This window comes from Pseudomonas halotolerans (assembly GCF_039581215.1).
Taxonomy (GTDB): domain Bacteria; phylum Pseudomonadota; class Gammaproteobacteria; order Pseudomonadales; family Pseudomonadaceae; genus Aquipseudomonas; species Aquipseudomonas tehranensis.
Map to the genome: position 1 here is coordinate 1 of NZ_JBCNTJ010000010.1, position 57,671 is coordinate 57,671.

At 56.7% G+C, this 57,671-nt stretch carries 50 protein-coding genes (1 of these 50 running past the window's edge); 9 read left to right on the forward strand and 41 right to left on the reverse strand.

What is annotated here, in order from left to right:
- Nucleotides 1-152: 152 nt before the first annotated feature.
- Together AAIS01_RS14960 and AAIS01_RS14965 are read right to left on the reverse strand one after the other, a co-directional pair.
- Nucleotides 153-914, reverse strand: a complete 762-nt coding sequence (locus AAIS01_RS14960) for a CHAD domain-containing protein (protein WP_343469596.1) — start codon at nucleotides 912-914, stop codon at nucleotides 153-155.
- A 107-nt stretch (nucleotides 915-1,021) separates the two neighbouring features.
- A complete protein-coding gene (locus AAIS01_RS14965) occupies nucleotides 1,022-1,312 on the reverse strand; it encodes a hypothetical protein (RefSeq protein ID WP_039588883.1) in 291 nt (96 codons plus the stop codon).
- A gap of 208 nt (nucleotides 1,313-1,520) precedes the next feature.
- On the opposite strand from AAIS01_RS14965, the gene AAIS01_RS14970 reads away from it, so the two are divergent.
- Complete coding sequence (locus AAIS01_RS14970) at nucleotides 1,521-2,558, forward strand: patatin-like phospholipase family protein (protein WP_343469597.1); 1,038 nt, start codon at nucleotides 1,521-1,523, stop codon at nucleotides 2,556-2,558.
- Nucleotides 2,559-2,736: 178 nt separating this feature from the next.
- Here AAIS01_RS14970 and AAIS01_RS14975 read toward each other — a convergent pair whose 3' ends face one another.
- The 6 genes from AAIS01_RS14975 to kdpF all read right to left on the reverse strand — a co-directional run bounded on the left by AAIS01_RS14975 (nucleotide 2,737) and on the right by kdpF (nucleotide 10,991).
- Nucleotides 2,737-3,435 (reverse strand): response regulator, encoded by a 699-nt coding sequence (locus AAIS01_RS14975; RefSeq protein WP_076385732.1) that lies wholly within the window; start codon nucleotides 3,433-3,435, stop codon nucleotides 2,737-2,739.
- Between the two features lie 64 nt (nucleotides 3,436-3,499).
- Entirely contained in the window at nucleotides 3,500-6,151 is a 2,652-nt protein-coding gene (locus tag AAIS01_RS14980) for a DUF4118 domain-containing protein (RefSeq protein WP_343469598.1), read from the reverse strand.
- A 279-nt stretch (nucleotides 6,152-6,430) separates the two neighbouring features.
- The gene (kdpC, locus tag AAIS01_RS14985; RefSeq protein ID WP_343469599.1) at nucleotides 6,431-6,976 is read right to left on the reverse strand and encodes a potassium-transporting ATPase subunit KdpC; all 546 of its coding nucleotides are present in this window, start codon (nucleotides 6,974-6,976) and stop codon (nucleotides 6,431-6,433) included.
- A gap of 157 nt (nucleotides 6,977-7,133) precedes the next feature.
- Entirely contained in the window at nucleotides 7,134-9,188 is a 2,055-nt protein-coding gene (kdpB, locus tag AAIS01_RS14990; protein WP_343469600.1) for a potassium-transporting ATPase subunit KdpB, read from the reverse strand.
- Between the two features lie 10 nt (nucleotides 9,189-9,198).
- Nucleotides 9,199-10,893, reverse strand: a complete 1,695-nt coding sequence (gene kdpA, locus AAIS01_RS14995) for a potassium-transporting ATPase subunit KdpA (RefSeq protein WP_343469601.1) — start codon at nucleotides 10,891-10,893, stop codon at nucleotides 9,199-9,201.
- 8 nt (nucleotides 10,894-10,901) lie between these two features.
- Nucleotides 10,902-10,991, reverse strand: coding sequence for a K(+)-transporting ATPase subunit F (gene kdpF / locus AAIS01_RS15000; RefSeq protein WP_343469602.1), 90 nt, complete (start codon nucleotides 10,989-10,991; stop codon nucleotides 10,902-10,904).
- A gap of 419 nt (nucleotides 10,992-11,410) precedes the next feature.
- On the opposite strand from kdpF, the gene eat reads away from it, so the two are divergent.
- Both eat and AAIS01_RS15010 read left to right on the forward strand, forming a co-directional pair.
- Complete coding sequence (gene eat / locus AAIS01_RS15005) at nucleotides 11,411-12,775, forward strand: ethanolamine permease (protein WP_186654238.1); 1,365 nt, start codon at nucleotides 11,411-11,413, stop codon at nucleotides 12,773-12,775.
- A 119-nt stretch (nucleotides 12,776-12,894) separates the two neighbouring features.
- The gene (locus AAIS01_RS15010; protein WP_014337248.1) at nucleotides 12,895-13,062 is read left to right on the forward strand and encodes a DUF2897 family protein; all 168 of its coding nucleotides are present in this window, start codon (nucleotides 12,895-12,897) and stop codon (nucleotides 13,060-13,062) included.
- Nucleotides 13,063-13,254: 192 nt separating this feature from the next.
- Here the strand turns inward: AAIS01_RS15010 and AAIS01_RS15015 are convergent, their stop codons facing one another.
- A complete protein-coding gene (locus AAIS01_RS15015) occupies nucleotides 13,255-14,106 on the reverse strand; it encodes an urea carboxylase-associated family protein (RefSeq protein WP_343469603.1) in 852 nt (283 codons plus the stop codon).
- A 378-nt stretch (nucleotides 14,107-14,484) separates the two neighbouring features.
- On the opposite strand from AAIS01_RS15015, the gene AAIS01_RS15020 reads away from it, so the two are divergent.
- A complete protein-coding gene (locus AAIS01_RS15020) occupies nucleotides 14,485-15,588 on the forward strand; it encodes an acyltransferase family protein (protein WP_343469604.1) in 1,104 nt (367 codons plus the stop codon).
- Between the two features lie 63 nt (nucleotides 15,589-15,651).
- Here AAIS01_RS15020 and AAIS01_RS15025 read toward each other — a convergent pair whose 3' ends face one another.
- The 30 genes from AAIS01_RS15025 to mtnA all read right to left on the reverse strand — a co-directional run bounded on the left by AAIS01_RS15025 (nucleotide 15,652) and on the right by mtnA (nucleotide 50,975).
- Nucleotides 15,652-15,987: a ComEA family DNA-binding protein gene (locus tag AAIS01_RS15025; protein ID WP_343469605.1), complete on the reverse strand. Its 336-nt coding sequence runs from the start codon at nucleotides 15,985-15,987 to the stop codon at nucleotides 15,652-15,654.
- A gap of 114 nt (nucleotides 15,988-16,101) precedes the next feature.
- Complete coding sequence (locus AAIS01_RS15030; RefSeq protein ID WP_343469701.1) at nucleotides 16,102-18,096, reverse strand: polysaccharide biosynthesis protein; 1,995 nt, start codon at nucleotides 18,094-18,096, stop codon at nucleotides 16,102-16,104.
- Between the two features lie 114 nt (nucleotides 18,097-18,210).
- Nucleotides 18,211-19,224 (reverse strand): MraY family glycosyltransferase, encoded by a 1,014-nt coding sequence (locus AAIS01_RS15035; RefSeq protein WP_343469606.1) that lies wholly within the window; start codon nucleotides 19,222-19,224, stop codon nucleotides 18,211-18,213.
- On the reverse strand, nucleotides 19,224-20,180 hold the full coding sequence (locus AAIS01_RS15040; protein WP_343469607.1) for a UDP-glucose 4-epimerase family protein: 957 nt from the start codon (nucleotides 20,178-20,180) through the stop codon (nucleotides 19,224-19,226). Before AAIS01_RS15040 ends, AAIS01_RS15035 begins: the two co-directional genes overlap by 1 nt.
- Nucleotides 20,177-20,947 (reverse strand): glycosyltransferase family 2 protein, encoded by a 771-nt coding sequence (locus AAIS01_RS15045; protein WP_343469608.1) that lies wholly within the window; start codon nucleotides 20,945-20,947, stop codon nucleotides 20,177-20,179. Before AAIS01_RS15045 ends, AAIS01_RS15040 begins: the two co-directional genes overlap by 4 nt.
- Nucleotides 20,948-20,951: 4 nt before the next feature.
- Entirely contained in the window at nucleotides 20,952-22,367 is a 1,416-nt protein-coding gene (locus tag AAIS01_RS15050; RefSeq protein ID WP_343469609.1) for a mannose-1-phosphate guanylyltransferase/mannose-6-phosphate isomerase, read from the reverse strand.
- 97 nt (nucleotides 22,368-22,464) lie between these two features.
- Nucleotides 22,465-23,439: a GDP-L-fucose synthase gene (fcl, locus tag AAIS01_RS15055; RefSeq protein WP_343469610.1), complete on the reverse strand. Its 975-nt coding sequence runs from the start codon at nucleotides 23,437-23,439 to the stop codon at nucleotides 22,465-22,467.
- Nucleotides 23,440-23,441: 2 nt separating this feature from the next.
- The gene (gene gmd / locus AAIS01_RS15060; RefSeq protein WP_343469611.1) at nucleotides 23,442-24,560 is read right to left on the reverse strand and encodes a GDP-mannose 4,6-dehydratase; all 1,119 of its coding nucleotides are present in this window, start codon (nucleotides 24,558-24,560) and stop codon (nucleotides 23,442-23,444) included.
- A 22-nt stretch (nucleotides 24,561-24,582) separates the two neighbouring features.
- Nucleotides 24,583-25,725, reverse strand: coding sequence for a hypothetical protein (locus AAIS01_RS15065; protein ID WP_343469612.1), 1,143 nt, complete (start codon nucleotides 25,723-25,725; stop codon nucleotides 24,583-24,585).
- A 32-nt stretch (nucleotides 25,726-25,757) separates the two neighbouring features.
- Entirely contained in the window at nucleotides 25,758-26,657 is a 900-nt protein-coding gene (locus tag AAIS01_RS15070; protein ID WP_343469613.1) for a hypothetical protein, read from the reverse strand.
- The gene (gene pseI / locus AAIS01_RS15075) at nucleotides 26,647-27,705 is read right to left on the reverse strand and encodes a pseudaminic acid synthase (RefSeq protein ID WP_343469702.1); all 1,059 of its coding nucleotides are present in this window, start codon (nucleotides 27,703-27,705) and stop codon (nucleotides 26,647-26,649) included. The genes AAIS01_RS15070 and pseI overlap by 11 nt, the downstream gene beginning before the upstream one ends.
- Before the next feature lies 1 nt (nucleotide 27,706).
- Nucleotides 27,707-28,237: a UDP-4-amino-4,6-dideoxy-N-acetyl-beta-L-altrosamine N-acetyltransferase gene (gene pseH / locus AAIS01_RS15080; RefSeq protein ID WP_343469614.1), complete on the reverse strand. Its 531-nt coding sequence runs from the start codon at nucleotides 28,235-28,237 to the stop codon at nucleotides 27,707-27,709.
- Nucleotides 28,230-29,351, reverse strand: a complete 1,122-nt coding sequence (pseG, locus tag AAIS01_RS15085) for a UDP-2,4-diacetamido-2,4,6-trideoxy-beta-L-altropyranose hydrolase (RefSeq protein WP_343469615.1) — start codon at nucleotides 29,349-29,351, stop codon at nucleotides 28,230-28,232. Before pseG ends, pseH begins: the two co-directional genes overlap by 8 nt.
- Nucleotides 29,345-30,145 carry an SDR family NAD(P)-dependent oxidoreductase gene (locus AAIS01_RS15090; protein WP_343469616.1) on the reverse strand — a complete coding sequence of 267 codons (801 nt, stop codon included), beginning with the start codon at nucleotides 30,143-30,145 and terminating at the stop codon, nucleotides 29,345-29,347. Before AAIS01_RS15090 ends, pseG begins: the two co-directional genes overlap by 7 nt.
- A gap of 2 nt (nucleotides 30,146-30,147) precedes the next feature.
- Nucleotides 30,148-31,773 carry an aldo/keto reductase gene (locus AAIS01_RS15095; protein ID WP_343469617.1) on the reverse strand — a complete coding sequence of 542 codons (1,626 nt, stop codon included), beginning with the start codon at nucleotides 31,771-31,773 and terminating at the stop codon, nucleotides 30,148-30,150.
- Nucleotides 31,770-32,927 carry a UDP-4-amino-4,6-dideoxy-N-acetyl-beta-L-altrosamine transaminase gene (pseC, locus tag AAIS01_RS15100; protein WP_343469618.1) on the reverse strand — a complete coding sequence of 386 codons (1,158 nt, stop codon included), beginning with the start codon at nucleotides 32,925-32,927 and terminating at the stop codon, nucleotides 31,770-31,772. The genes AAIS01_RS15095 and pseC overlap by 4 nt, the downstream gene beginning before the upstream one ends.
- A gap of 3 nt (nucleotides 32,928-32,930) precedes the next feature.
- Complete coding sequence (pseB, locus tag AAIS01_RS15105) at nucleotides 32,931-33,929, reverse strand: UDP-N-acetylglucosamine 4,6-dehydratase (inverting) (RefSeq protein WP_092222902.1); 999 nt, start codon at nucleotides 33,927-33,929, stop codon at nucleotides 32,931-32,933.
- Nucleotides 33,930-33,961: 32 nt separating this feature from the next.
- Complete coding sequence (locus AAIS01_RS15110; RefSeq protein WP_343469619.1) at nucleotides 33,962-35,218, reverse strand: lipopolysaccharide biosynthesis protein; 1,257 nt, start codon at nucleotides 35,216-35,218, stop codon at nucleotides 33,962-33,964.
- Between the two features lie 815 nt (nucleotides 35,219-36,033).
- Nucleotides 36,034-37,104 carry an LPS O-antigen chain length determinant protein WzzB gene (locus AAIS01_RS15115; RefSeq protein ID WP_343469620.1) on the reverse strand — a complete coding sequence of 357 codons (1,071 nt, stop codon included), beginning with the start codon at nucleotides 37,102-37,104 and terminating at the stop codon, nucleotides 36,034-36,036.
- A gap of 180 nt (nucleotides 37,105-37,284) precedes the next feature.
- The gene (locus AAIS01_RS15120; protein WP_343469621.1) at nucleotides 37,285-37,509 is read right to left on the reverse strand and encodes a LapA family protein; all 225 of its coding nucleotides are present in this window, start codon (nucleotides 37,507-37,509) and stop codon (nucleotides 37,285-37,287) included.
- A gap of 26 nt (nucleotides 37,510-37,535) precedes the next feature.
- Nucleotides 37,536-37,832, reverse strand: coding sequence for an integration host factor subunit beta (gene ihfB / locus AAIS01_RS15125; RefSeq protein WP_047226313.1), 297 nt, complete (start codon nucleotides 37,830-37,832; stop codon nucleotides 37,536-37,538).
- 146 nt (nucleotides 37,833-37,978) lie between these two features.
- On the reverse strand, nucleotides 37,979-38,257 hold the full coding sequence (locus AAIS01_RS15130) for a hypothetical protein (RefSeq protein ID WP_343469622.1): 279 nt from the start codon (nucleotides 38,255-38,257) through the stop codon (nucleotides 37,979-37,981).
- 259 nt (nucleotides 38,258-38,516) lie between these two features.
- The gene (gene rpsA, locus AAIS01_RS15135; RefSeq protein ID WP_215008676.1) at nucleotides 38,517-40,208 is read right to left on the reverse strand and encodes a 30S ribosomal protein S1; all 1,692 of its coding nucleotides are present in this window, start codon (nucleotides 40,206-40,208) and stop codon (nucleotides 38,517-38,519) included.
- Nucleotides 40,209-40,328: 120 nt separating this feature from the next.
- Nucleotides 40,329-41,018 (reverse strand): (d)CMP kinase, encoded by a 690-nt coding sequence (cmk, locus tag AAIS01_RS15140; RefSeq protein ID WP_047226311.1) that lies wholly within the window; start codon nucleotides 41,016-41,018, stop codon nucleotides 40,329-40,331.
- Nucleotides 41,015-43,222 carry a bifunctional prephenate dehydrogenase/3-phosphoshikimate 1-carboxyvinyltransferase gene (locus AAIS01_RS15145; RefSeq protein ID WP_343469703.1) on the reverse strand — a complete coding sequence of 736 codons (2,208 nt, stop codon included), beginning with the start codon at nucleotides 43,220-43,222 and terminating at the stop codon, nucleotides 41,015-41,017. The genes cmk and AAIS01_RS15145 overlap by 4 nt, the downstream gene beginning before the upstream one ends.
- Before the next feature lie 28 nt (nucleotides 43,223-43,250).
- Nucleotides 43,251-44,363, reverse strand: coding sequence for a histidinol-phosphate transaminase (gene hisC, locus AAIS01_RS15150; protein WP_343469623.1), 1,113 nt, complete (start codon nucleotides 44,361-44,363; stop codon nucleotides 43,251-43,253).
- Between the two features lie 13 nt (nucleotides 44,364-44,376).
- On the reverse strand, nucleotides 44,377-45,471 hold the full coding sequence (pheA, locus tag AAIS01_RS15155) for a prephenate dehydratase (RefSeq protein ID WP_003199233.1): 1,095 nt from the start codon (nucleotides 45,469-45,471) through the stop codon (nucleotides 44,377-44,379).
- Nucleotides 45,471-46,556, reverse strand: a complete 1,086-nt coding sequence (gene serC, locus AAIS01_RS15160; RefSeq protein ID WP_092458486.1) for a 3-phosphoserine/phosphohydroxythreonine transaminase — start codon at nucleotides 46,554-46,556, stop codon at nucleotides 45,471-45,473. Before serC ends, pheA begins: the two co-directional genes overlap by 1 nt.
- Nucleotides 46,557-46,786: 230 nt before the next feature.
- The gene (gyrA, locus tag AAIS01_RS15165) at nucleotides 46,787-49,450 is read right to left on the reverse strand and encodes a DNA gyrase subunit A (protein WP_343469624.1); all 2,664 of its coding nucleotides are present in this window, start codon (nucleotides 49,448-49,450) and stop codon (nucleotides 46,787-46,789) included.
- A 448-nt stretch (nucleotides 49,451-49,898) separates the two neighbouring features.
- A complete protein-coding gene (mtnA, locus tag AAIS01_RS15170; protein ID WP_343469625.1) occupies nucleotides 49,899-50,975 on the reverse strand; it encodes an S-methyl-5-thioribose-1-phosphate isomerase in 1,077 nt (358 codons plus the stop codon).
- Between the two features lie 106 nt (nucleotides 50,976-51,081).
- Between mtnA and AAIS01_RS15175 the strand changes: the two genes are divergently transcribed.
- The 5 genes from AAIS01_RS15175 (at nucleotide 51,082) to AAIS01_RS15195 (ending at nucleotide 56,070) form a co-directional block, all read left to right on the forward strand.
- Nucleotides 51,082-52,413 carry a TRZ/ATZ family hydrolase gene (locus AAIS01_RS15175; protein WP_343469626.1) on the forward strand — a complete coding sequence of 444 codons (1,332 nt, stop codon included), beginning with the start codon at nucleotides 51,082-51,084 and terminating at the stop codon, nucleotides 52,411-52,413.
- A gap of 61 nt (nucleotides 52,414-52,474) precedes the next feature.
- The gene (gene ubiG, locus AAIS01_RS15180; RefSeq protein ID WP_343469627.1) at nucleotides 52,475-53,173 is read left to right on the forward strand and encodes a bifunctional 2-polyprenyl-6-hydroxyphenol methylase/3-demethylubiquinol 3-O-methyltransferase UbiG; all 699 of its coding nucleotides are present in this window, start codon (nucleotides 52,475-52,477) and stop codon (nucleotides 53,171-53,173) included.
- A gap of 4 nt (nucleotides 53,174-53,177) precedes the next feature.
- On the forward strand, nucleotides 53,178-53,849 hold the full coding sequence (gene mupP, locus AAIS01_RS15185; RefSeq protein ID WP_047226303.1) for an N-acetylmuramic acid 6-phosphate phosphatase MupP: 672 nt from the start codon (nucleotides 53,178-53,180) through the stop codon (nucleotides 53,847-53,849).
- Between the two features lie 192 nt (nucleotides 53,850-54,041).
- Nucleotides 54,042-54,782, forward strand: coding sequence for a YciK family oxidoreductase (locus tag AAIS01_RS15190; RefSeq protein WP_092458477.1), 741 nt, complete (start codon nucleotides 54,042-54,044; stop codon nucleotides 54,780-54,782).
- A gap of 361 nt (nucleotides 54,783-55,143) precedes the next feature.
- Entirely contained in the window at nucleotides 55,144-56,070 is a 927-nt protein-coding gene (locus AAIS01_RS15195; RefSeq protein ID WP_343469628.1) for a GGDEF domain-containing protein, read from the forward strand.
- Between the two features lie 279 nt (nucleotides 56,071-56,349).
- Here AAIS01_RS15195 and AAIS01_RS15200 read toward each other — a convergent pair whose 3' ends face one another.
- Together AAIS01_RS15200 and AAIS01_RS15205 are read right to left on the reverse strand one after the other, a co-directional pair.
- Nucleotides 56,350-57,120, reverse strand: a complete 771-nt coding sequence (locus AAIS01_RS15200; RefSeq protein WP_431191924.1) for an iron-containing redox enzyme family protein — start codon at nucleotides 57,118-57,120, stop codon at nucleotides 56,350-56,352.
- Nucleotides 57,121-57,199: 79 nt separating this feature from the next.
- Nucleotides 57,200-57,671: the end of an EAL domain-containing protein gene (locus AAIS01_RS15205; RefSeq protein WP_343469704.1), read on the reverse strand. Its footprint extends 1,988 nt past the window's final position; 472 of the gene's 2,460 nt are visible here — the last part of the coding sequence; the start codon falls outside the window, past its right edge — the gene reads right to left on this strand; its stop codon occupies nucleotides 57,200-57,202.

The window sequence follows — 57,671 nt, forward strand, 5'->3', positions numbered from 1 at the left end:
GACTTGCGCCTTCAAGCCTTCGGCGCGCAAGGCGCTCAACACCTGATAACCATCCATCTCCGGCATGGTCAGGTCCAGGTCAGTTCATACATGTGTGACTGACCCACCGCATTCGCGAGCAAGCCCGCTCCCACAAGGAATATCAGCAGGAGTCAGGATTTTTTGAAGCAACTGGCAACGAGTTTATCGAGCACTTTATCGGACTTGGCCTCGGCCTTTTCCATGGTGCTGAGCCAGACCGGCACGCAGGATTGCAAGTCGCTTTCCTGCTTGGCCCTGGCCAGCCATTGCCAGCAATCGTGCCAGTCCCCCAGTGCGCCTTGGGCGGACTTGAGCCGTGGCATGGCCGCGTCGGGCAGGCGGTCAAGTTCGGGGTAGGCTTCGATGGCGTAGCGCACGCGCTTGATCAGCAGCCGCAAACGATGGCGATCATGGGCCGGATCGCCCAAGGCTTCACCGAGTTTTTTCCATTGTTTGTCCAGGCGCTTTTCGATGCGTTTGCGCAAACCTTTAAGCAGGTCCTGACGTTGCGCCGCGCGAATGAAGCGCGGGAAAGCATCAAGCACCATCAGCAATTGCACCAGTTCCGGGCTACCGGCAACGGCGGGATAAGCATCGGCCATTTGCACCTGGCGTCGCCGCGCGGCTTCGGTCTTGCCGTGCTGTTCAAGGTAAGCGGCCAGCACTTCCCGGTCACGCAGGGGCGTGGTCAGCGTACCCACCGCCGATGCCGCCGTTTCCAGTTGCTCGACACCGGGCAACCCGCGCAACGGACGAAGCAAGCTGCGCAAACGGCGGACCGTGGTCCGCAGGTCATGCAGGGCTTCACTGTCGGTATGGGCATTGAGGCGGGCCTGACAGGCCAGCAGCCGGACTTCCAGGCCCAGTATCCGGGCCACCAGCCGATCAATCATGGGGACGTACTCCGTACGCAGCATTGAGGGTCAAGCTGTAAAGCTTCACGTGAGGGGCGCGTCGCACGCCCCTCTTGTGGCTTGCAGCTTAGCGCTTGCCGCTGCTTTTATCGTCCTGCACGGGATTCGCGAATGTAGAAACGGGCCTTCTCGGCCTTTTTGGTGCACCCCTCAAATGCCTCGAACTGCTGCTGAGTCTTGGCGCCGGTCAACAACGACAAGGCCTTGGAGTAACTCACAGTGCCGGCAAAACCTTCGGCCTTGGCCAGGTCCAGTTCACGCCAGGCACTGTCGAGCTGGCTGCCGCAACTGTCGCGGTAAGCGGTCTTGCCGGCACAACCGGCCAGGGCCAACACCATCAAGGATGCCACCAGGGGCAGACAAATCCGGGCTTTCATCAATTACACCTCAAGTCAGGTCAACAGTCGTGCAGGTAAGACGGTCCAGCCCGCAAAAAGTGCCAAGGCCTGACCGTGTAAATTCAAGTGTGGCCGAGCATACGCAAATGCCAGCGCGGCGTATCAAAAAACGACACCTGTGCCACAACGATTGAGCCCAGCCGTCGATAAGTGCATTGTTAAAGTCTGTTTGACAAGAGGTCGGGTCATGACAAAACGTGTCGCATTGGTACTGGGATCGGGTGGCGCCCGGGGCTACGCCCATATCGGGGTGATCGAAGAAATCGAACGCCGTGGCTATGACATCGCCTGTATTGCCGGTTGCTCCATGGGCGCCGTGGTGGGCGGGATCTATGCCGCGGGCAAGCTTGATGACTACCGTAACTGGATCGAAAGCCTGGATTACCTGGATGTGCTGCGTCTGGTGGACGTCAGCTTTCGCCTGGGGGCGATACGCGGCGAGAAAGTCTTCGGGCAGATTCGCAAGATCGTCGGCGAACTCAATATCGAAGACCTGCGAATCCCCTACACTGCCGTGGCCACCGACCTGACCAATCAGCAGGAAATCTGGTTCCAGGAAGGTTGCCTGCATCAGGCAATGCGCGCCTCGGCGGCGATTCCCAGCCTGTTCACCCCGGTGATGCAAGGCAACCGCATGTTGGTGGATGGCGGCCTGCTCAATCCGTTGCCCATCGTGCCAGTGGTGTCGAGCCATTGCGATCTGATCATTGCGGTCAACCTCAACGCCACCAACCAGAAACAATACCGACTGCCCGTCATCCAGCGCCCCGCCGCCTTCAGGCGCCGCTTCGACACCCTCGTCAGTTCCCTGGGTTCGCGCCTGCCGTTCCGGCGCAAGCAAGCCGAGCAGTTGCTGCTGCTGGAACAGGAAGCGTTAAAGGCCGAAGCCGCCGACATCAACCCGTGGCTCGAATCCGCCGAGCCCGAAGGCCAGCAACCATCCGCCGCGCCGGAGTCCGAAGGTGCACCGAAATCGGCGACCGGTTCGTTCATCATCGATAACGTCGGCCCGGCCTCGCTGCTGGACTTGATCAACCAGAGTTTCGAGGTGATGCAGACGTCCCTGGCCCAGTACAAGATCGCCGGGTATCCACCGGACGTGCTGATCAACGTGCCGAAACGGGTGTGCCGGTTTTTCGAGTTCTACAAGGCACCGGAGCTGATCGCGCTAGGGCGGGAGATTGCCAGCGATACGCTGGATCGGTATGAGAATGAGCAGAACTGAATGTGACACTAAACTCTGTGGCGAGGGGATTTATCCCCGCTGGGGTGCGAAGCAGCCCCGAAAAAAGCATCAGACATGATTTTGTCTGACACACCGAGTGTTCAGGTTTTAGGGCTGCTTCGCACCCCAGCGGGGATAAATCCCCTCGCCACAATAGCGCTGGCTTGAAAATTTGTGGTTAAACACCACCCTCCCCCAACAATCGATAGCCAACCCCCGCCTCGGTCGCAATGAACCGGGGCCGGGTCGGGTCGTCGGCCAGTTTTTGCCGCAGATGACCGACCACGATTCGCAGGTAATGGGTGTCTTCGGTGTGGGTCGGGCCCCAAATATCCTTGAGCAATTGCTGCTGCGTAATGACCCGCCCAGGATGGCGCGCCAGTTGCGCCAGCACGGCGTATTCCTTGCGGGTCAAGGCCACTTCGGTGCCATCGAGCAGGACCCGGCGATAAGCCAGGTCCACCGTCAGCGGACCGAACGTCAGCGCCGCTTCCCGCGCCTCGCCCGCCGGGGCCTGGCGCAACAAGGCACGAATGCGCGCCAGGAACTCCTGGATGCCGAACGGCTTGGTGACGTAATCATTGGCGCCGTTGTCCAGCGCCTCGACTTTCTGCGCTTCGCTGGCCCGCACCGAGAGCACCAGCACCGGCACCGTGGACCATTGGCGAAACTCGCGCAGTACCTGCTGGCCGTCCATGTCCGGCAGGCCCAGGTCGAGCACCAGCAAATCGGGCTTGTTCAGCGCCGCCTGGGCCAGGCCTTCGGCGCCGGTGCCAGCTTCGAGCACCTTGTAGCCTTGGGAGGTCAGGCTGATGCGCAGGAATTTGCGGATCTGCGGTTCGTCATCGATGACCAAAAGGGTCGCGGTCTGGCTCATGAAGTCCGTTCAATGCAATCAGGTGGAAAGGCAATCAGGTGGAAAGAGAGTAACCCAGCGCCGCTCAGGCTTCATCGTCCAGGCCCGGTTGTGTCTGTAATGGCAGGTGCAGGGTGATGCAGGTACCGCGTCCGTCCAGGCCGGTGTCCACGCTGATCCGCCCGCCATGGGCACCGACCATGCCCTGACAGATCGCCAGCCCCAGCCCCGTCCCCTGCCCACCACGATCCCCACGCGCAGCGGTATAGAACATGTCGAAGATTTTCTCGCGCTCTTCTTCAGGGATCCCGGGCCCCTCGTCGGCCACGGCGAAAAACACTTCGCTGTCTGTCGCCCCTGCGCTCAGCCGCAAGCGCCCGTGAGTCGGTGAAAATCGTGCGGCGTTCTCCAGCACGTTCACCAAGGCCTGTTCGATCAACGCCGCGTGAACATACAACAACGGCAACTCGGCAGGCACTTCGATGCCCACCGTCAACGGTGCGAGCACCGCCCGCAGCCGGTTCAACGCGCTGCCGACGATATCGGCCGGCGACACCCAATCCCGCGCCAGTTTCAGGGCACCATGGCCAAGGCGGGTCATGTCCAGCAGGTTCTGGATGTAGCGATCCAGGCGCTCGGCTTCATCGCGGGTGCCTTCCAACAGTTCGCGGCGATCGGCCAGCGGGATCGCCTCCCCCAACGCCAACAGGCTGTCGATACTGCCGCGCATGGAGGTTAACGGCGTGCGCAAATCGTGGGACACCGACGCCAACAACGCACTGCGCAGTTGCTCCGTTTCGCCGTGCAAGCGCGCTGCTTCCAGATCCTGGGCCAGTTGTGCCCGAGCCAGGGCCTGCGCCAGTGGCTGACTGAGGGCCGCCAACAGGCGACGCCGCTGGCCGCTCAACGGCTTGCCTTCTTTCGGGCAAACGCCCAGCAACGCCAGCGGGCCCTCCTCTGTCGACAACGGCCACCACCACCAGCGCCCGGACGGCAGTGTCCCAGTGCCCGCGCCGGCCGGTTGGTCGTGTTGCCAAGCCCAATCGGCGGCCGCGCGTTCAGCTTCGGTGAAGGTCAACGGTTCAGCCGTCTCGACCTTCCAGCCGCCCTGGCCGTCACGGTTGAGCAGGCACAGTTGCAGGTCGTGCCAACCGTTGAGGTGTTGCGCGGCGGCGCTGATCACCGCCTGGCGGTCGGTGGCGGCGGTCAGTTTGCGGGACAGGTCAAGCAGCTCGCCGGTTTCCTGCTGGGTCTCGCGCAGCGCCTGCAACTGACGTCGCTGGCGCGCCGCAAGATTGCCGGTCAGGGCAGCCATGAGCAAGAAGAACACCAGGGTGAGCACGTCTTCTTCACGCTGGATGGTGAAGGAAAAATTCGGTGGGATGAACAGAAAGTCATAGGCCAGGAACGACAGCGCCGCGCAGGCCAGCGCCGGGCCGAGGCTGCTGCGAACCGCCACCAGCAACACCGCCATCAGAAACACCAGGGAAATGTTGGGCAAGGGAAGAAGCCCGGAGACCCCCCAAGCCAGCGCACTGGCCGCCGCCGTCGCCAACAGCGCCAGCACGTAGTCGAAACCGCTCAGGACGGCATTTGAACGCACGCGGGCCACAGGGGGCTGTTGATCGCGGTCCAGCACGTTGATTTCCAGCCCCATGGCGTCGCGCAGCAAGCGCGAAGCCAAGCCACCACCGAACAGCCGCCGGCGCAAACGCCGTCTGGACTGTCCCACCAGCACCAGCGTGGCGCGACGTTCGGTGGCGTGCTGGATCAGGGTCCTGGCGACTTCACCGGCCCGTAGCAGCACCACTTCCCCGCCCAGGCGCTCGGCCAGTTGCTGGGCATTTTGCAGGCGCTGACGCGACGGCTCGTCCCGCGTGCTGCCGTTGTCCACGTGTACCAGGCTCCAGGGAAGATGCCGACGCTGGGCGACACGGCTGGCGTGGCGTACCAGACGCTCGGCCTGGTCATCACCGTCGACCCCCACCAACAATCGCCCCCGCACCGCCGGAGCCGCCTGGCCCAGTTGCCGATAGCCTTGGGCAAGATCGTTGTCCACCTGGGCCGCGGCGGTTTGCATGGCCAGCTCACGCAATGCGGTGAGGTTGGTCTGGCTGAAAAATGCGTCGATCGCTGCGCGCGCCTGCTCCGGCACATACACCTTGCCATCGCGCAGGCGCTCCAGCAGCTCGCGCGGTGGCAGGTCAATCAACAGTAGTTCATCGGCCTCTTGCAGGACCCAGTCGGGCAGCGTCTCGCGAACCTGCACGCCGGTGATACCACGCACCTGGTCGTTGAGACTTTCCAGGTGCTGGACGTTGACGGTGGTGTAGACGTTGATGCCGGCAGCGAGCAGTTCCTGAATGTCTTGCCAGCGCTTGGCGTGACGGCTGCCGGGCGCGTTGCTGTGGGCCAGTTCGTCCACCAGCACCAAGGCCGGTCGAGTCGCGAGCAGACCATCAAGGTCCATTTCCTCGAGCATCACACCGCGATACTCCGAACGCACCAGCGGCTGCTGCACCAGGCCGCCGAGCAACGCCTCAGTCTCACTGCGGCCGTGAGTCTCCACCACGCCGGCGACCACCCTGACACCTTGGCGCAGTTGCGTGTGGGCCGCCTGTAGCATGGCGTAGGTCTTGCCGACACCCGGCGACGCGCCCAGGAAGACCTTGAGCCGACCACGGTCGTGGCGAGGCAGCTTGGCTAACAGTGCGTCGGCGCGGCCGGAGTCGCTCATGTTTTCGGGTTCTCTTTCATATGTTGATCAAACGCCCTGTGGGAGCGAGTCCTTTTGGGAACAAGCCCTGTGGAAAAGCAGGCCTTGTGGGAGCAAAGCTTGCTCGCGATGCAGATAACGCGGTTGCGCAGCTGAACCGTGTCGTCCTTATCGCGAGCAAGCTTTGCTCCCACAGACGTTGCTCTCACAGGTTCCACTTTGCTCCCACAGGCGTTGCTCTCACAGGTGCCACTTTGCTTCCACAGGCGTTGCTCCCACAGGTGCCACTCCCACAGGCGTCTACAGTTTTTCCAGCGCCAGGTTCAACGCCAGCACATTCACCACCGGCGGCCCCACCAGTGGTTGCTCGATGTGAGTGTCGAGCAGTTGCTGCACGGTCGACACCGGCAGGTTGCGTGCGGCGGCGACACGCGCCAGTTGATAGGCAATCGCTGCCGGTGGCAAGTGCGGATCCAGTCCACTGCCCGAGGTGGTCAGCAGCGCCAGCGGCACCGGGCCTTGGCCGGGCACTTGCAATGCCTGGGCGTCATCGATCACCCGCGCGGCCAGGGCCGGATTGCTCGGGGAAAAGTTGCTGGCGCCGCTGGCTACCGTGGCGAAAGCACCCGCCGATGGACGTGGATGGAACCAGGCATCGCCGTGGAAATCCTGGGCGATCAACAAAGAGCCACGGACCTTGCCGTCGGCATCAACGATCAGGCTGCCGTTGGCCTGGGCGGGAAAGGCGACTTGCGCCACGCCCGTGACCAGCAACGGGTACGCAACGCCGGTGATCAGGGTCATCAGAAGCAATAGGCTCAGGGCCGGGCGTATCAAAGTGGGCATCCAAATATCCTCGAATTGAATGAAAAAACTACCTGTGGGAACCACTTTGTGGGAGCCAAGCTTGCTCGCGATGCAGGCACCTCGGTCTGAACTCACACCGCGTCATCGTTCATCGCGGGCAAGCCTTGCTCCCACAAGGTGAGCGTTGGTTATCTGCTCAAACCCACCCCAACGCCGTCAGCAACAGGTCGATCGCCTTGATGCCCACAAACGGCACCACGATCCCGCCCAACCCATAAATCAACAGATTGCGCCGCAGCAGCGCCGCCGCGCTGGCGGCCTGTACCCGTACGCCACGCAATGCCAACGGGATCAGCACCACGATGATCAACGCGTTAAACACAATGGCCGACAGAATCGCGCTTTGCGGGCTGCTCAGGTGCATCACGTTCAACACGCCCAGTTGTGGATAAATCGAAGCAAATAGCGCCGGCAGAATGGCGAAGTACTTGGCGATGTCGTTGGCGATGGAAAACGTCGTCAAGGCCCCACGAGTCACCAGCAGTTCCTTGCCGATTTGCACCACGTCCAGCAACTTGGTCGGATCGCTGTCCAGATCGACCATGTTGGCCGCCTCTCGCGCCGCCTGTGTGCCATCGTTCATCGCCATACCCACATCAGCCTGGGCCAGGGCCGGCGCATCGTTGGCGCCGTCACCACACATGGCCACCAGACGACCGTCATTCTGCTCATGACGGATGCGCGCCAGTTTTTTCTCCGGTGTGGCCTCGGCCAGCACGTCATCGACGCCGGCCTCGGCAGCAATGGCGGCGGCGGTCAGTGGGTTGTCGCCGGTGACCATCACCGTGCGAATCCCCAACTTGCGCAGCTCGGCAAAGCGCTCGCGGATACCGGGCTTGACCACGTCCTTCAGATGAATCGCCCCCAACAGCTTGCCGTCGACGCACACCAACAATGGAGTGCCGCCGCTCTGGGCGATCTTGTCCACCTCCCGCGCCAGGGCAGGTGGCAGTTCGCTTTTCGACAGGCCGATAAAACTCAGCAGCGAATCCACGGCGCCCTTGCGGTACACCCGGCCCTGATAATCGACACCGGACAAACGGGTTTCAGCACTGAATGGCACCGCGGTCAGCAATTCGGCGCCTGGCTCGGGTTGCGAATGCAAACCCCGCAGGTACTCGACGATGGACTTGCCCTCCGCTGTGTCGTCGGCCAATGAGGCAAATAACGCGCCTTCGCTCAACGCCTCGACGCTCACACCGGGCGCGGCGTGAACCGCGGCACAGCGACGATTGCCGAAGGTGATGGTGCCGGTCTTGTCCAGCATCAGCACATGCACGTCCCCCGCCGCTTCCACGGCGCGGCCGGACTTGGCGATCACGTTCAAGCGCACCAGCCGATCCATCCCGGCGATGCCGATGGCCGATAACAGCCCGCCGATGGTGGTGGGAATCAACGTCACCAGCAGTGCCACCAGAAACACCAGCGGCAAATTGCCGTTGGCGAAATGCGCGAACGGCTGCAGCGTCACCACCACTAGCAGGAAGATCAGCGTCAGGCCGATCAACAGAATATCCAGCGCCACTTCGTTGGGCGTCTTCTGGCGCTTGGCGCCTTCGACGAGGGCGATCATACGGTCCAGGGTGGATTCGCCGGGGTTACTGGTGACGCGCACCAGCAGCCAGTCGGAAACCAGGCGCGTGTTGCCGGTGACGGCTGAACGGTCGCCGCCGGACTCGCGGATGACCGGGGCCGATTCGCCCGTGATCGCCGCCTCGTTCACTGCTGCGATGCCTTCGATCACTTCGCCGTCACCGGGGATCATCTCCCCTGCCTCGACACGCACCACGTCGCCCTTTCGCAGGCGGGTGGCGGCTATCACCTCAAAGCCGTTGGCCGTCTGGCGGCGTGCGCTCAGGCCCTCGCTACCGGCCTTGAGGCTGTCTGCCCGGGCCTTGCCGCGACCTTCGGCCAGGGCTTCAGCAAAGTTGGCGAACAGCACCGTGAACCATAGCCACAGGGCAATTTGCGCGGCGACAAAAGTCGGCACGCTGCTGTCCGGAACGAAACACAACACCGTGGTGAGGATCGCGGTCAACTCCACCACCAGCATCACCGGGGCGCGGTGCAACTGGCGCGGATCGAGCTTGACGAAGGCTTGCACCAGCGCTGGCCGCCACAAGGCCGAGATCGCGGTTTTCGGTTGCTCCGGCGCCTTGGCGACGACGGTTTTGCTCATGGGCATATTCATCATCAGATCCTCAGAAACCCAGGCTCAGGTGTTCGGCAATCGGCCCAAGGGCCAGGGTCGGCAGGAAGGTCAGGCCGCCCACCAACAGGATGGTCACGGTGAGCAGGGTCACGAACAGCGGGCCGTGGGTCGGAAAGCTGTTCGGGCCGATCGGCGCGGTTTTCTTCAGCGCCAGGCTACCGGCCAAGGCCAGCACCGGCAGGATGTAGCCGAAACGGCCGATCAACATGCCCAGGCCCAGCATCAGATTGTGAAAGGGTGTGTTGGCGCCGAAGCCGGCGAAGGCCGAACCGTTGTTCGCACCCGCCGAGGTGTAGGCATACAACAACTGGCTGAAGCCATGGGCGCCAGGGTTGCTCACCGCTGCAGCAGGCCCGGGCAGGCTGGCAGCAATGGCCCCCAGCCCCAGCACGCTCACCGGCATGACCAACAGGGTCACCACCAGCAGTTGCACTTCCCTGGCAGCGAGCTTCTTGCCCAGGTATTCCGGGGTACGACCGATCATCAATCCAGCCAGGAACACCGCGATCAGCACGTTCAGCAGCATCCCGTAGAGTCCCGCGCCGACGCCGCCGAAAATGACTTCGCCAACCATCATGTTCACCAGCGAGACCATGCCGCTGAGCGGGTTGAGGCTGTCATGCATGCCATTGACCGAGCCGTTGGATGCCGCCGTGGTGGTGACGGACCACAGCACCGTGGCCGTGGTGCCAAAACGCGCCTCCTTGCCCTCCAGTGGCGCGGTCTGCTCCACGGCCACATTGTTCAGCGCCGGGTTGGGTTGGGATTCGGCCCACAACGACGTGGCCCCGCCGATCAGAAACAGTGCGAGCATGCAGGCGATGATCGCCCGGCTCTGGCGCAGGTCCTTGACGTAGTGGCCGAAGGTGAACACCAGCGCGGCAGGAATCAGGATGATCGACGCGACTTCGAACAGGTTGCTCCAGGCCGTCGGGTTCTCGAAGGGATGCGCCGAATTGACGCCGAAGAAGCCCCCGCCATTGGTGCCCAGTTGCTTGATCGCGATCTGGCTGGCGGCCGGGCCCAACGGAATCACCTGGTCCGCGCCCTGCATCGTCACCCCGTGCACATAGTGCGCGAAGGTTTGCGGCACGCCCTGCCACACCAGGAACAGGGCCAGCAACAGGCACAGTGGTAACAATCCGTAGAGGGTGGCGCGGGTCATGTCGACCCAGAAGTTACCCAGTGTCGCGGCGGATTTGCGCCCGATCCCGCGACACAGCGCCACCAGCACGGCCAGGCCGGTAGCTGCGCTGACAAAGTTCTGCACGGCCAGGCCAAGCATCTGGCTCAAGTAGCTCAACGACGCTTCACCGCTGTAGGACTGCCAGTTGGTATTGGTGGTGAAACTCACCGCCGTGTTGAATGCCTGGGTCCATTCCATACCTGGCACTTTTTCGGGGTTGAGTGGCAAATGTCCCTGTAACAGCAGGATGGCGAACAACAATAAAAAACCGGCCAGGTTGAAGGCGAGCAGAGCCAGGGTGTATTTCTGCCAGCTCTGCTCCACGGCAGGATCGACGCCGGCCAAGCGATAGCAACCACGCTCAACCGGGCCAATAATGGGTGAAAGCCAGGTGCGCTGCCCCTCCATCACCCGATAGTAAAAACGCCCCAGAAACGGTGCAGGCATCAACACCAGCGCAAAGAAGGCGAGGATCAGCCCGTAGTCATAACCGTGCATAACCACTCCTAGTTCCGATCCGCGCACAACAGCGCAACCAGTAGATAAATGAACAGCGCCGCTGCCAGCAACAGCGACACCCCATCCAGAAGGCTCATGGGATTTCTCCGTGGTACGGCGTCATGCCGTGTGTGGAGTGATTGTCGGTAGGGAGGGTGTAAAGGAACGAGATCGAGAGGGACGGTGGGGAATAAAGAATCTGTAAAGAATGAATTTATGGCGTTGTTATGGCGGTGACCGGGCAGGACGCTTCGCGAGCAAGCCCGCTCCCACATTGGACTTGCGGTGAGCAGTAGATTTCATAAAACACCACAAATCCCTGTGGGAGCGGGCTTGCTCGCGAAGGCGGCATCACTGCCACCAATGCCCCTAACTGGCGCACAACAAGGGCACATCAGGCAGCGAACATCCCCGATACGACACAATTTCACCCATTACGACCACAGCCGCCACACTGGCACGCCCACTGCACTGCCCCACCCCAGCGCTTTTGCTATGGATCGAGGGGGAGCCACCGATGAACACACAACTCAAACCCACCCTGGGCACCCTGCATTTATGGGGCATTGCTGTCGGGCTGGTGATCTCCGGCGAGTATTTTGGCTGGAGCTACGGCTGGGGCGTTGCCGGAACGCTGGGCTTTCTGGTGACATCGTTCATGGTCGCGGCCATGTACACCTGCTTCATCTTCAGCTTCACCGAGCTGACCACCGCCATCCCCCACGCTGGCGGGCCGTTCGCCTACAGCCGCCGGGCCTTTGGCGAGAAAGGCGGCCTGATCGCCGGCCTGGCCACACTGATCGAATTCGTCTTCGCCCCACCGGCCATCGCCCTGGCCATCGGAGCCTACCTGAACGTGCAATTCCCGGCCCTGGACCCGAAACACGCGGCGGTCGGTGCCTATATCGTGTTCATGACCCTGAACATCCTGGGGGTGAAACTGGCGGCAACCTTCGAGCTGATCGTCTGCGTGCTGGCGGTGGCCGAGTTGCTGGTGTTCATGGGCGTGGTCGCCCCGGCGTTCAGCTTCAGCAGCTTCGCCTTGAACGGCTGGGCCGGTTCCGACGTGTTCGGCGCGCCGGCCATCGCCGGAATGTTCGCCGCCATCCCCTTCGCCATCTGGTTCTTCCTGGCCATTGAAGGCGCCGCCATGGCCGCCGAAGAAGCCAAGGACCCGAAACGCACGATTCCCAAGGCCTACATCAGCGGCATCCTGACCCTGGTGTTCCTGGCCATGGGGGTGATGTTCTTCGCCGGAGGCGTGGGCGACTGGCGCACCCTGTCCAACATCAACGACCCGCTGCCGCAAGCCATGAAAACCGTAGTCGGCGAAAGCTCCGGCTGGTTGCACATGCTGGTATGGATCGGCCTGTTCGGTCTGGTGGCGAGCTTCCACGGCATCATCCTCGGCTACTCGCGGCAGTTCTTCGCCCTCGCCCGCGCCGGCTACCTGCCCGCCTCCCTCGCCAAACTGTCACGCTTCCAGACCCCGCACCGGGCAATCATCGCTGGCGGCCTGATCGGCATCGCGGCGATCTACAGCGACGGCCTGATCAACCTCGGCGGCATGACCCTGACCGCCGCCATGATCACCATGGCGGTGTTCGGCGCCATCGTCATGTACATCATGAGCATGCTCAGCCTGTTCAAACTGCGTAAAACCGAACCCAACCTGGAACGCACCTTCCGCGCCCCGGGCTACCCGATCATCCCCGGTATCGCCCTGGTACTGGCAGTGGTGTGTCTGGTGGCGATGGCCTGGTTCAACGCGCTGATCGGGCTGATCTTCCTTGGCTTCATGGCAGTGGGCTTCCTGTACTTCATGCTCACCGCGCAACTGCGCGCCGATGCCCCGGCCGATGCCATGCTCACCGGGCTTTAAGGTGACCCCGACAGAACAGGCGTAGTATGGAACCACTGCGAACAACCTTCGCTCATAAGTGGTAGGGGCGATGGACAGGCGAAATCTTCGCCGTCCCTCGCCCCCTCAAGGAGAACCCTATGCCCTGGTATGCCTGGTTAATTCTGATCGTTGCAATCGGCTCTATCGTGGGTGGCTTGATGATGCTGCGCGACACCGCCCACAAGGTCGAACTGACGGATGAACAACGAAAGCGTGTTGCCGAACGCAATGCCGAGATGGATGCGAAAGAGGCCAAGGATCGTTGATTGCGGCCCTGCCCAACACTTTGGTGGTGAGTTTGTGGCGAGGGGATTTATCCCCGCTGGGCTGCGCAGCAGCCCCAAATCACCCAACCCCGTGTGTCAGGGAAATGGTGTTTTTTGAAGGGGCCGCTACGCGGCCCAGCGGGGATAAATCCCCTCGCCACAACGGCCTGCACATAGATGGCCAGCGCCGCGCTACTTCTCCCAATCCGCCTTGGCAATCTGCAAGCCATGCAGCCCCTTGTACGCCGCCCGCTCAGGCTGGCTCCAGCCCGTCAGCAATGAATCCTCCAACCGATAGATCTCCACCCCCAGCGGACGACAGACACTGAGAGGATCCTGCGCATCCGGCCCCCACATCGCCAGCGACAGATCGCCGCCGGGGCAAGTGGACAAGGCACACAGCAAATCGATCTCGGCAAAAAACTCCAGATAATCGCCCTTCTTCGCCGGACAGGCCTTCATGAAGTACATGTCGTCATGATTGAGCCCAGTACATTGGAAAATATTCAGCACGTCATGCACATCAAACTCGGTCAGGCCATGGGGCAATACCGCACGGGTCAGGTTCGAGTGGCAATGGTGATGGAAGTCTTCGCCAGTGAGCATTTTGTTCACATACGGGTCGCAACGTGTCCCCAGCAGATCATGCAACCGCCCGCCATGCTCGTCGATGCCGTAGCCGGCCAAGCTGTCATCAGTGATGGTCACCAGCGGCCGCAGGAACGGCAGGTTCGACCACAGCCGATCATGGGTGCTGACGTGGGCGCCCTGAAGCTGGCGCGTGCGCGCAGCCCAAAGGCGTTCCCGTGGATCGTGGGCATTCCACACGTTGAAGTCCCCCACCTGCGGGCCCACCGGAGTCGTAACGCGAAACACATGACCGGCGGGGACGTGCCAAGCGCGACCGGTGCGGATGGGTACCTCGAATTGCTCGATCAGGGTGCGCTTGTCCTGCTGCGTGCGGATGCGGTCGTAGAAGGGTTTGTCCACTTGCAGGGCTGAGCCTTTGCTGACTTGGTAGGCGGCGGGGTAGTTTTTGTGCATGGGGGTGGGTCCTTGATCGGTGGTGATGGGGGAGCCAGCAATTGCTCGCGCTTCTGTCGCCCTTGATTACCGCGAGCAAAACCACAGCAACCGGCCGACGATGATGCCTGCGTGTAGGTATTAGTTGTCCAGTGGAAAGGAAGGTTCGTTCGTGCTCAAAAGCCTTAAAACTGTCAACAGTGAGTTCTGTGCAGCAGGTATGCGTACCTTGTGCCCGCTAGACCACTCAAATGTCCATGAATCTATACGTCACACCTTCGAAGACCGCTTTCAAGCCCTGAATCGAAGTGGGTTAAAAGCCAGGAATCTGCGATACTAACCACCGCATAAATAGCTTTCAACTCAATATCAGCATTACCAACTCCGGACAAGCAACTAATGCATCGAATAAATTCCATTGACTACATGAGAGGCCTTCTTGCCTTATGTGTAATGATTTATCATTTCATGAGTTGGAGCACAGGAACTCCCGACAGCAGTACAACACTAGGGAGACTGGGGGTATACGCAGTATCGACATTTTATATAATCAGTGGCATTTCACTCTACCTTGCATACTCCGACTTAACGCTCTCCGGCCAAAATCTACTTACCTACTTCACAAAGCGTTTTTTCCGAATTGCTCCACTCTACTGGATCGCCACGCTTTCAACAGGATTATATCTATATTTAGCAACACAAAACTTTACTATTGACTGGGAAAAATACATATCCAACCTTACCCTTACTTTCGGATATTACCATCCTAAAAACTACGTACCCGTTGGCGGTTGGTCAATTGGAAATGAAATGGTTTTTTATGCTCTATTTCCATTACTCGTCGTATTCGCAAAAAATAAATGGACATATCTCTTTGCTAGCTTAGTTCTTGGCTCCATATATTTTCACTTCTCAAGCAACCTGTTAACCCCCACACAGACCCTAGCGCAACAATGGACAACCTATATAAATCCATTTAACCAAGCCTTTCTTTTCTCCATAGGTGTGGGCATCGGCATCGTGAGAAAATCGCAGGCAAGTGCAAACAACCTATACCCCACGATCGCACTCGTCTTTGCTTGCATAGCATTTACATATTGGCCTGTCGACGGCAATCAAATCAACATTGTCACAGGATTCAATAGAGCAATTTTTACCCTAATATGCGGACTCGCTTGCTGGGCCGTATTAAACCTGGACATTAAACCGCAAAAATATACCACACCAATCTTGAAGTTCATGGGCGATATTTCATATTCAGCATACCTGCTCCATGGTGCAGCTTTTTTTTACACTTCAAAATATCTTCTTCCTTTGATTCATGACACTCCATCGCCGCATGAAAAATTACAGTTTTTCTGCATGATTACTTTACCACTCACGATAGCCTTAAGTTATTGTGTTTATAGATTTATTGAAAAGCCCTTCATCAACATTGGGAAAAAGTTAACCGATCGATCGAAACAAAATACTGCATTTACCAAGGCATCAACAGAACAGTAAATAGCTGAGACTTAGCCATACGAGAAAGGCCGATCATTCGATCGGCCTTTCTCGTCTATACACTCAATGAACTTCCAGTTTTTCATGATTCCTGTCAAGAATCGCCTTGCCAATCCCCTTGACCTCCAGTAACTCCTCCACCGAAGAGAAGGCCCCATTACTCTCACGATACGCAACAATCGCCTCTGCCTTGGCCTTGCCTATCCCCGCCAGCTCGCGTTGCAGCGTTGCGGCGTCCGCCTCGTTCAGATTCACTCTGGTGCTTTGCGGTTTAGGCGAAACTTCCAATGCCTGTGGGGTCGCCGTCGTCTCGGGCTTGACCGCAGGCGCAGCGATAACAGCTATAGAGGCGCTGGTCAGAAGGGCAAAAACCAGAGAGTAGAAATAGCCTGTACGCATAAGTGACGCTCCATGACATCGTTAAGAGAGAAGCAGCTTTTCCGAAGCTGCCTCTCAAACTTAGGCGACGATAGGAGACTGTCAAAAGTGTGTACGTTACAGGGTGTGTAACAATCAGGGTTCGAGACGGCGCTGCTGGTAGATCCAGTCGACAATCTCACCGTCCGGGGCGTAGCCACTGACGGTATCGCGCAGCAACTGACGGACTCTGGCGTAGTCATCGTGTTCGATGGCAGTCAGCAGCTCCGTCAGCCGGGCCTTAAGCACATCCCAGGGCAGGTGATCTTCGTTGGCACTCATGATCATAGGGTGCGAGGTTGCGACGACGTTATCGCCAATCAGCAACTCCTCGTAAAGCTTCTCGCCAGGGCGCAAGCCTGTGAACTCAACAGAAATGTCGCCATGAGGGTTCTTTTCCGAACGAACACTCAAGCCGGACAGGTGAATCATCTTCTCCGCCAGCTCGACAATCTTCACCGGCTCGCCCATGTCCAGTACAAACACATCGCCCCCCAATCCCATGGAGCCGGCCTGAATCACCAACTGTGCGGCCTCGGGAATGGTCATGAAATAACGAGTGATCTTGGGATGCGTAACGGTTAACGGGCCGCCAGACTTGATCTGTTTATGGAACAGCGGAATAACCGACCCTGACGAGCCCAGTACATTGCCGAACCGAACCATAGTGAAGCGGGTTTTATTAACTCGCGAGACATTGGACTTATCACCGAACAGCACTGGCGCCAGTTCACGGCTCAGGGCCTGCAAGGTCAGCTCTGCGAGGCGCTTGGTGCTGCCCATTACATTGGTCGGGCGCACCGCTTTATCCGTAGAGATCAGCACGAAATTCGATACGCCTGCCTGCAACGCAGCCTGTGCCGTATTCAACGTACCGATCACATTGTTCAGGACGCCTTCGGCGATGTTGTGTTCGACCATCGGCACATGCTTATAAGCGGCGGCGTGATAGACCGTGTCGACATTCCAGGTCTTCATCACGTCCAGTAACTTGTGCTGATCGCGCACCGAACCCAGGATGGGCAGCAAGCGGACAGACAATGATTCCCGAGCGATTCGCGGCTCAAGTTCAGACAGAATACTGTAGAGATTGAATTCACTATGCTCGAATAGCAGCAGCGTAGTGGGTTTGAGGGCTACGATTTGCCGACAAAGCTCAGAACCGATTGAACCTCCCGCCCCCGTCACCAAAACCGACTGTCCGGCAATGCAATGTTCAAGTAAGTCAGCTTGTGCGGGCACAGGATCGCGCCCAAGAAGATCCGCAATATCCACTTCCTGAATGTCATCGACCTTGACCCGGCCACTCGCCAGATCCATGAACCCGGGAACACTGCGCACATGCAGCGGGAAGCCTTCCAGCAACGTCAATATTTCACGACGACGCCCCCGTGACGAAGACGGGATTGCCAGCAAAATCTCCTGCGCACCGGTCGCATCGATCATCTTTTGAATATATTTGGGTTGATAGACCTGCAGCCCGGCGATCACCCGGTCTGCAATACTGCGATCATCATCAATGAACGCGACCGGACGCATCACCCGCCCCATGCGTAATGCGGCAACGAGCTGGTTACCGGCGGCACCGGCACCGTATACGGCAACTTTGGGTAAGCCGTCGTCACGGTTAGTGAAGGGTACATGCTGGGCTGCGGTGAACCAGTCGCCAAGAAAGTATTGGCGCATCATGAGGCGCAAGCCGCCAATCATAATCAGGCTGAGCCACCAGTAGTTGAAAATGATGGAGCGCGGGACCACGTTGGTGTGATTGCTGTACCAATACACTACCAACGCCAATAACAACGCTGACAAGCTGACAGCCTTGCAGATAGTGATTAGAGCGTCGTTTCCGAAATAACGCATGACAGCACGGTACATGCCAAAGCGAATGAAAATCGGGATAGCGATCAGCGGAGCGCATACGAAAAGCCATAGGTGCGTTTCGATAGGGCTGGCCAACGCCTCGACACCTAGTCGAACGACGAATGCCAGCCATAGGGCGGCCCAAACCAAGATGACATCCGTAGCCACTTGGATTGCACGCTTGTGACGCCTTGGCAGGCCCAACAAAGCCGATCTTATTTTACCCATAACCCCTTCACGCACCTTGGCCAGCTCCTAAAACTAATCCATTCCTAAAGCACGCAGTTACATCCGGTCCTTTAGACAACTGACAAACGAAAAAAAGCGAGCCTTACCCTGAAATCAAACCTTCTCCAACTCGCCAGCATGGAACCTGACGGCAAGCATTACCAACGGAATATAGGCCACAATCAAAGTCAACGCGCCGTCCAGGTTCCACAACACGACACCTGCCGCCAGAGGCAGAAGCCAGAACAAGTTGATCGCAGCCACAGCTAACGTCACCGGCAAATGCCGGCCATAGTGACGCGAGGCGAATTGGTACGCGTGACTGCGATGAGCCTCATACACCTTATCGCCTCGTAGCAAGCGTCGTATCAAGGTTACGGTTGCATCGACGATGAAGACACCCAACAAAATCAGCCAGACCCAAAGCAGTTTGGGTGAGGCCCAAGCGGCCTGCAACGACATCAAACCTAGGATGATGCCTAGGAATCCGCTTCCAGCATCCCCCATGAAAATTCGTGCGGGAGGGAAGTTCCAGTACAGGAAACCTGCTACCGACATTGCCAGTACCAAGGGGGTCACTATCAAGCTGTCAAAACCGGCGAGCCAGTACAACAGGCAGGCACCAAGGCAGGCGCAAATGGCCTCGACACTTGCAATACCGTCGATGCCGTCCATGAAGTTGTAGAGGTTGAGCATCCAGACCAGATAAAAAGCGGCAAGGACATGTCCCAGCCAAGCCAATTCAAGCTCGATACCAAAGAACCAAAGGGCGGGCAAGCCACCCAGCCAGTACAACGCCCACACCGATGCAGCAAAGTGCCCGAGCAAACGCCAGCGGGCCGCGATGTGTCCATGATCGTCAAGAAAACCGAGAACAGCGATGGCCATGCCAGCTCCCAACATGGCCCACATCGTCGACCACGGTAGAAAATCAGCAAGTGCCAATAAGGGCAAGGCCAAAAGGAAGCTCAGGACAATTGCCACACCGCCGCCGCGAGGAGTTGGGACGGTGTGTGAACTGCGGGCGTTGGGAATATCGATGATGCTTCGGGCCAATGCATAACGGCGCAGCAGCCAGGTCGTCAAAAAAGATACCGCTACTATGACTACTAAACCTTGCCAAAACATTATTTACCCTGTTCCACAAAATGACGGACTGTCTTGGCCAGCCCTTGATCAACACTGATTTCCGGAGACCAGTTCAACAACGCACGTGTCTTAGTAATATCCACCTGGAGCGAACCGCATAAACGCTTCGAAAAATCACCTTTCCTTAATAAGCGCGCGACAAGATCAAGCGCCCAAGAGGGAACCGGAATCAAGCGGGAAGGCTTTTTCAGCGTTTTCGAAATACGTGCTAATAACTGGGTCGTAGATAGGTCCTCACCGTCGCTGACAAGAAAGACCTGATTGGCGGCCGCGGGATGATCCACACACGTCACAATCAAGCTAACCAGATTGTCTAAGGCAACCAGGCTGCGAACGTTATGAATGGCTCCCAAAGGCAGCGGAACCCCTTTATCAAGCCAACGCATCATGTTGAGAAAATTCGCTTTAACCCCAGGGCCGTAAACCAGAACAGGTCTAATCACGACCACTTCCATTTGTACTTCTTCCGCCAGTTCAAGCAGCGCCTTCTCGGCTTCCATTTTTGAAACGCCGTAAGGATCAAGCGGGTGTGGAACATCATCCGGCTTGTAAGGTTTTCCCGGCTCAGTGCCCTCACCATTCACCTTGATCGAACTCAGGAAAACAAAGCGCTTTACCCCTGAATCGGCAGCTTGGCGAGCCAGGTTCAGCGTTCCTTCGACATTAATCTTTCTGAACTCGGTCAATGGATCGCTTGATAAGTCACGCATTACATGAACCCGCGCAGCGGTGTGGACAACCACATCTATACCGTCAAGCGCCCTCAACCAAGAAGTTTCAGCGTCCAGGCCCGGTACAAGGCAGGTATGAATACCTGGCAATTGTCGCCCATCACGAACAGAGACACTAACTTCAAACCGCCCATCTTGCTTGATTTTTTCAGCCAGCGCAGCCCCAACAAACCCGGTCCCTCCCGTCACTAACACGCGAGTCATTGGATAGAACCTTTTGGTCGCCGGATATATTCAAATAACTTGAAGGGTATTTTACTCAGCACCATCAGAATATTGGTATAAACGCCATTCCTTCGACAAGCTTGAACAATTTCCTTATTCAAATGGAGGCTACTTCTGACACCCGAAGTACTAACACCACCGGCGCGCATGCGAACCAATACTTTCTCAAGCCGGGAAAACTTGAAAGCATGAACTAACAACAACCGAACAAACATTTCATAATCCGCAGAAATTTTATACTCCACGGAATATGGACCTATTATATTGTAAGCTTCAGCTCTTACAAATGTTGCTGGGTGAGGCGGCATCCAGCCAAAACGAAGTTTCCAAGGACGAAAGTGTCCTGCGCTATAAAAACGGGTCACGGTGTTCAGATCATCAGCATTTACAAATACGATGTCGCCAAAAACCAGTTGACTCTCTGGAGAAGAGGCAAACGCTTTTACAACAGAGTCAATCACATCATCGGTTTCAAAGAAATCATCAGAATTAAGAATTCCAATCACATCCCCTGTGGCGAGCGCTATGCCCTTGTTCATCGCATCGTAGATGCCGTCATCCGGCTCACTGACGATTTTTGCAATCCTGTCGCTATACTCGTTGACGATAGCCAAGGTCGAATCCTTGGAGGCACCGTCCACAACAATATACTCAATATCCTTATAACTCTGAGACAAGACCGATTCAATAGTGTCACGGATTGTCGCCGCACTGTTATAAGACACGGTGATAATTGAAATCTTCAAGCCATCATTCCTTTACACGACCATATCTGTCTTCAAAGCGAACAATATCATCTTCGCCCAAATAAGTGCCTGACTGCACTTCAATCAGCTCCAAAGGAATCACCCCAGGATTTTCCAACGCATGGACCTGACCGATAGGTATATAGGTCGACTGATTTTCTGTCACTAGGTAGGTTTTATCCCCATTAGTCACGCGCGCCGTTCCACTGACCACTATCCAGTGTTCTGCACGATGATGATGCATCTGCACCGACAGCTTGGCACCCGGATTAACGGTAATGCGTTTGACTTGGTAACGCAGGCCATTATCCACCGAGTCGTAAACGCCCCATGGACGATAAACTTCACGGTGATTGGCATATTCAGAACGTTTACAGTTCTTCAGTTGCTCAACAATTTTCTTAACGTCCTGCACATGGTCCTTGCAAGCTACAAGCACCGCATCCTTGGTTTCGACGACCACGAGATTATCAATTCCGATAGTCGCTACAAGCCGATGGGTAGCATGTACATAACTGCTGCTTGTGCGTTCGGTGAGTACGTCGCCTTTGAGCACATTGCCGTCAGCGTTCTTGTCACCTGTGTCCCAAAGAGCCGACCATGACCCTACATCACTCCAGCCCGCGTCGAGCGGAACCATGACTGCATCAGCCGTGTGCTCCATCACCGCATAGTCAATGGAGTTCTCGGGGCAGGCAGTGAAAGCTTCAAGACCGACTCGGGTAAAATGCATGTCCTGCTGCGCATTTATAAAGGAAGCGCGGCAGGCATGCAGAATCTCCGGTGCAAAGCGCTCAAGCTCTTGCAGATAACGACTGGCCCGGAACATGAACATCCCGCTGTTCCAAAAATATTGGCCACTGTCCAGGTACATTTGCGCAGTGTCTGAATCGGGCTTCTCTACAAACCGGCTGACGGCGAAACCGCCGTGGCCCAGCGCGTTTCCCTTTTCCAGATAGCCGAAACCAACCTCCGGGTGGGTTGGCACGATTGCAAACGTAACCAGCTTACCTTCTTCAGCCAGGGCCAACGCCCGAGCGATACTGGAGTGGAAAGCTTCAACATTCTGAATAAGATGATCCGCGGCCAGTACCAGCAGAATCGGATCATCGCCAAGAGCGGTGGCCTGCAACGCCGCCAACGCAATTGCCGGTGCGGTGTTCCGTCCCACCGGCTCTAGCAAAATCCGGGCTTGCTCCATCTCCATCTGGCGTAACTGTTCAGCTGCGAGAAAGCGGTGCTGCTCGTTGCAGATTAAAATTGGCAGATGATGATCAAGCCCTTCCAGACGCATGATCGTCGCCTGGAGCAATGATTTTTCGGAATCAATCAAAGGCAAAAATTGCTTGGGATTGAGCTGGCGAGACAATGGCCAGAGCCGAGACCCCGAGCCACCAGCCATGATTACTGGAAGAAACATACAAAATTGTCCTTTGCTGCTATCGATGTGGCCGTTAAATTCTTTTTATTCATAGGCTTATTACATCAATAGCCTGATAAATCCAGTCCGTGGTGCATCAATCCCTGGCTTCCAGCCGATGCTTTACAAACCAGCGATAAGCATCGCCCAGCCCTTCCTCCAGATCTATTGTCGCCTGCCAGCCCAGCGCGCGAAGTCGCGATACATCCATTAACTTGCGTGGGGAACCATCAGGTTTGCTTGCGTCAAAAGACAGCTTCCCCGTAAAACCGGTGACCTTGGCGATGGCCTGAGCAAGCTCGCGGATTGTACAGTCTTTACCAGTCCCGACGTTGATATGCGACAGCATCGGTTGGGTGTTGGCTTGGTAGGTAGCACCATCAAGCTCCATCACATGGACGCTAGCCGCAGCCATGTCATCGACATGCAGGAACTCACGCATCGGATTACCACTGCCCCAGATAACCACTTCGGCCTGATCGGCCTGCACGGCCTCATGAAAGCGGCGAAGCAATGCCGGAATCACATGGCTGTTTTGTGGATGATAATTATCATGGGGCCCGTAAAGATTGGTCGGCATGACACTGCGATAGTCGCGACCATGTTGGCGATTATAGCTCTCACACAACTTGATGCCGGCAATCTTGGCGATCGCGTAAGGCTCGTTGGTCGGCTCCAGAATCCCCGTCAACAACGCGTCTTCCTTCATAGGCTGAATCGCATGCTTGGGGTAGATGCAGGAAGATCCAAGAAACAACAATCGCTGAACGTCCGACGCGTGAGCCGCCTGAATCACATTCGCCTGGATCATCAAGTTGTCGTAAATGAAGTCAGCCGGGAACGTATTGTTAGCGTGAATCCCTCCCACTTTCGCCGCCGCCAGATACACCTGATCAATTCGGTGCTCGGCGAAGTAGGCGCGTACCGCCCGCTGGTCCAGCAGGTCCAGTTCGTCCCGCCCGGCACAAAGAATGGAACGATAACCCAGGGCCTGGAGACGACGCACGATGGCCGAGCCGACCATACCTCGATGGCCGGCAACGAAAATGTTCTGGTTCAATTCGCGGGACATCATCAGTTCTCCAAGGCGACCGGAACTTCGTGGCCATGTTGTTTGAGCAAGGCATGACGCTGAGCGGCCTTGAGGTCTTCACGGACCATTTCGGAACACATCTCCTGCACAGTGATTTCCGGCACCCAACCAAGGTTCTTTTTGGCTTTGCTCGGATCCCCCAACAAGGTTTCAACTTCGGCAGGCCGGAAATAACGCGGGTCGACACGTACAACTACGTCCCCGACATTCAACGCCGGTGCCAACTCACCGTCAATGCGCTCAATCACAGCGCGTTCTTCTACGCCCTCACCTTCAAAGCGCAAAGTAATCCCCAGCTCAGCGGCGGACCAGCGCACAAACTCACGTACCGAGTATTGAACACCGGTGGCGATCACATAATCTTCCGGTTCGTTCTGTTGCAGCATCATCCACTGCATGCGAACGTAGTCCTTGGCATGCCCCCAATCGCGCAATGCGTCCATATTGCCCAAGAACAAACACTGTTCCAGCCCTTGGGAAATATTCGCCAGAGCACGGGTAATCTTGCGAGTCACGAAGGTCTCACCACGGCGTGGGGACTCATGGTTGAACAAGATGCCGTTGCAGGCATACATCCCATAGGCTTCGCGGTAGTTCACTGTGATCCAATAGGCATACAGCTTTGCCACAGCATAAGGGGAGCGCGGGTAGAAAGGAGTTGTTTCCTTTTGCGGAATTTCCTGTACCAACCCATACAGTTCAGAAGTCGATGCTTGATAAAAACGGGTTTTTTTCTCCAGTCCCAACAAGCGAATAGCTTCCAGAATTCGCAAGGTACCCATCGCATCGACATCAGCGGTGTATTCAGGAGACTCGAAACTCACGGCGACATGAGACTGGGCCCCCAGGTTGTAGACCTCATCCGGCTGAACCTCCTGGATGATTCGGGTGAGGTTCGAGGAATCACTCAGGTCGCCGTAATGGAGGACAAAATTGCGGTTATCAACATGTGGATCCTGGTAGATATGATCGACACGTTGAGTGTTGAAGGATGAGGCACGACGTTTTATGCCGTGGACTTCGTAGCCCTTCTCGAGTAGCAGTTCAGCCAAATAAGAACCATCCTGACCTGTAACCCCGGTAATTAAAGCTCTTTTCATGCTCCTACTCTCCCAGTCATTTTTAAGTTCTAGCTACGACAGACAAATCTGTCTTACCGTGCGAAGGAGGCAATATCACCTCTCTTCTGAAATAAGGTATAAACCGCTTGAAATACCAATAAAAAGCCAAGGGGAAAACCAAAAAATCCATCAAATTAAACAAATAAAATATATCAAATACAGCGCGAAACAGATACAAAAACAGCACCACCATTAACAGATAATGCCTATCAAGCATTAACCTGACAAACGAAACACCGACAATAAAAACAAAGAAAAATATTGAAACACCAAAAAAAGAATGCAACCTTAAAAAAGCACTATGAGGATTACCTCCAAAGGCTTCGACCATCGGCACGTTTGTTAGATCCACCCCACCCAAAAAACCAGTCAGATCCAAATGCGAAAAATAATCCTGAGCAATGTAATATCTATCGCTTTCCAAACCCGCAGCCAAATTTGTACGAGACTGCACAAGATCATAAAAATACTCCCACCCAAAAACCAAAACAACCAAACTCACAATGCCCATCACACAAACCGCAAGAACACTCCTTCGCCACAAGACACATAGCAAAAGCACAAAAGAGACAAAAATCCCATTACGACTATACAAAGGAATACTTATAAAAAACACCAAAAAGAACAATGTCACAGATATTGGCTTACCTGCATACTCCCTAGAAAAAATGTACCCACTTGCGAGCGCCAGCAATATTCCAGAATATACATTCCGGCTTGACCCGGTAAGAACCCTGTTAAATTCCGCCGCTCCATACCCCTCTACCAAAATCAGCCAAAGTGTAACAATCAAAAACAAAAAGAAGGGAAGCTCAAAAAACACCCATGTCTTCCGAAACTCCACTGCATACCAGGCAACACCAAGCCCCGAAACAAAAACAAAAACCGTGAAGACACTTCTATACTCAGACCAACCATAGTTAAATAATGAAAAAACAAACAAACTAAAAAACAAAAGCACTATACTAAAAAAAGATAAGTCACTTCGCTCTCGAGAAACCGAAAGCATAACAGCGAACACTAAAACTCCAGCGGCCACTGCCCCCGTACGATAGCCAATCTCTCCATAGTAAAAAGCCAGCGCAGAAAAAATAACATACATACACGCACAAAAAAATGCGCTACCTCGAAGGACGGCGGCCACTCAAATCTCCTTTACGAAATGAATTCCAATCATCATTCCAATTCAGCCCAACCCAAAATTTTGGCAGACGGAGACAACTTACTTGCCGCCAATATTTCCACATCGTATTTTTTTAGTTCGTGCTTTAGCGCTCTGATAACCGACACTACACCCACACCATTTTCGCCAACTGCGGTTCTATGTAACTCCAAACCGCACTCATCTAAACTTAACGGTTGCGGTATGGGCTTATCATTGAAAATTATGTCCGAAGCGTCACGCCCGTAAAAGTGCGGCCCCTGAAAATCCAGACCGTGAATGATTATTTTTTTAAACCCCATCATTTTGGCCAAAACAGCCAAGCCAACCACACTGGATACCGCCTGAGGCAAACCTTGGGTTTCTGCACACATTTGTGTCACGACGGGAGCAACTCCCTTACTGCCAAAAATTCTGAAATGTTTATCTCTCATAAAGTACGCTTTGTCCGAATACAGCATACCGACAAGACGCACTGAGTTTTTCAATTCAGACAAATTCTTAAAGATGACCTTTGAACTCGTGAAAACATTAAACTTCTCCATAGCAAAATATGTCTGATAGGTATTCACAAAAAAACGTAAATCCTTAACCGACGCGTTTTCAATGAAATGCAAATCAGGATCATTACACTTCAAAAAAGAAAAATTAAAACCTATAACAAATGACTTTGTACGATCAATATTTTCATAGGAATGATTCAGACTCCAACCTGATGCAAGAATATGACACTCAAGCGAAGAATCGAACCCATCAATAGAAGCAACAAACTCCTGCATCCCCAGTCGCTTTAGCTTTGAAGCGCGCAACCACTGTACAACGGACTCGAACCGAAGTATCAATCGTGTACACAGAAGCTGAAGCGCCAGAGGCAAATTACCGAGAGCCACCCTGACATTTTTTTTACTTAACATAAAAATCATTCATTTTGACAGGGGTATTTTTATCAATATCGCGAGTCGTCAGACTACCGACTACACTGCCCATCAGTTTTGGATGCAAGCCAAATCCTGGCCTCACGCTCCTAACCGAATCAGCAGTGATGACTTCACCTGCTTTCAAATTTTTCACAAAATACAATGATCGCCGAAATTGCACATTCCCTTGCTCACTAGACTTCCGACCATAGTCAACCTTACCCAACGCAGCCCATGCAGTCTTACTGTCCCGGCACAAGGCTACCAGCTCCGCAGGCTCAAGTGAGAAACTGTCATCGGGGCCACCACCACTCCGATCAAGAGTAAAGTGTTTTTCAATAATTGAAGCGCCCAGTGCAACACTGGTTATTGCAGTAGTATTATCCAATGTATGATCGGACAGGCCGGTCACCAGACCATGACGCTGGATCATATCGGGTATTGTGCGCAGATTGTAATCATGTGCGGGGGCAGGATAACCACTTACACAGTGAAGAATGGCTAGTTCTTTACAGCCCCCCTCACGAGCAGCCTCAATGGCTTCCGCTATCTCCTCAGCATCAGCCATTCCGGTGGAAATAATCATGGGCTTGCCGGTACTGGCCACATATTTTATGAGAGGTAAATCAATAGCCTCAAATGACGCAATTTTATAGGCCGGAGCATTTAACCCTTCCAGCAGATCGACCGCTGTATTATCGAAGGGCGAACTGAAAATCGTAATATTTAATTCACGCGCATAATCAAAAAGCGGTGCATGCCATTCCCAGGGCATGTGAGCTTCTTGATATAGCTCATAAAGTGTCCGTCCATCCCATAGCCCGCCGCTTATCTTAAAATCCGGAGAGTCGCAGTCTAGAGTAATGGTATCTGCAGTATAGGTTTGCAACTTTATCGCGTCGGCACCGGATTTCTTGGCCTCCTCTATGATTCTTTTCGCGGTTTCGAAGTTACCATTATGATTGGCAGATAATTCGGCTATAATATACGGCGATTCATCGACACCAATCTTTCGGCCTGCAATAGTAATACTAGGACTTGGCATATTATTGACCCCTACCTTCTGGCTGCCATTCATTGCTCAATAAACCAAAGCAGATGACCGCATGATAATTTTCACCATCGTAGTGCTGATCGCGCAGAGTACCCTCCTGCTGAAACCCCAAACCATGATGAAATTGAATTGACCGCTCATTGAAAGCGAGAGACTGACCGCAAACCTTATGCAGATTGAGGTTATTAAAAGCATATTCCAGAGCTGCTTTCCCCAACCGGCGACCCGTACCTTTAACAGCGTCCGGCGCAATGTAAAATCCCCAGTCCGCCACTCGACCCGAACTTATTTCCGTAATATTCACAAAGCCCTGAGGTTTTTCGTTTATCTCAAAAACCAGTAGGTGTTTGCGTGAATCTTGAGAGCTCCGCTCAAACCACGCGCGATGTTCTTCCATTGAAATTTCATGTTGGGTGTACATATAACGACGAATGTCGGGATGGTTGCGCCAGGCAAGGACGATGTTCAGATCATCCGCTGTCATTTTTCGTATCAAGAAATGCGCTGCCTGCAAATTATCCATTCATATCACTCATTTTCTTGATAACTTTCTGAACGCCCAAGCCATCGCAGATTCTACGTGCGCTCTCGCTCAGTTCTGACAATTTACTCTCGTTCGCCAAGACACGTATGGCTGTTGGTAGTTGCATGGGAATATTTTTAACCTGCTCAATCAATTCCACACTTCCAGAACTTAACAGTGCCTCAGCAGCTGATTTTTGATTGTCCGCCAATACCACCATTATTGTGGGGACTCCCAGACAGCATCGCTCCCAAGAGGTGCTTCCGGCAGCCCCAATAACGACGTCCGCCGAGACCATTCGCTCGGCCATGTCGGTAATATTAACCAACACCTCGGTAGGCCATGGCATATTTGCGGCAGCACCAGCAACTTCCGCCAAGTTAGGTGCATTGAGCCCCATCACAACGCTAATTCGGCAGCTCGCTGGCAAAGAACACGCTTTCAAGGCATCCAACGACACTCCAGTTGCATTCGCCTGGTCAACGCCTCCCATCGTAATTAAAATATGTTGAAGCTCTGGGGAGTGTCGTCGTTCCAAACTTTGCTTACGGAGTTCAGCGAATTCGGGCCGCAGGAGCGCGTATTGCGGCCCCACCATCAACCGGCAGTCACTGGGCACCAATGTCGTATAGTCACGCTCCGTGTGCCCCAGATTCTGGTCAAGCAATAAATCGCAGATATGCGTGCGATCAGCAAGATCGTCAATCACCAAAAGATGGTGGACAAACGCTTGGAGCGACGTTTCCCATTGCACATCCAAGGCGTAATGATCGACGACTAGCCAATCCGGTTTTAGGTCTTCAAGAATCTTTTGGCAGGCTTCCGCATCTTGTAATTGAGTGGCACCTAGCCAATGAGCATGTCGCGGCTCAACAGATGGTCGAACTGGCCCGCCCGAGGAAACAGTGCTGTCAAGCGTGCTCAAACGATGGATATTGAACCCCTTGCTACGAATCAAATCCAACAAGTGTCCTGGATGCTCACGGCAAATGAAGTGGCACTCAGCCCCCTCAACCCGAAGAGCCTCAGCCAACGTCAGGCAACGTATGACGTGTCCGCTACCTATTTGCAGCGAGGCGTCCGCCCGGAAAACCACGGTGATCTTGTTCACCATGCTGTCCAGCCACCGTCCACTACCACGTTAGTACCGTTTACAAAAGACGCCGCCGAGGAGGCAAGAAAGAGTATCGGCCCCATTATTTCTCTGGCTTGGCCGATACGCCCCATAGGGACTTTTTGTGCAAGTTTGGCAATAAACTCCGGAGCGGCCAGCTGTACCTGGATCGACGGGAATGGACCAGGGGAAATCGAATTGATACGGATACCCTCCTTGCCAAACTCACATGCTGCGTATTTGCTCCAGTGGATTATTGCGGCCTTGGCCGCCCCGTAAAAGGGAGGATTGGTTCCAGCAGCAGTGTCATAGATTCGAGCATCCGGGCTGACCATTCCATACATCGACCCAACATTGATGACCGATGCTTCGCCTGCCGCGCAAACAGCTCGCCGCATCGCCGGCAAGGCGCATTTTAAAACGTTATGAGCAGCCACCAACGATACTTCATAAGCATCGAGATAATTCTCACCGCTGCTAGTTTCCACCGTCCCACCGCCCCCTGCGTAGGCATTATTGATCAATACATGCAGTTCACGTGGGGCAAATCCTTCCATGAATTCCCGTACCTGTGTTTCGTCGCCCACATCGAATACGGCCAGCTCAGCGGAGAAGCCTTGGCTCGACAACGCCTCAACTAATAACGTACCACGCTCAAAGGAGCGGGAATTGACCAATACATGCGCACCTGCAGCAGCTAAAGCATTGCTCATCGCAGTGCCTAAGTACCCCGTCGCGCCAGTTATCAACACGGTTTTGCCAGCCAATGAAAACAGCTCGATTCCTTTGCTCACTCTTACCCCCTCAACCAACATGCCGGGTTCAATGCCTGCTCCGTCAACAGAGGGCGGGAGGCCAACAGCGCTGATATTTGCTCAAGTTCTAGCGGCGGTTGGCAGAACAGCTCCAGGTTTTCCAATAGCTGTTCGGTATTCTCCATTCCCACGGCAATCCCATCGACCCAAGCCAATGCACGCAAGTAGGCGAAACAAAGATCCACGATACTGTTGCGCCCCAAAGTCGAGACCTGATTCTCCAACCACTCACGCACCATTGCCGAATCATCCACATGAGCAGAGCGCCAAGTAGCCTCATTGTCATTTACCAATAGCCCCTGCAACAAGGCGCTGCGCACATGGACGACGAGCGACCGGCCTTGCTTGGCTTCCTCAATGAGCGGTATCGAGTCGTCCCAACGCCAGTCCAGAAGGTTGTATGGCAGTTGGATATGGCTGACCAGCGGCTCTACCAAAGCTCGGTGCAGCTCGGCCGGGCTCTGTACAGAAACACCTAATGCCGCGATGACGCCATGCTGCCGTAACTCGGTGAGTCTTTCCCAAGCCGCCCCTTGCCATTGAACAAGCTGGGCAGCACGGTGCAGCATGACTACATCCAGCGTCTTCGTTTCCAAGTGGTGACATGACTCGAAAATACTGGCATCTACAGCCGCTCGCACCCACAAGGGATCAGCATCGTCGGGACAGTCGGCCAAAGGGCTGAGTTTGGTAATGACAGTGGCCCGCCCTTCCCACCCGCCCTTGAAAGCAGCCCCCACAACGGCCTCGCTAGCACCATAGGCCCGCGCGGTATCGATATACTTGACGCCGTTGGTCACAGCACTACGAAGCATTTCACACGCCTGGACGAGATCGGGGCGACCGAATTTATTACTCACTCCGTAATCCAGCCCTAGCTGCACGGTACCAAATACCAGCTTGTCAGGCGTTTGAACTACGATCGGCCGGTTCGGTGCGGCCTCCAGCCTTTGCATCAACTCTTCGCAGGATACATTCACAGCGTCTGTAACCGAGCTGAATATCTTTTGGACCAGCAGATAATCGTCGAGGTTGTCGACGGTGCAACGAAACAATCCCAGTCTACGAGATTTATAACGCTCAAAGTAACAACGACCAAAGCGTCTAATGATTAACGGTGTTACGTGCTCAGTATCAAAAGCATCAACAGCATCGTCCAACGCCCAGCGCAGATGCCCGAGACGCGTAACTTCGGCGCTGACTCCGTAGGGCAAACCGGACTCTATTCCATTGCAACAGAGATATTCGTACTCGCCCTGAACGAAGGTCTCTTCGATTTCATCCAGCAAGCGTCCATCCGGAAAAACATTGTCTGCGGTCAACCGAAAAACAATGGTCTTATCAGGATACGCGTCCAACGCTCGGACTATACGTTCCAGGGGGCTTTCCAGGCTTCCCCGAAAGCAACGTAAGCCATGAGCCTTGAGCACGTCAGCGAGCGCATCATCACTAGCCAAGCAGGAAGTTGCAACGATCACTTCCCGCCCGGTGTTAGCCGCACGTTTCGCCGCCAGTACCGCCAGCGGAATTCCATTGACAGGCAATAGCACTTTGCCAGGGAGGCGAGATGAGGTAGTCCTCGCCTGCAATACTGCAATGCTTGTCATGAAACAGCCTTTCGCAACGATGCAACTACCTGATCCTGCTGCTCATCGCTCATGGTCTGGAACAGCGGGATGCTGATGGCTTCACGGTAGTAATCTTGCGCTGCCGGAAAGTCTTCCGGCTTGAAGCCCATCTGTGTGTAGTAAGGCTGCGTGTGAACAGGAATGTAGTGCAAGTTCACACCGATCCCTTGCTCACGCAGCGATTCGAAGACCTGCCGGTGAGTCTTGCTGATTTTATCCAACTGCAAACGAATCACATAAAGATGCAGACCTGAGTAGCTGTCGGCGTGTTGCCAAGGGATAGTGACTGGCAATGCCGCCAACAGATCGTTGTAACGCGCAGCCAATTGATGGCGGCGGGCAACATATTGGTCCAGACGCTCCATCTGACTAACGCCCAAGGCAGCTTGCAGTTCAGTCATTCGGTAGTTGAAGCCCAGATCAATCTGCTGGTAATACCAAGGCCCATCCGACTCATGAGTCATCTGTTGCGCATCGCGGGTAATGCCGTGGCTACGCAGCAGAGCCATTTTATTGGCTAGCTCGGCGTCGTTGGTCAAAACCATGCCACCTTCAGCGGTGGTGATGATCTTTACCGGGTGGAAACTGAATACCGTAATGTCGCTGTACTTTCCGCTCCCGATATATTCGCCTTGGTATTTGCCGCCGATGGCGTGGGAGGCATCCTCGATGACTTTGAACCCATAGCGCTGGGCCAACCCGTGAATCGCCTGCATGTCGCAGGGCTGACCGCAGAGATGGACCACCACGACGACTTTGGGCAACGCATTTGCTCGTTCGGCCTGCTCCAGCTTGCGCTCCAGCGCCAGGGGGCAAAGATTGTAGGTACGTGGATCTATATCCACGAAATCAACCTGCGCTCCGCAGTACAATCCGCAGTTGGCAGAAGCCACGAAGGTAATGGGGCTTGTCCACAAACGGTCACCTGGGCCGAGACCCAGTGCAAGACAAGCGATATGCAGCGCGGACGTCGCGCTGTTCACCGCCAGCGCATGTCTGGCACCCACATGCTGAGCAACCTGCTGTTCGAAGCGAGGCACCATAGGGCCCTGGGTGAGGAAGTCGGATTGCAACACCCCAATCACCGCATCGATGTCAGCTTGGGTTATGTCCTGGCGACCGTAGGGGATCATGTATCAGATACTCCCGATTTTGGCTTCGTTGAGGGTGATCCAGCTTTTCAGATCTTCGTCGCTCATCCACTCAGTATTGTTGTCACTGGCGTAAACGAAACCTTCAGCAACCTTTTTGCCGTCTTTAATGCGCTTGGGGCAGGTTGCCCATTCGTTGATAACCGGCAGAATCTTAAAGTGCTCGGGGTACTCGTACGTATAGTAGGAGTCTTCGGCGCTGATCATCTGCTCATGCAGTTTTTCGCCTGGGCGGATGCCAACGATCTTTTGGGTAGCTTCAGGTGCAACGACACGAGCGAGATCCGTCACTTTCATCGATGGGATCTTCTTCACGTAGATCTCGCCACCTTCCATGTCTTCGAAGGCATGCCAAACCAGCTCAACGCCCTCTTCCAGAGAGATCATGAAACGGGTCATGCGCTCGTCGGTGATTGGTAATTCACCTTTGTCCTTGATCGACATGAAGAACGGGATGACTGAGCCGCGCGATCCCATTACGTTGCCATAACGCACTACTGCCATGCGGGTTTCATGACCGCCGGCGTAGGAGTTACCGGCAACAAACAGCTTGTCGGACGCCAACTTGGTGGCGCCGTACAGGTTGATCGGGCTGCTGGCCTTGTCAGTGGACAATGCGACAACGCGCTTGATGCCTTTGTCGATGCAGGCATCGATCAGGTTCATGGCACCATTGATATTGGTCTTGATGCATTCGAAGGGATTGTATTCCGCAGTCGGCACGATTTTGGTTGCCGCTGCGTGAACGACATAATCAACACCGTCGAGGGCCCGGTACAAGCGTTCCTTGTCGCGGACGTCGCCGATGAAGAATCGAACGCGGGAATCACCCTCGAATTTCTTCGCCATGTCCCACTGCTTCATTTCATCTCGGGAAAAGATGATGATCTTTTTCGGGTTGTATTTGGCCAGGGTCATTGGCACAAACGTATTACCAAAAGAGCCGGTACCGCCGGTGATGAGAATGGTTTTATTGGTGAACATTGACACGTCCCTTGGTTGCTTCCTGCACAGAGTCAGGATTGGAATAAACGGTAAGGTGCTGGGGTGAGGCGAAAAAAGCTCCACGTTTTCCAGCACAAAACGACAAAAAAGCTGACGCACAGCCCCAGCGGTACTGCAAGAACAGGCCAGGCTTGCGCAAAAATCCAGGTCGCCAGAATAAAAATGATCAAACTGGCTATATGGCTATGAATGATCGGCTTGTCACGACCTTGGGCATACAATCCAAAGTGGGGAATCATGCTAACAGCGTAGAAAACCGTCGCAAGAAGGATCCAGACGAAAAGCCCCCGCTGGTCACTGTAAAGCGGCTTGCCTAGCCAGGCCAACAATGGGCCTATTGCCACCAGTGCGACTACTGAAAAAATGCCGCAAAGACCAACGGTCTGCAGCAACAATTTGCGTATACCTTGATGAAAACCGACTGGATCACGCCGCTGGTAGGCGCTGATCAACCCTGGATAAATAAATGCGAATACACCTGCATCCAGAAATGACATCAGGGCCATACAGACCCCCATGAACAAGACATAAGCACCCAACGCGTCCAATCCCGCCAACGCCTGGAACCAGTAACGGTCCAGAGTGAAGCTTCCCCGAATGGCCAAGGTCGCAATCAGCAAGGCGGACGCGACCTTTAGTCCTTTGATGATCCAACTCCAGTCAACATCCTGCCGCCACCCCGATAACCCCATACGCTTTACGCGGTATATACCCAGCAAAAGGGCTGTCATGGACCCGAGTGTCCAGGCGCCGAATACCATATCCAGATTTCGCGTATCAGGTTCGACGAACATCAATCCCGTGATCAGGACGGCCCAGACCCCCGAACGAAAAAACAATACCAGGCTCGCAAAGAGTTGATCCGAAACCGCGATCAACAAGCGGCCCAACTCCTGAGTCAGATGCTCAAGTATCAGTAAGGCGAAGAACCAGCCGACAACCTTCATCGGGAGCATGCCTTTGATAAAAACAAGGCTCAGTAACGGTAAAAAAATGACGTAGAGCAGCAAGGTCAGCGCCCCTTGGGCCTTGAGTAGCGCACCCCACTCGTGACGCTCGCGCTTGAGCAGTTCACGAGTGCTATAGGTATAGAAATCGAACCCGAGAAAATACAGCGAATAACCGACAGTCGCAGCCAACAGACCATAGATGCCTAGCTCTGCCGGCTCAAGAAAACGGGCAAGAAAGAAAATCAGCAAAAACTTGCTGACAAGCGTCAAACCACGAATTGCAATATTGGAAAGCTGTAAAAAATTTCGAGCTAGCATTAAGTTGGTCTATTCATGTTCATACCTGACAGCGGCCGCATAAAAGCGCTTTTTCATCCATGTATTGGGTCTTTGACACGTACCGCTCAGGATTTCGTCGTTGCCTTCCTGAGAGCGCAATCACTCAACTGTCCGCCGTACCCGCATGATTCCTTGACTAGGCGGAAGTAATATTTTCCATCGGCACGCTGATGTGCCGTTGGCGTCTCAACATATCAATCAGCAAAATGACTCCGCCTTCACGCACTCGTAGGCTTTCCGGCCTAGGTTGTATTGCGCACGCTCATCTTGGCGAGGCTTGCACTGCACGAGAGACCAGTGTCGACTCAGGGTCAGCGCCCGCGTGGTCATCGTGATCTAGCCTGCATTTCTCTTCTTCTTTCAAACCCGGTGATCACCCACTCCACTCAATCCAGCCTGACTCGGTGAGGACGGTCACAACCTCTCACGCTGCTCTATGCGTTGACCGAATTGTCCTTGAGCCACCAATCACACCGGAGGCACGCTCAGCCTGCCCGCATTATGCCTGCTCTCGAGCAAAATGGCTGTAAGGGGCATCCACGTACGCACCTAGCTGCCATGACCCTGATAGCCGGAGCCCCCATTTACACCGAGAAGTTTATCTTTTTTGCACAAGACATGACCGCCGAGGAGACCAAATACATCGCTAATCCGCAAAGTTTTCCTTGCACAGCAAAAGCCTGTCTGCACTGGGAAATACCCAAATTCAGACAAGCTCGATCCAAACCGAGCAGAGATCACTTGCTCTCGAAGATTATCGCTATCCAGCATGACTCATGCTGATGGAGTGCCATTCAAGCGCGATTGGCTGGCCTGCCTCGTTGCTTTTCAGGATTACGATTCAACACAAACCGGATCAAGGCGACAAACCCGCCCAATAGCAGCCCCGCCAAGAAACCCAACACCAAGATCAAGCCCTTTTTAGGTTTTATCGGATTCTCAGGCACCTCAACACTACCGTCCTGCCGATATACCGCAATACTTTCAGGGTCGATATTCAATTTACGATAGAAGTTGTATCTCATTTGCAATGATCGCAAATCTTTAATAAAGGCGTCGTCAGAAGACCTCGATTCCAACGCATCGATCTCAGCTGCCAACGCTTTACTCCCTCGTTGGTAGTCCATTTTATTACCCGTTTCTACAGTGATATCCACTGCGGCGGTAGAATTGATAGCCGGGGAAGTTAAGCCAATGGATTGAGCGATTTTCAATGCTTCACGCAACTGTTGGATCCGATCCTCGCGCACGCGCTGGGCATTCTCGCGCAAGCTGATAATCCTCTGCTCCAAGTTACGCGCCCTGACCGACGCTTCAGCCGTGACGTTCTTTACCAATTCCGACTCGGCAGCCTCATTGGCACGCTGGACATAGCTCTTTGCCCACTCCATGGTCTGAACAGGCTCAAAACCTTGAACGGTAATCGAAAAGCGATCAGGCGTACCTTTACCAGGCCCCTTTATTACAAGCTCTCGGGAAAAGCGCTCATATAAACCATCAAGCGTACCCTTCCGCTCTGCCTCACTCAGGGAAGGAAGGTAGACCTCATTAAAAAACTTCTGACGAAGAGACTCACCCTGAAGGTTCCGAGCAAATACATCGTAAACATACTTGATCGAATAAATATCTAGCTCTGTACTTTTCCCACGACCGTAATTCAACTCAGCAATATCATTCTGAGTAGGCGGCATGATAAAAAGCTTGGCTTCATAGACAGGCTTGCTGAGAAACGCATAAAAGCCCGCGCCAACAGTGACCAGAAGAGTGACACCCAGAATCAACCACTTCTGAGCCCAGAGAGCCCGGACCAGCTCGATCAGATCAATTTCATCATCACGACGCGCATCGATGTGATCATTTTGCATGGGAAACCTCGTTTAACATCACGCTTGCAGACACACTGAGCGGATTAGAGGGCAAAACGAGCAATACCGCGTCGGATACAGTGGCAGACTGAGTTAGATTAAATACGAACAAAACGCACCCAAAAGTCAGAAAAATTGTAGACAGTGATCCTTACCAAGACTGCTGGGCCACACATCCATTTATTTCAATCGCCTACGCGCTCCCACGAACCACGCGAGCAACGGGCCAACCATCATACCAGCGAGAAGTGACACTAGCACGCAAACTGAAACAGGAAGTTGCGGGGCCGACCAGCCCAGGAACAACAGCGCGACAGGCTGGGTATTTTCAAGCACGAACAGAACGATGGCTGCGGCCACAAGCAACACGAGCACGACAAGCGCAAAACGTTTAAAGCTGCGCATGAATTCCCCCTTGCATAAACGCCTCCTTACAGGTCATCCCCCTCCTCCTCATTGACGCGATCCCTGAGCTCCTTGCCCGGCTTGAAATGCGGAACAAATTTACCGTCCAGGCTTACGGATTGGCCGGTTTTGGGATTACGACCAACACGCGGAGCACGGTAATGGAGCGAGAAGCTGCCGAAGCCACGGATCTCGATGCGATCTCCGGTCGCCAGACACTGGGACATTTGCTCAAGCATGGTCTTGATGGCCAGCTCCACATCTTTGGATGAGAGTAGCCCTTGATGGGTGACAATTCGTTCGATCAACTCCGACTTCGTCATATTTTTCCCTTCTTTTTCAAGCAGCTAGGAAAATCGCTTGAAAAGGTTTTAGCATGACCGGAAGAATTTGAACAGCCCAAGTCTTGACATATCTTCACCCTGTCGTATTTGCCCCGTTTCTGCACAAGCCTTGCACTTGAGCGTATTCAACGACAAATGACCAACATCGTGCGGGTGAGGTAACCCGCCGGATTGAAGCCGAAAGGGTATTGATCTTCGTCTTTGGCATCATCGGAGCGGGTGATGACTTTGTACCCGGCGCCCTTGCACTCCTTCGCAGCGCGCTTGTGGCATTTTTCCCAGCCCGACCCCAAGCCGGAACAATCGACCTCGATACCACTGACGCCACGCATAGCATGGGTCTTGGCGCTTGTGGTGCAGCCAGACAATGCCAATACCGCTAATACCAGGATGAGCCTGTTCATTAATCTCCTTGAATTCAGCAACCGACTGGGTGATGTCTGACCTGGCGCTATCGCGAGCAGGCTCGGGAATCTTGGGCATCCGCAGTCTAGCCTTGAATAGGTGATTGATCTGCTTAAAGAAAGAGACAGTTAGGTTGCAGGATTGGTTTCACTGCCGAGCCAGACAAAGGAGCCAACTTACAAACAAGCCAGCTTTTACCGAATCACGCCCACAAAAAAGGGCGACCGAAGTCGCCCTTTTTCTATGGTCTGACAGAACTCAGTTCTGCTTTTCCATTTGTGCACGCAGCAGGTCGCCCAGAGTGGTAGGACCAGCAGCAATGTCAGTAGCTGGCTTGTCGCGCAGGCTCTGGATTGCTTCTTTCTCTTCAGCATCGTCTTTCGACTTGATGGAGAGCTGGATTACGCGGCTCTTGCGGTCAACGCTGATGATCTTGGCTTCTACTTCTTCGCCTTCTTTCAGAACGTTGCGCGCGTCTTCAACGCGGTCACGGCTGATTTCGGAGGCTTTCAGAGTCGCTTCGATATCGTCGGCCAGGGTGATGATGGCGCCTTTAGCGTCAACTTCTTTCACGATGCCCTTAACGATTGCGCCTTTGTCGTTCTCTTGAACGTACTCGGAGAACGGATCGCTTTCCAGTTGCTTGATACCCAGGGAAATGCGCTCGCGCTCTGGGTCAACCGACAGGATAACGGTGTCCAGCTCGTCGCCCTTCTTGAAGCGGCGTACGGCTTCTTCGCCCACTTCGTTCCAGGAGATGTCGGACAGGTGAACCAGGCCGTCGATGCCGCCGTCCAGACCAATGAAGATACCGAAATCGGTGATCGACTTGATGGTGCCGGAGATTTTATCGCCCTTGTTGAACTGGCCAGAGAAATCTTCCCATGGGTTGGATTTGCACTGCTTGATGCCGAGGGAGATACGACGACGCTCTTCGTCGATGTCCAGAACCATGACTTCCACTTCGTCGCCGACTTGTACGACTTTCGAAGGGTGGATGTTCTTGTTGGTCCAGTCCATTTCGGAAACGTGTACCAGACCTTCAACGCCTTCTTCCAGCTCAGCGAAGCAGCCGTAGTCGGTGAGGTTGGTAACACGAGCGGTGACGCGGGTGCTTTCTGGGTAACGGGCTTTGATAGCAACCCATGGATCTTCACCCAGTTGCTTGAGGCCCAGGGAAACACGATTGCGCTCGCGATCGTACTTCAGAACCTTGACATCGATCTCGTCGCCAACATTGACGATTTCCGAAGGATGCTTGATACGCTTCCAGGCCATGTCGGTGATGTGCAGCAGGCCATCGACGCCACCCAGATCGACGAATGCGCCGTAATCGGTGAGGTTTTTGACGATACCCTTGACCTGCTGGCCTTCCTGCAGCGATTCCAGCAGAGCTTCACGCTCGGCGGAGTTCTCGGCTTCCAGGACACTGCGACGGGAAACGACAACGTTGTTGCGCTTCTGGTCCAGCTTGATGACCTTGAATTCCAGCTCTTTACCTTCCAGGTGCGTGGTGTCGCGCACTGGACGAACGTCAACCAGGGAACCTGGCAGGAACGCACGGATGCCGTTAACGTCGACAGTGAAGCCGCCTTTAACCTTACCGTTGATAACGCCCTTGACCACTTCCTCAGCTGCGAAAGCCGCTTCGAGAACGATCCAGCATTCAGCGCGCTTGGCTTTTTCACGGGACAGCTTGGTTTCACCGAAGCCATCTTCAACCGAGTCCAGCGCAACGTGAACTTCGTCACCGACGTTGATGTTCAGTTCGCCAGCGTCGTTGTAGAACTGCTCAAGCGGGATGAGTGCTTCAGACTTCAGACCAGCGTGAACGGTTACCCAGCGAGCTTGGTAATCGATATCAACGATAACACCGGTGATGATGGAGCCTGCCTGAAGGTTCAGGGTTTTCAGGCTTTCTTCAAAGAGTTCCGCAAAGCTTTCGCTCATTTTAATTCCTGTTGATTAGGGCGAAGAATACGCCCGCCTCCACACCCCAGACGGTGTGGGTTAGTTTCATATAAAAGAAGCGCCGCAGGACTATGACTGGTCCCCTGCGCAGCTTCCTGGTCACCCGGCGATATCGCGAATGGCGATCTCGCTCATGATGCGTTGCAACACCTGGTCGATGGACAGCTCCGTGGAATCCAGCTGTATCGCGTCAGCCGCCGGTTTGAGCGGGGCTACTGCGCGCTGGGTGTCACGCTCGTCGCGTGCACGGATCTCATCTAGCAGACTCGACAGACTAACATCCTCGCCTTTGCCCTTCAACTGCAAATATCGGCGGCGCGCCCTCTCCTCGGCACTGGCGGTGAGGAAAATCTTCAGCGGAGCATCGGGAAATACAACCGTACCCATGTCTCGGCCATCGGCCACCAGCCCTGGCGGCTCCTGGAATGCGCGCTGGCGCTGCAGCAACGCCTCGCGCACCGCAGGCAGCGCGGCGACCTGGGAGGCCCCGGCCCCCACGCTTTCGGTACGAATGACATTGCTGACTTCGTCACCCTCTAGAATGATGCGCTGCAGCTGACCGTCGGTCGCCGCGATGAACTGCACGTCCAGATGCGCAGCCAGGGCCTTGAGCAGCTCTTCGTTGGTCAGATCGACGCCATGATTGGCGGCGGCGAATGCCAGCAGGCGATACAAGGCACCAGAATCGAGCAGGTTCCAGCCCAATTGCTTGGCCAGTATTCCGGCGATGGTGCCCTTGCCTGAACCGCTTGGGCCATCGATGGTGATGACCGGTGCCTTGATGTTCACGACTGTGCCTCTTGTGCTACTCGAATACCTACCTGGGCACACAGCGCCAGGAAGTTCGGGAACGACGTTGCGACGTTGGCGCAATCATGGATGCGGATCGGCGCACTGGCGCGCAAAGACGCAACACTGAAGGCCATGGCGATACGGTGATCGCCGTGACCATGGACTTCGCCGCCGCCGATCTGGCCGCCGTCGATGATGATGCCGTCCGGCGTCGGCTGGCATTTCACGCCCAACGCGATCAGGCCGTCAGCCATCACCTGGATACGATCCGACTCCTTGACCCGCAGCTCTTCGGCGCCGGTCAGCACGGTGCGCCCTTCGGCACAGGCCGCCGCCACGAACAGCACCGGGAATTCGTCGATGGCCAGTGGCACCAGCGCTTCGGGAATCTCGATACCCTTGAGTTTAGCTGCTCGTACGCGCAGGTCTGCAACCGGCTCGCCGCCCACTTCACGCTGGTTTTCCAGGGTGATGTCAGCGCCCATCAGACGCAGGATGTCGATCACGCCGGTACGGGTCGGGTTGATGCCCACATGCTCGAGCACCAGCTCGGAGCCTTCGGCAATCGAGGCGGCCACCAGGAAGAACGCCGAGGACGAGATATCGCCCGGCACTTCAATGTGGGTCGCGGTCAGTTTGCTGCCGGACTCGACGGAGGCCGTGGCGCCGTTGACCGTGACCGGGTAGCCGAAGCCGCGCAGCATGCGCTCGGTGTGGTCGCGGGTCGGGGCCGGCTCGGTGACCGTGGTCTTGCCTTCGGCATAGAGACCGGCCAGCAGCAGGCAGGATTTCACCTGAGCGCTGGCCATCGGCATGGTGTAGGTCAGGCCCTTGAGCTTGTGGCCACCGCGAATGGTCATGGGCGGACGACCTTCGGCCGCCGTCTCGATCACCGCACCCATTTCCCGCAGGGGGTTGGCCACGCGATTCATCGGCCGCTTGGACAGCGAAGCGTCACCGGTCAGGGTACTGTCGAAATCCTGGGCGGCCAGCAGGCCGGACAGCAGGCGCATCGACGTGCCGGAGTTGCCCAGGTAGATCGGGCCCGGGGCAGGCTTGAGGCCGTGCAGGCCGACACCATGGATGGTCACGCGACCGTGATGCGGGCCTTCGATGACCACGCCCATGTCGCGGAACGCTTGCAGCGTCGCCAGGGCGTCTTCACCTTCGAGAAAGCCTTCCACTTCGGTCACGCCTTCGGCCAGGGAGCCGAGCATGATCGAACGGTGGGAAATCGATTTATCGCCCGGTACACGAATACGCCCACTCAGGGAGCCACCAGGTTGTGCCAGGAAAATCAGATCGTTGGAGTTCATAGCGTCCACATAGGCCCGACGGGCCAGGATTTTACTGAAATGCTCGCGGGCCACCCTGGCGCGTGTGAAAACGCCCAGCAATTGGTGCCCGTCCCCTGCATCGACCGCGTCGCGCAAGGCGTCGAGGTCGCTGCGAAATGTATCGAGTGTGCGCAGGACAGCTTCGCGGTTGGCGAGGAAGATGTCGTGCCACATGACCGGGTCGCTACCGGCGATTCTCGTGAAATCGCGGAAACCGCCGGCAGCGTAACGGAAGATCTCGAGATTTTCATTGCGTTTGGCCAATGAATCCACCAGACCGAACGCCAACAGGTGCGGCAAATGGCTGGTGGCGGCCAATACTTCATCGTGGCGCTCGACCTGCATGTGCTCGACGTCCGCACCCAGCTCGCGCCACAGGCGATCCACCACCGCCAGCGCAGCCGGATCGGTCTGGTCCAGGGGCGTCAATATCACTTTGTGGCGACGAAACAGTTCGGCGTTGGAGGCTTCCACCCCGCTCTGCTCGGAACCGGCAATCGGATGACCGGGTACAAAACGCGTCGGCATCCCGCCGAAGGCTTCGGTGGCCGCCCGCACGACATTGCCCTTGGCACTGCCGACATCCGTGAGAATCGCCTGCCCCAGGTCCATGGTCGCCAGGCGCGCCAGCAGCTTCTCCATGGCCAGGATCGGCACGGCCAACTGGATCACGTCCGCCCCCTGGCAAGCAATCGCCAGGTCGTCTTCGCAGCGATCCACCACCCCCAGCTCCACCGCCAGCTTGCGCGACTGCGGATCGAGGTCGACACCCACCACCTCACGGCACAGACCGCTGTCGCGCAGGCCTTTGGCGAACGAGCCGCCGATCAACCCCAGACCGACCACCACCAGGCGACCGATCATAGGTGCAGCAGGTTGCAGTGAAGTGACATCAACCACGAGCCAGAACCTTGCTCAACGCCTCAAGGAAGCGGCTGTTTTCCGCCGGCAGGCCAACGGTGACGCGCAGGTGGTTCGGCATGCCGTAGTTGGCCACCGGACGCACGATCACACCCTCGCGCAGCAAGCCCTGGAACACCGGGGCAGCGACACGACCCAGGTCGACGCAAATGAAATTGCCTTTCGATGGAATCCAGCCCAGGCCCAGCTCACGGAACCCGGCTTCCAACTGCTGCATGCCAGCCTCGTTCAGGCGACGACTTTCGGCCAGGTAAGCGTCGTCCCCGAGCGCAGCGCAGGCAGCGGCCAGAGCAAAGCTGTTGACGTTGAACGGCTGACGCACGCGGTTGAGCACATCAGCCACCACGGCGGTGGACAGGCCATAGCCAACCCGCAGCGACGCCAGGCCATAGGCCTTGGAGAACGTGCGCGAAACCAGCAGGTTCGGGTAGGCCGCGAGAAAATCCAGGCCATCGGGCAAATCGCTGCCTTCGGCGTATTCGATGTAGGCCTCATCCAGCACCACCAGCACATGCTCGGGCACGTCCTGCAGGAAGTCGTCCAACGCCTGGGCGTCGAACCAGGTGCCGGTCGGATTGTTTGGATTGGCGATGAAGACTACCCGCGTGTTGGCGTCGATGGCCGCCAGCATGGCGGGCAGGTCGTGCCCCCAATCCTTGGCCGGCACCACATGGGCTTCGGCGCCGACGGCCTGGGTGGCGATCGGGTATACCGCAAACGCATGCTCGCTGAACACGGCATTGAGACCCGGCGCCAGGTAGGCACGCGCTACCAGCTCGAGAATGTCATTGGAACCGTTGCCCAGGGTCACCTGACTCAGCTCCACGCCGCAGCGCTCGGCCAGCAGGCTTTTGAGGGCGAAACCGTTGCCGTCGGGATAACGAGTCAGCTCGGCCAGTTCGTCACGGATCGCCTCCAGCGCCTTGGGGCTAGCGCCCAAAGGGTTTTCGTTGCTAGCCAGCTTGACGATGCTGGCCGGGTCCAGATCCAGCTCACGGGCCAATTCGTCCACCGGCTTGCCTGGAACGTAAGGCGAGAGTTGTTGCACGCCTGGCTGAGCCAGAGCGAGGAAGTTGCCACTCATTAGCTATCCGCCCTTAAAGAACTGCTTTGGGGTAGGAACCCAGCACCTTGAGTGCCACTGCTTCCTGACTGATTTTTTCCAGCACACCTTTTACCAGCGGATCGCGGTGGTGGCCGACAAAATCGATGAAAAACACGTAGGTCCATTTACCGCTGCGCGACGGACGGGTCTCGATTCGTGTCAGATCGATACCATTGTCATGGAACGGCACCAGCAGCTCATGGAGCGCGCCAGGCTTGTTGCTCATGGAGACAATGATCGATGTCTTGTCGTCGCCGGTCGGCGGCACTTCCTGGCTGCCAATCATCAGGAATCGCGTGGAGTTGTCCGGACGATCCTCGATTTTTTCCGCCAGGCGGGTCAGGCCGTAGAGGCCGGCCGCCATGTCGCCGGCAATCGCCGCCGAGTTCCATTCACCCTTGACCCGTTTGGCCGCCTCGGCGTTGCTCGACACCGCCACACGCTCGACATTCGGATAATGCGCGTCCAGCCACTTGCGGCACTGGGCCAGGGACTGTGCGTGAGAGTAGATCCGGCTGATGCTGTCGGTCTTGGTGTTCTCGCCCACCAGCAGGTGATGGTGGATGCGCAGCTCGACTTCGCCGCAGATCACCATGTCGTGCTCAAGGAAACTGTCCAGCGTGTGGTTGACCGCGCCTTCGGTGGAGTTTTCCACCGGCACCACGCCGAAATTCACCGCACCCGCCGCCACTTCGCGGAAGACTTCGTCGATGGCCGCCATCGGCTTGCTGATCACGGCGTGGCCGAAATGCTTCATGGCGGCAGCCTGGGTGAAGGTGCCTTCAGGGCCCAGGTAAGCGACTTTCAAAGGCTGCTCGAGGGCCAGGCACGAAGACATGATCTCGCGGAACAACCGCGCCATTTCTTCATTGCCCAGAGGCCCCTTGTTGCGCTCCATGACGCGCTTGAGGACCTGCGCCTCACGCTCCGGGCGATAGAACACCGGCACTTCGCCTTCGGCCAGGGAGGCCATTTTCACCCGCGCCACTTCCTGGGCGCAGCGCGCGCGCTCGCTGATCAGTTCCAGGACCTTTTCGTCCAGGGCATCGATGCGCAAGCGCAGCGCCTTGAGTTCTTGCTCAGACATCAACCCTGTTCCTTCTCGAACTCTGCCATGTAGGAAATCAGCGCATTGACCGCGTTGATATCGACGGCGTTGTAGATGGAAGCGCGCATGCCGCCGACCGAACGGTGGCCCTTGAGATTCAACAGCCCGCGCTCGTCGGCACCGGCCAGGAACGGTTTGTCGAGACGGTCGTCGGCCAGGCGGAACGGTACGTTCATCCACGAACGATCGGTCTTGTTGATCGGGTTGCTGTAGAGGCCGCTGGCGTCAATGAAGTCATAGAGCGTGCGCTGCTTCACTTCGTTGAGCTTGCCGATGGCCTCGACACCGCCCTGCTCTTTCAACCATTCGAACACCAGGCCCGACAGGTACCAGGCCAGGGTCGGCGGGGTGTTGTACATCGAGCCGTTGTCGGCCGCGACCTTGTAGTTGAGCATGGTCGGGCACAGGGAGCGGGCGCGCCCCAGCAGGTCTTCGCGAATGATGCTGACCAGGATGCCGCTCGGGCCGATGTTCTTCTGCGCGCCGGCGTAGATCATGCCGAAACGGGAGATGTCCACAGGGCGCGACAGGATGTCCGAAGACATGTCAGCCACCAGGGGCACGTCGCCGGTTTCCGGAATCCAGTTGAATTCCAGGCCGCCGATGGTTTCGTTCGGCGCATAGTGAACGTAGGCCGCGTCCTTGGACAGGTTCCACTCGTTCTGGCCGGGAATGGCGAAATAGTCGTAGGGCTTGGCAGTGGCGGCGACATTGACGTGGCCGTAGCGCGAGGCTTCTTCGATGGCTTTCTGCGACCAGATTCCGGTGTCGATGTAATCGGCCTTGCCGCTTTCGGGCAGCAGGTTCAGCGGAATCTGCGCGAACTGCTGGCTGGCGCCGCCTTGCAGGAACAGCACCTTGTAGTTGGAGGGGATGTTCAGCAGATCACGCAAGTCCTGCTCGGCCTTGGTGGCGATGGACACGAACTCATCGCTGCGATGGCTCATTTCCATGACGGACAGGCCCTTGCCATGCCAGTCGAGAAGTTCACCTTGGGCACGCTTCAGGACCGCTTCAGGAAGCGCCGCCGGGCCGGCACAGAAGTTATAGGCTCTCTTGCTCACATCCAATCTCGCTCTGATCTGGTGGTCACATCAATCTTCAATCAACACATCTATCAATGTGGGAGCGGGCTTGCTCGCGAATGCAGTGTGTCAGTCGACACCTGACTGGCTGACACACCGCATTCGCGAGCAAGCCCGCTCCCACAAAGGATAGGACGTGCAGTGTCGCAAATTTTCAAACGGGACAAACAACAAGGGGGCGAATCTTCATCCGCCCCCTGCATGTCCGCTTAGTCCTGCGGTTCTTCTTCGTCTGCGGCAGCGTCGAGCGGTTGGTCGCCGGCCAGGTCGTCAACGTCGGCAGCCAGAGTGCCGTCGAACGTTTCGCCTTCCTCGCCCTCCAGCTCCTCGCCTTCGACTTCCGATGGCTCCTGCACCCGCTCAAGCCCTACCAGCGTTTCATCGCTGGCCAGCTTGATCAGCGTCACGCCCTGGGTGTTACGACCCAGGCTCGACACTTCGGCCACCCGCGTGCGCACCAGGGTGCCCTGGTCGGAGATCAACATGATCTCTTCGCCATCGAGTACCTGGACAGCACCGACCAGACGACCGTTACGGTCGTTGCTGACCATGGCGATCACGCCCTGGCCGCCACGCTTGTACTCAGGGAACTCGCTGATAGCCGTGCGCTTGCCGTAACCACGCGCCGAAGCGGTGAGGATCTGGCTGCCTTCTTCAGGGATCAGCATGGAAATCAGCTTCTGCCCTTCCGGCAGGCGCATGCCGCGCACACCGCGGGCGGTACGGCCCATGGCGCGAACGTCGGATTCCTTGAAACGGGTAACCTTGCCGCCGTCGGAGAACAGCATGACCTCACGCTCACCGTCGGTGATGGCGGCGGAGATCAGTACGTCGCCTTCGTCCAATTCCAGGGCAATCAGGCCAACGCTGCGCTGACGGCTGAAGGATTCCAGCGGGGTCTTCTTCACGGTGCCCTTGGCGGTGGCCATGAAGATGTAGTGACCTTCGGTGTATTCCTCTACCGGCAGCATGGTAGTGATGTACTCATCACTGTCCAGCGGCAGCAGGTTGACCAGCGGACGACCGCGAGCGGCACGGGACGCTTCGGGAATTTCGTAGGTCTTGAGCCAGTACACCTTGCCCTTGCTGGAGAACAGCAACAGCGTGGTGTGGCTGTTGGCAACCAGCAGGTGAGCGATGTAATCCTCGTCCTTGACGCCCGTGGCCGACTTGCCTTTGCCGCCACGACGCTGGGCCTGGTAGGCGGCCAGCGGTTGGGTCTTGGCGTAGCCGCCGTGGGAAATGGTCACCACGCGCTCTTCTTCCGGGATCATGTCACCCAGAGTCAGGTCCAGGCGCGCATCGAGAATCTCGGTGCGGCGCACGTCGCCGTATTCAGCGCGGATCACTTCCAGTTCTTCGCGGATCACTTCCATCAGGCGCGTGGCGCTGTTGAGGATGCGGATCAGCTCGCCGATCTGGTTGAGGATTTCCTGGTATTCAGCCAGCAGCTTCTCGTGTTCCAGGCCGGTCAGGCGGTGCAGACGCAGTTCCAGGATGGCTTGCGCCTGTTCCGGGGACAGGAAGTACTTGCCGTCGCGCAGGCCGTATTGCGGGTCGAGGTTTTCCGGACGGCACGAATCGGCGCCGGCACGCTCGACCATCGCCACGACGGCGGTGGATTCCCAAGGCGTGCTGATCAGCGCTTCCTTGGCTTCCGACGGCGTCGGCGAGGCCTTGATCAGGGCGATGACCGGGTCGATGTTCGACAGGGCAACGGCCTGGCCTTCGAGGATATGACCACGCTCGCGGGCCTTGCGCAGCTCGAACACGGTGCGGCGGGTGACCACTTCGCGACGGTGACGCACGAAGGCTTCCAGCAGGTCCTTGAGGTTCAGGATCCGCGGACGGCCGTCGATCAGCGCGACGATGTTGATGCCGAACACCGCTTGCAACTGGGTCTGGGCGTAGAGGTTGTTGAGAATCACCTCAGGCACTTCGCCGCGGCGCAGTTCGATCACGACGCGCATGCCGTCCTTGTCGGACTCGTCGCGCAGTTCGGTGATGCCTTCAAGCTTCTTCTCTTTGACCAGCTCGGCGATCTTCTCGATCAGGCGGGCCTTGTTCAGCTGGTACGGGAGTTCGGTGATGACGATCTGCTGGCGGCCACCGACCTTGTCGATGTCTTCGATGGTCGAGCGGGCACGCATGTAAATACGACCGCGACCGGTGCGGTAGGCTTCGATGATGCCAGCGCGACCGTTGATGATCGCGGCGGTCGGGAAGTCCGGACCGGGGATGTACTGCATCAGCTCATCGACGGTCAGCTCGGGATTGTCGATGAGGGCCAGGCAACCGTCGATGACTTCACCGAGGTTGTGCGGCGGGATGTTGGTCGCCATGCCCACGGCGATGCCGCTGGAGCCGTTGACCAGCAGGTTCGGGATACGGGTCGGCATGACCGCCGGGATCATTTCGGTGCCGTCGTAGTTCGGCACCCAGTCCACGGTTTCTTTATGCAGGTCGGCCAGCAGTTCGTGGGCCAGCTTGGTCATGCGCACTTCGGTGTATCGCATGGCCGCGGCGTTGTCGCCGTCCACGGAACCGAAGTTGCCCTGGCCGTCTACCAGCAAGTAGCGCAGGGAGAAGGGCTGGGCCATCCGGACGATGGTGTCGTACACGGCGGTGTCACCGTGGGGGTGATACTTACCGATCACGTCACCGACGACACGGGCTGATTTCTTGTACGGCTTGTTGAAGTCGTTGCCCAGCTCGCTCATCGCGAACAGCACGCGCCGGTGCACGGGCTTCAAGCCATCGCGCGCATCCGGCAGCGCCCGCCCGACGATTACGCTCATTGCGTAGTCGAGGTAGGACTGTTTCAGCTCGTCTTCGATATTGACCGGGAGGATTTCTTTGGCCAGTTCGCCCATGAGAAGCCTGATTCCTTTTTCTGGTGAAACCTCGTCACATCCAGATGGGACGAACGAAGCTCGCCGCTGCAGAACAAGTGCCATGCAGCGACTTACGACAAATCAACGAGTTATGCCATGGATCTGCGCAGTAAAGGCCACCTCGCGAGGCAGCCCTGGAAACCGCCGGATGTTATCACAAGAGCCGCCACGCACCTATCCCCCTGATGCGCATGGAGCATAGTTAGTTGACCGGTGACAGGCTGATATGGGACGAGAGGGGCTCAGAGGCGCTGCGAATGAAGAAACAGAGGTCAAATGCAAGGTATTTATTGCCTTTGAGGGCCTCTTCGCGAGCAAGCCCGCTCCCACATGGAATGTGTGCCGTGCATTAACGCCGTGAACGACTCGATCAAAATGTGGGAGCGGGGCTTGCTCGCGAAGGCGATAGACCTGGCAATACAAATCGTCAGTGCAACCGCTTGCGACACATCAACTGCGCCATTTTCGCCATATCCGGGCGCTCGACGATGCCTTTCTCCGTAACAATGGCGTCGATCAGGTCTGCCGGGGTGACGTCGAACACCGGGTTGAAGGCCTCCACATCCGCCCCGACCCGCTTGCCGCCAACCTCCAGCAGTTCGCGCCCGTCGCGCTCTTCAATCGGAATGTCTTCGCCGCTGGCCAGGTTCATGTCGATGGTCGAACTGGGCGCCACCACCATGAAGCGCACGCCATGGTGCATGGCGCAGACCGCCAGTTGATAGGTGCCGATCTTGTTCGCCACGTCGCCGTTGGCGGTGATGCGGTCGGCGCCGACGATCACCCAGGTCACGCCCTTGGTTTTCATGATGTGGGCGGCGGCAGAGTCGGCGTTAAGGGTCACCGGGATGCCTTCATTGGCCAATTCCCACGCGGTAAGGCGCGAGCCTTGCAGCCACGGACGGGTTTCGTCGGCATACACGCGCTCGACCATGCCCTCGAGGAACGCTCCCCGGATCACCCCAAGGGCCGTGCCAAAGCCACCGGTGGCCAGGGCGCCGGTATTGCAATGGGTCAGGATGGCCTGGGCGTTGCCTTGATGCTTGCGGATCAGATCGACCCCCAACTGCGCCATGGTCAGGTTGGCTTCGCGGTCGCTTTCATGAATCGCAACGGCTTCGGCCTCAAGAACCGCCAGCGGCTCGGCGTGCTCCTTCAAACGCCCCAGCCGGTCGCGCATCCGGTCCAGTGCCCAGAACAGGTTCACCGCCGTCGGCCGGGAGTCGGCCAGCAAGGCAAAATCGGCTTGCAGCGCCGCTTGCCAGTCGCCACCCTCGGCCAAGCGTGCCCGCGCTGCCAGCACCACGCCGTAGGCCGCGCTGATGCCGATGGCCGGCGCGCCCCGCACCACCATCGAGCGAATAGCCTCGGCCACGCCGGCCGCCGAGGTATAGGCGATCCAGGTTTCCTCGAACGGCAAAATACGCTGATCCAACAGATAGAGGGCGCCATCACGCCAATCGATGGCCTTCACCTTCTCCGCAGCCAACAGTCGATCGCGCATCCCACACCCCGCACTCATGAACAAAAGCCGCCGATTATAGCGATCCCTCCGCGAAGACGCTCGGGTATACTTCGCCATCCTTTATACGCCATGGAACCGTTCCACGATGCCCAAGCCTGCCGTTGCGCTCGACTTATTACTGCTGCCGACCTGGTTGGTGCCTGTCGAACCCGCCGGCGTCGTGCTCAAGGAGCATGGCCTGGGCATCCGCGACGGCTGCATCGTGTTCATCGGCCCGCGGGCAGAAGCCCTGAAGTGTGACGCCACCGAGGTCCGCGAACTGCCGGGCATGCTGCTCAGCCCTGGGTTGATCAACGCCCACGGCCATGCGGCGATGACCCTGTTCCGCGGCTTGGCCGACGACCTGCCCTTGATGACCTGGCTTGAACAACACATCTGGCCGGCCGAGGGTAAATGGGTCGATGAAGATTTTGTCCGTGACGGCACCGACCTGGCGATCGCCGAGCAGCTCAAGGGCGGCATCACGTGTTTCTCGGACATGTATTTTTACCCCAAGGTTGCCAGCGAGCGCGTGCATAACAGTGGTATCCGCGCACAAATCGCCATTCCGATCCTCGATTTTCCGATCCCCGGTGCCGCGAGCGCCGACGATGCCATTCGTCAGGGCATCGAATTGTTTGGCGACCTCAAGCACCATCCACGGATCAAAGTAGCATTCGGCCCCCATGCGCCCTACACCGTCGGCGACGAGAACCTGGAAAAAATCCGGGTGATCGCCGAAGAACTGGACGCGGCCATTCATATGCATGTTCACGAAACCGCCTTCGAAGTGCAGCAGGCTTTGGATAACACCGGTGAGCGGCCCATGGCCCGTCTGGGACGACTGGGCCTGCTGGGGCCACGCTTTCAGGCGGTGCACATGACTCAGGTCAGCGATGAAGACCAGGCTTTGCTGGTAGAAAACAACTGCAGCGTAATCCATTGCCCGGAATCGAACATGAAGCTGGCCAGCGGTTTCTGCCCGGTGGAGCGCTTGTGGCAGGCCGGGGTCAATGTCGCAGTCGGCACGGACGGGGCGGCGAGCAACAACGACCTGGACCTGCTGGGCGAGACGCGTACCGCCGCGTTGCTGGCCAAGGCCGTCGCCGGTTCGGCCACGGCCCTGGACGCCCACCGGGCGTTGCGCATGGCCACGCTCAATGGCGCCCGGGCCCTGGGCATCGAAGCGATCGTCGGCTCGCTGGAAGTCGGCAAGGCCGCCGACCTGGTGGCCTTTGACTTGTCGGGGCTGGCCCAGCAACCGGTCTATGACCCGGTGTCGCAACTGATCTACGCCACCGGTCGCGACTGCGTGAAACATCTGTGGGTGGCCGGCAAGCCCTTGCTGGAGGACGGCCGCCTGACCCGTCTGGACGAATCGCAGCTCAGTGCCACGGCACAGGCATGGGGTCGTCGCATCAGCGGCCACAACGAATAACCAGGCCCCTTGAGCCACGGCTCGGGGCCTACGATTTTTCAAGTTTTTCGAGGATCTGCACATGAGCAACGTCGACCACGCCGAAATCGCCAAATTCGAAGCCCTGGCCCATCGCTGGTGGGACCGTGAAAGCGAATTCAAACCGCTGCACGACATCAACCCGCTGCGGGTCAACTGGATTGACGAGCGCGCCAGCCTGGCTGGCAAGAAGGTACTCGATGTCGGCTGCGGCGGCGGCATCCTCAGCGAAGCCATGGCCCAGCGCGGAGCGACGGTGATGGGCATCGACATGGGCGAAGCACCGCTGGCGGTCGCGCAACTGCATCAACTGGAATCCGGCGTCAGCGTGGAATACCGGCAGACCACCGCCGAAGCCCTGGCCGAGGAAATGCCCGAACAGTTCGATGTGGTCACGTGCCTGGAAATGCTCGAACACGTGCCGGATCCATCCTCAGTCATCCGCGCGTGCTTTCGCATGGTCAAGCCCGGTGGCCAGGTGTTCTTCTCCACCATCAACCGCAATCCGAAGGCCTACCTGTTCGCCATCATCGGTGCCGAATACATCATGAAGCTGTTGCCACGTGGCACCCACGACTTCAAGAAATTCATCCGGCCTTCGGAGTTGGGGGCCTGGAGCCGCATGGCCGGGCTGACCGTCAAGGACATCATAGGCCTGACCTACAACCCGCTGACCAAGCACTACAAGCTGGCCGCCGACGTTGACGTCAACTACATGATCCAGACCTTGCGCGAGGAGTAAGTCGATGCGTCTCAAAGCGGTTCTCTTCGACATGGACGGCACGCTGCTCGACACCGCGCCGGACTTCATCGCCATCTGCCAGGCCATGCGCGCCGACCGTGGCCTGCCTCCCATGAACACGCAGCATATTCGCGACGAAATTTCCGGCGGCGCCCGGGCGATGGTCGCGGTGACCTTTTCCATGGACCCGGAATCGCCAGGTTTCGAGGAACTGCGCCAGGAATTCCTCGACCGTTACCTCAAGGGTTGCGCGGTCCACAGCCACCTGTTTGACGGCATGGCCCAAGTGCTGGCCGACATTGAAGCGGCCAACCTGATCTGGGGGGTGGTCACCAACAAACCGGTGCGCTTTGCCGAGCCGATCATGCAGCAACTGGGCCTGGCCGAACGCTCGAAAGTGCTGATCTGCCCTGACCATGTAAAAAACAGCAAGCCGGATCCGGAACCGCTGACCCTGGCGTGCAAGATGCTCGACCTGGACCCGGCCAGCGTATTGTTCGTCGGCGACGACCTGCGGGACATCGAGTCTGGCCGCAGCGCCGGCACCCGGACGTGCGCAGTGACCTATGGCTACATCCATCCGGACGACAACCCGAATCATTGGGGCGCGGATGTCGTGATCGACCACCCCTCGGCGCTGCGTGAAGTGCTGGATAACGCGTTGTGCAGTTGTTGAGCTGACCGAATCCGCGCTACCGCTCTTGTGGCGAGGGAGCTTGCTCCCGCTGGATCGCGAAGCGGTCCCTGATTCAGCTGACGACGGCGTCGCCGCCGAGCGGGAGCAAGCTCCCTCGCCACAAAAAGCTCACTCGCCATGACAGTTCTGTGCCACAGGAACCGTGCTGCTTTTAATTGTTGAGGTTTTTTTATGTTTGATTATTCCGCCCGCCCCGACCTGCTCAATGGCCGGGTCATCCTGGTCACCGGCGCAGGTCGCGGCATCGGTGCCGCAGCCGCCAAGGCCTATGCCGCCCACGGCGCTACTGTATTGCTGCTGGGCAAGACCGAAGCCAACCTGACCCAGGTCTACGACGAAATCGAAGCGGCCGGGCATCCACAGCCGGCGGTGATCCCGTTCAATCTCGAAACTGCCCTGCCCCATCAGTACGATGAACTGGCGGCGATGATCGAAAGCGAATTCGGCCATCTGGACGGGCTGCTGCACAACGCCTCGATCATCGGCCCGCGTACGCCGCTGGAGCAGTTGTCCGGTGAGAACTTCATGCGGGTGATGCAGGTGAACGTTAACGCCATGTTCATGCTCACCAGCACCTTGCTGCCACTGCTCAAGCTCTCCAAGGACGCCTCCGTGGTGTTCACCTCCAGCAGCGTCGGGCGTAAGGGACGGGCTTACTGGGGCGCTTATGGCGTCTCCAAGTTTGCCACCGAGGGGTTGATGCAAACCCTGGCCGATGAAGTCGATACCGTCGCACCGGTGCGCGCCAACAGCATCAACCCCGGCGCCACCCGCACCAGCATGCGCGCCCAGGCCTACCCCGGAGAAAACCCGCTCAACAATCCTACGCCTGAAGAAATCATGCCGGTGTACCTGTACCTGATGGGACCGGATAGCACCGGTGTCAACGGTCAGGCATTCAACGCGCAATAACCACTCGCCTTGGCGTCGCGCCGGTTTACCGTCGCGAGGTCTGCGCCCCCGATACGCAGCCAGGCGAACCGCCAAGCCCCCGTCACCCAGTGACCACAGGGGCTTGGCGAACCCGGATCAATTCATTGATTCCTAAACGGTTTTTATTCTAGTGAACCGAATGGCACGACTTTCGCTCTAAAGATCCTCAAACACGCCATGTTCGGCGGGAATGGATGTTGAGATGAGACTTATGCCTGCCAGGTAAAGCGGACTAAACTCAAATCAGATGTCCTACGGGACTGAAGGACCAGTACGACGCGCCGCCTAAAGCTGCCTCGCCCAACCTGTCAGGACAGATTCGCTTAGGGGCTCTCACCATATGAAAACGCCAACCCAGATCAACGCGATTGATTTCGACAGCGCCAAACTGCAGCGCCTGGGCTTTGGCCAGCCGTCACCGCTGGTGGCACGCTCCGTCAATCTTTCGCAGTTGCGTCAGCAACTGAGCCAGCAATTGCAGACCAGCCTGGAGCCGCAACGGATCCTGGGTCTGTTTTTCCGGGAGGTTCAGCGGCTGGTGCCCCTGGACGCGCTGATCTACCGGCACAGCCCCAGCGATCTGCGCCTGGAACTGGGGCAACGTGGGCATCACACCCTCACCTATAACCTCAGCCATGAAGGCGAGTACCTGGGTGAGTTGGTGTTTCGCCGTAACCAGCGCTTCACCGAGACCGAACAAGCCAACCTTGAGTCCGTGTTGTCGACGCTGCTGTTTCCATTGCGCAATGCGCTGCTCTACCGTGCCGCGACCCAAAGCGCCCTGCGTGACCCGCTGACCGGCACGGGCAACCGCATCGCCATGGACCAGACGCTGATTCGTGAAATTGATATGGCCAAGCGTCATTTGCAGCCGCTGTCACTGCTGATGCTGGACATCGATCATTTCAAACGCGTCAACGACAGCCATGGGCACGGCATCGGCGATGAGGTGTTGAAGGGCGTTGCCGAGGCCATCAAGCATCAGCTACGCAATGTGGACATGGTGTTCAGGTTCGGTGGCGAAGAATTCCTGATTCTGCTCTCGAACACCAGCCGGGAAGCTGCCGCCATGGTCGGAGAACGACTGCGTCACGCCGCCCAGGCGCATGATTATTTTGCCGCAGGCACGAGGATCGAACTGACGGTCAGCCTGGGCTGCGCGACCCTGCTGCCGGGCGAGTCAGTCGAAAGTCTGCTGCGCAGGGCCGACAACGCTTTGTACGTCGCCAAGCGCGAGGGACGTAACCGGTTGGCGATGGCAGGGTGAAGACAAGCCATTACAGATTGGGTGAACACCGTCGAAAAATGAGGGAGCGGGCTTACCCGCGAAGATGTCGGTACATTCAACATCTTTACAGCTGACCCTCCGCTTTCGCGAGCAAGCCCGCTCCCACAGGGGTTGAAGGTGGGTTTGGAGCCAGCGCTCACCCAAAACAATTGTGGGAGCGAGCCTGCTCGCGATGTCGATCAGGCAGTCAACCTCCCCGTTGACTGCCCTGACCCCTTCGCGAGCACGCTCGCTCCCACACAGCTTGGCTATCGGGTATCAGCTCCCGGCCAGCGCCAGGCGCTCACGGGTCGGTGAGGTTTTCCCCACGGACTCCGATTGCTCCAGTTGCATGCAGCGCTCCAGGAACAGGTACATGTAGTCATAGCTCTTGCAAACGGCCTGACGCAGTTCGGTTTGCAGGGCCTTGCTCGGGTTCATGCCCGCCAGGGTGCAGATGATTTCCAGGGCCTCCCAAGGGTGGGCATCATCATACTGGGCGTGCATCTTCAGCCATTTCATGGCGCGCTTGCGGTCTTCCTCGGCAAATGCCGCCGCGTAGATGCCATTGGAACACACCAATGCCGACCACTCTCCGGTTGCCCCTTCGATGGCGTAGTTGGTCGCGGCGATCGCCACGATCAGCGAGTCCGAAGAGCTCGTATGCCAGCACCAGTGGCTCAGCGCATGGAGCTCGGGGGGCACTTGCTGCGCTTGCAGGTCTTCCAGGGTCACGCCATGGGCGGCGCTCCAGTTGACCCAGTAATCGGCATGGTTGAGTTCGACACGAATGTTGCGCATCAGCCAGCGACGCGCCATGTCCTCGCCGGGATGGCGGGCAAAGCGGGTCTTGGTGAGGTTCTGTGCCATGTATAAGGCGAACTGTTCAACGACCGGCCAACCACCAATAAGGTAGTGGCGCATGGTCTTGGCACTGAGCTTGTTATCGCGCATGCGTTGATACAGCTCATGTTCGACAACCCGGCGTTTGCTCTCGCTGCAATCGGTAATGAGCTGTTGTGCCCATTTCGGATAGCTTGTGGCGTCCATGAGCGGGCCTGTTCGGTTGAATGTGTCGATCACTGTCGGGCTCCTTTTGATTGTGATTTTTTCCGGATCAACAAGAGGTTCAGCGGAACGTGCCGGGGGCCTTGAATAACAGCGGCTGCGGTCGGGCCGGCCTGCATTGCAACGTATCACAGGTAAACAATTGCGGGTGTTCAATCACGTACCCTTGAGCGTAATCCACCCCGATCTCCAGCAACGCCTGCTCGATCTGGGCGGTTTCAACAAACTCGGCAATCGTGCGCTTACCCATGACGTGGCCGATGTGATTGATCACCTCGACCATTGCACGGTTAATCGGGTCGTCCAGCATATCCTTTACGAAACTCCCGTCGATCTTCAGGAAGTCTACAGGTAAATGTTTCAGGTACGCGAATGAAGACATTCCGGCACAAAAGTCATCCAGTGAGAAATAGCAACCCAAGCTCTTGAGTTCATTGATAAAGCGGATAGCGCTGCCCAAATTCGAAATAGCACTGGTCTCGGTTATTTCAAAACAAATCATTTCTGGTGGAATCGAGTAGGCCGCGAACTGT

Excerpts from the sequence above, each read along its gene's own strand:
- AAIS01_RS14960 (WP_343469596.1), bottom strand. The coding sequence starts at position 914 with ATGATTGATCGGCTGGTGGCCCGGATACTGGGCCTGGAAGTCCGGCTG.
- AAIS01_RS14965 (WP_039588883.1), bottom strand. The coding sequence starts at position 1,312 with ATGAAAGCCCGGATTTGTCTGCCCCTGGTGGCATCCTTGATGGTGTTG.
- AAIS01_RS14970 (WP_343469597.1), top strand. The coding sequence starts at position 1,521 with ATGACAAAACGTGTCGCATTGGTACTGGGATCGGGTGGCGCCCGGGGC.
- AAIS01_RS14975 (WP_076385732.1), bottom strand. The coding sequence starts at position 3,435 with ATGAGCCAGACCGCGACCCTTTTGGTCATCGATGACGAACCGCAGATC.
- AAIS01_RS14980 (WP_343469598.1), bottom strand. The coding sequence starts at position 6,151 with ATGAGCGACTCCGGCCGCGCCGACGCACTGTTAGCCAAGCTGCCTCGC.
- kdpC (WP_343469599.1), bottom strand. The coding sequence starts at position 6,976 with ATGCCCACTTTGATACGCCCGGCCCTGAGCCTATTGCTTCTGATGACC.
- kdpB (WP_343469600.1), bottom strand. The coding sequence starts at position 9,188 with ATGAATATGCCCATGAGCAAAACCGTCGTCGCCAAGGCGCCGGAGCAA.
- kdpA (WP_343469601.1), bottom strand. The coding sequence starts at position 10,893 with ATGCACGGTTATGACTACGGGCTGATCCTCGCCTTCTTTGCGCTGGTG.
- kdpF (WP_343469602.1), bottom strand. The coding sequence starts at position 10,991 with ATGAGCCTTCTGGATGGGGTGTCGCTGTTGCTGGCAGCGGCGCTGTTC.
- eat (WP_186654238.1), top strand. The coding sequence starts at position 11,411 with ATGAACACACAACTCAAACCCACCCTGGGCACCCTGCATTTATGGGGC.
- AAIS01_RS15010 (WP_014337248.1), top strand. The coding sequence starts at position 12,895 with ATGCCCTGGTATGCCTGGTTAATTCTGATCGTTGCAATCGGCTCTATC.
- AAIS01_RS15015 (WP_343469603.1), bottom strand. The coding sequence starts at position 14,106 with ATGCACAAAAACTACCCCGCCGCCTACCAAGTCAGCAAAGGCTCAGCC.
- AAIS01_RS15020 (WP_343469604.1), top strand. The coding sequence starts at position 14,485 with ATGCATCGAATAAATTCCATTGACTACATGAGAGGCCTTCTTGCCTTA.
- AAIS01_RS15025 (WP_343469605.1), bottom strand. The coding sequence starts at position 15,987 with ATGCGTACAGGCTATTTCTACTCTCTGGTTTTTGCCCTTCTGACCAGC.
- AAIS01_RS15030 (WP_343469701.1), bottom strand. The coding sequence starts at position 18,096 with ATGGGTAAAATAAGATCGGCTTTGTTGGGCCTGCCAAGGCGTCACAAG.
- AAIS01_RS15035 (WP_343469606.1), bottom strand. The coding sequence starts at position 19,224 with ATGTTTTGGCAAGGTTTAGTAGTCATAGTAGCGGTATCTTTTTTGACG.
- AAIS01_RS15040 (WP_343469607.1), bottom strand. The coding sequence starts at position 20,180 with ATGACTCGCGTGTTAGTGACGGGAGGGACCGGGTTTGTTGGGGCTGCG.
- AAIS01_RS15050 (WP_343469609.1), bottom strand. The coding sequence starts at position 22,367 with ATGTTTCTTCCAGTAATCATGGCTGGTGGCTCGGGGTCTCGGCTCTGG.
- fcl (WP_343469610.1), bottom strand. The coding sequence starts at position 23,439 with ATGTCCCGCGAATTGAACCAGAACATTTTCGTTGCCGGCCATCGAGGT.
- gmd (WP_343469611.1), bottom strand. The coding sequence starts at position 24,560 with ATGAAAAGAGCTTTAATTACCGGGGTTACAGGTCAGGATGGTTCTTAT.
- AAIS01_RS15070 (WP_343469613.1), bottom strand. The coding sequence starts at position 26,657 with ATGTTAAGTAAAAAAAATGTCAGGGTGGCTCTCGGTAATTTGCCTCTG.
- pseI (WP_343469702.1), bottom strand. The coding sequence starts at position 27,705 with ATGCCAAGTCCTAGTATTACTATTGCAGGCCGAAAGATTGGTGTCGAT.
- pseH (WP_343469614.1), bottom strand. The coding sequence starts at position 28,237 with ATGGATAATTTGCAGGCAGCGCATTTCTTGATACGAAAAATGACAGCG.
- pseG (WP_343469615.1), bottom strand. The coding sequence starts at position 29,351 with ATGGTGAACAAGATCACCGTGGTTTTCCGGGCGGACGCCTCGCTGCAA.
- AAIS01_RS15095 (WP_343469617.1), bottom strand. The coding sequence starts at position 31,773 with ATGACAAGCATTGCAGTATTGCAGGCGAGGACTACCTCATCTCGCCTC.
- pseC (WP_343469618.1), bottom strand. The coding sequence starts at position 32,927 with ATGATCCCCTACGGTCGCCAGGACATAACCCAAGCTGACATCGATGCG.
- pseB (WP_092222902.1), bottom strand. The coding sequence starts at position 33,929 with ATGTTCACCAATAAAACCATTCTCATCACCGGCGGTACCGGCTCTTTT.
- AAIS01_RS15110 (WP_343469619.1), bottom strand. The coding sequence starts at position 35,218 with ATGCTAGCTCGAAATTTTTTACAGCTTTCCAATATTGCAATTCGTGGT.
- AAIS01_RS15115 (WP_343469620.1), bottom strand. The coding sequence starts at position 37,104 with ATGCAAAATGATCACATCGATGCGCGTCGTGATGATGAAATTGATCTG.
- AAIS01_RS15120 (WP_343469621.1), bottom strand. The coding sequence starts at position 37,509 with ATGCGCAGCTTTAAACGTTTTGCGCTTGTCGTGCTCGTGTTGCTTGTG.
- ihfB (WP_047226313.1), bottom strand. The coding sequence starts at position 37,832 with ATGACGAAGTCGGAGTTGATCGAACGAATTGTCACCCATCAAGGGCTA.
- AAIS01_RS15130 (WP_343469622.1), bottom strand. The coding sequence starts at position 38,257 with ATGAACAGGCTCATCCTGGTATTAGCGGTATTGGCATTGTCTGGCTGC.
- rpsA (WP_215008676.1), bottom strand. The coding sequence starts at position 40,208 with ATGAGCGAAAGCTTTGCGGAACTCTTTGAAGAAAGCCTGAAAACCCTG.
- AAIS01_RS15145 (WP_343469703.1), bottom strand. The coding sequence starts at position 43,222 with ATGATCGGTCGCCTGGTGGTGGTCGGTCTGGGGTTGATCGGCGGCTCG.
- hisC (WP_343469623.1), bottom strand. The coding sequence starts at position 44,363 with ATGAGTGGCAACTTCCTCGCTCTGGCTCAGCCAGGCGTGCAACAACTC.
- pheA (WP_003199233.1), bottom strand. The coding sequence starts at position 45,471 with ATGTCTGAGCAAGAACTCAAGGCGCTGCGCTTGCGCATCGATGCCCTG.
- gyrA (WP_343469624.1), bottom strand. The coding sequence starts at position 49,450 with ATGGGCGAACTGGCCAAAGAAATCCTCCCGGTCAATATCGAAGACGAG.
- mtnA (WP_343469625.1), bottom strand. The coding sequence starts at position 50,975 with ATGCGCGATCGACTGTTGGCTGCGGAGAAGGTGAAGGCCATCGATTGG.
- AAIS01_RS15175 (WP_343469626.1), top strand. The coding sequence starts at position 51,082 with ATGCCCAAGCCTGCCGTTGCGCTCGACTTATTACTGCTGCCGACCTGG.
- ubiG (WP_343469627.1), top strand. The coding sequence starts at position 52,475 with ATGAGCAACGTCGACCACGCCGAAATCGCCAAATTCGAAGCCCTGGCC.
- mupP (WP_047226303.1), top strand. The coding sequence starts at position 53,178 with ATGCGTCTCAAAGCGGTTCTCTTCGACATGGACGGCACGCTGCTCGAC.
- AAIS01_RS15190 (WP_092458477.1), top strand. The coding sequence starts at position 54,042 with ATGTTTGATTATTCCGCCCGCCCCGACCTGCTCAATGGCCGGGTCATC.
- AAIS01_RS15195 (WP_343469628.1), top strand. The coding sequence starts at position 55,144 with ATGAAAACGCCAACCCAGATCAACGCGATTGATTTCGACAGCGCCAAA.
- AAIS01_RS15200 (WP_431191924.1), bottom strand. The coding sequence starts at position 57,120 with ATGGACGCCACAAGCTATCCGAAATGGGCACAACAGCTCATTACCGAT.